General features: G+C 62.8%; 45 protein-coding genes and 4 tRNA genes (2 of these 49 only partly in view). 17 read left to right on the forward strand and 32 right to left on the reverse strand.

Annotated features, from left to right (window positions below; translation table 11 throughout):
- Positions 1–177 carry the 5' portion of a hypothetical protein gene (locus tag QBK88_RS10545; protein WP_008365955.1) on the reverse strand. It extends 45 nt beyond the left edge of the window, so only the first 177 of its 222 coding nucleotides appear in the window; it begins with the start codon at positions 175–177; the stop codon falls past the left edge of the window.
- A 1221-nt stretch (positions 178–1398) separates the two neighbouring features.
- Here QBK88_RS10545 and rmuC point away from each other — a divergent pair.
- Positions 1399–2775, forward strand: coding sequence for a DNA recombination protein RmuC (gene rmuC, locus QBK88_RS10550; protein WP_277962092.1), 1377 nt, complete (start codon positions 1399–1401; stop codon positions 2773–2775).
- Here rmuC and QBK88_RS10555 read toward each other — a convergent pair.
- Both QBK88_RS10555 and QBK88_RS10560 read right to left on the reverse strand, forming a co-directional pair.
- Positions 2746–6216 (reverse strand): PAS domain-containing hybrid sensor histidine kinase/response regulator, encoded by a 3471-nt coding sequence (locus QBK88_RS10555; RefSeq protein WP_277961995.1) that lies wholly within the window; start codon positions 6214–6216, stop codon positions 2746–2748. The two genes, rmuC and QBK88_RS10555, sit on opposite strands and share 30 nt — an antisense overlap.
- A 184-nt stretch (positions 6217–6400) precedes the next feature.
- Positions 6401–6946 (reverse strand): TetR/AcrR family transcriptional regulator, encoded by a 546-nt coding sequence (locus QBK88_RS10560; protein WP_277961996.1) that lies wholly within the window; start codon positions 6944–6946, stop codon positions 6401–6403.
- Between the two features lie 89 nt (positions 6947–7035).
- Here QBK88_RS10560 and QBK88_RS10565 point away from each other — a divergent pair, with 89 nt between their 5' ends.
- The 3 genes from QBK88_RS10565 (at position 7036) to QBK88_RS10575 (ending at position 11447) form a co-directional block, all read left to right on the forward strand.
- Positions 7036–8220, forward strand: coding sequence for an MFS transporter (locus QBK88_RS10565; RefSeq protein WP_277961997.1), 1185 nt, complete (start codon positions 7036–7038; stop codon positions 8218–8220).
- Positions 8221–8308: 88 nt separating this feature from the next.
- Positions 8309–9460, forward strand: coding sequence for a TDT family transporter (locus QBK88_RS10570; protein WP_277961998.1), 1152 nt, complete (start codon positions 8309–8311; stop codon positions 9458–9460).
- Positions 9461–9572: 112 nt separating this feature from the next.
- Entirely contained in the window at positions 9573–11447 is a 1875-nt protein-coding gene (locus QBK88_RS10575; protein WP_277961999.1) for an MFS transporter, read from the forward strand.
- Between the two features lie 29 nt (positions 11448–11476).
- Here QBK88_RS10575 and sugE read toward each other — a convergent pair whose 3' ends face one another.
- From sugE to rdgC, 3 genes are all read right to left on the reverse strand, one after another.
- Entirely contained in the window at positions 11477–11791 is a 315-nt protein-coding gene (gene sugE / locus QBK88_RS10580) for a quaternary ammonium compound efflux SMR transporter SugE (RefSeq protein WP_268149146.1), read from the reverse strand.
- 122 nt (positions 11792–11913) lie between these two features.
- Positions 11914–12846, reverse strand: a complete 933-nt coding sequence (locus QBK88_RS10585; RefSeq protein ID WP_277962000.1) for a bile acid:sodium symporter family protein — start codon at positions 12844–12846, stop codon at positions 11914–11916.
- A gap of 152 nt (positions 12847–12998) precedes the next feature.
- Entirely contained in the window at positions 12999–13919 is a 921-nt protein-coding gene (rdgC, locus tag QBK88_RS10590) for a recombination-associated protein RdgC (protein WP_268149150.1), read from the reverse strand.
- Positions 13920–14082: 163 nt separating this feature from the next.
- Between rdgC and QBK88_RS10595 the strand changes: the two genes are divergently transcribed.
- The 4 genes from QBK88_RS10595 (at position 14083) to QBK88_RS10610 (ending at position 14592) form a co-directional block, all read left to right on the forward strand.
- Positions 14083–14158, forward strand: a tRNA-Val gene (locus tag QBK88_RS10595).
- Positions 14159–14177: 19 nt separating this feature from the next.
- A tRNA-Asp gene (locus QBK88_RS10600) sits at positions 14178–14254 on the forward strand.
- A gap of 166 nt (positions 14255–14420) precedes the next feature.
- Positions 14421–14496: transfer RNA gene (locus QBK88_RS10605), tRNA-Val, on the forward strand.
- A 19-nt stretch (positions 14497–14515) separates the two neighbouring features.
- A tRNA-Asp gene (locus QBK88_RS10610) sits at positions 14516–14592 on the forward strand.
- A gap of 232 nt (positions 14593–14824) precedes the next feature.
- Here the strand turns inward: QBK88_RS10610 and QBK88_RS10615 are convergent.
- The 4 genes from QBK88_RS10615 to QBK88_RS10630 form a co-directional block, all read right to left on the reverse strand.
- On the reverse strand, positions 14825–17302 hold the full coding sequence (locus QBK88_RS10615; protein ID WP_277962001.1) for a penicillin acylase family protein: 2478 nt from the start codon (positions 17300–17302) through the stop codon (positions 14825–14827).
- 146 nt (positions 17303–17448) lie between these two features.
- Entirely contained in the window at positions 17449–18093 is a 645-nt protein-coding gene (locus tag QBK88_RS10620) for a glutathione binding-like protein (RefSeq protein WP_268149156.1), read from the reverse strand.
- 123 nt (positions 18094–18216) lie between these two features.
- Positions 18217–18426, reverse strand: coding sequence for an SEC-C metal-binding domain-containing protein (locus tag QBK88_RS10625; protein ID WP_268149157.1), 210 nt, complete (start codon positions 18424–18426; stop codon positions 18217–18219).
- A gap of 81 nt (positions 18427–18507) precedes the next feature.
- Entirely contained in the window at positions 18508–19125 is a 618-nt protein-coding gene (locus QBK88_RS10630; RefSeq protein ID WP_277962002.1) for an energy transducer TonB, read from the reverse strand.
- A 92-nt stretch (positions 19126–19217) separates the two neighbouring features.
- Here QBK88_RS10630 and QBK88_RS10635 point away from each other — a divergent pair, with 92 nt between their 5' ends.
- Together QBK88_RS10635 and QBK88_RS10640 are read left to right on the forward strand one after the other, a co-directional pair.
- Positions 19218–20000 carry a class I SAM-dependent methyltransferase gene (locus QBK88_RS10635; RefSeq protein ID WP_277962003.1) on the forward strand — a complete coding sequence of 261 codons (783 nt, stop codon included), beginning with the start codon at positions 19218–19220 and terminating at the stop codon, positions 19998–20000.
- Positions 20001–20124: 124 nt separating this feature from the next.
- A complete protein-coding gene (locus QBK88_RS10640; protein ID WP_277962004.1) occupies positions 20125–22302 on the forward strand; it encodes a TonB-dependent siderophore receptor in 2178 nt (725 codons plus the stop codon).
- A 214-nt stretch (positions 22303–22516) separates the two neighbouring features.
- Here QBK88_RS10640 and QBK88_RS10645 read toward each other — a convergent pair whose 3' ends face one another.
- The 3 genes from QBK88_RS10645 to plsB all read right to left on the reverse strand — a co-directional run bounded on the left by QBK88_RS10645 (position 22517) and on the right by plsB (position 26180).
- Positions 22517–23206: a DUF4197 domain-containing protein gene (locus QBK88_RS10645; protein ID WP_277962005.1), complete on the reverse strand. Its 690-nt coding sequence runs from the start codon at positions 23204–23206 to the stop codon at positions 22517–22519.
- Between the two features lie 10 nt (positions 23207–23216).
- Positions 23217–23633 (reverse strand): YbaY family lipoprotein, encoded by a 417-nt coding sequence (locus tag QBK88_RS10650; protein WP_268149166.1) that lies wholly within the window; start codon positions 23631–23633, stop codon positions 23217–23219.
- A 63-nt stretch (positions 23634–23696) separates the two neighbouring features.
- Positions 23697–26180 carry a glycerol-3-phosphate 1-O-acyltransferase PlsB gene (gene plsB / locus QBK88_RS10655; RefSeq protein WP_277962006.1) on the reverse strand — a complete coding sequence of 828 codons (2484 nt, stop codon included), beginning with the start codon at positions 26178–26180 and terminating at the stop codon, positions 23697–23699.
- Between the two features lie 186 nt (positions 26181–26366).
- Here plsB and QBK88_RS10660 point away from each other — a divergent pair, with 186 nt between their 5' ends.
- A complete protein-coding gene (locus QBK88_RS10660) occupies positions 26367–26576 on the forward strand; it encodes a cold-shock protein (RefSeq protein ID WP_277962007.1) in 210 nt (69 codons plus the stop codon).
- Positions 26577–26691: 115 nt separating this feature from the next.
- On the opposite strand, the gene QBK88_RS10665 is transcribed toward QBK88_RS10660, so the two are convergent.
- The 9 genes from QBK88_RS10665 to QBK88_RS10705 form a co-directional block, all read right to left on the reverse strand.
- Positions 26692–27069, reverse strand: a complete 378-nt coding sequence (locus QBK88_RS10665) for a hypothetical protein (RefSeq protein ID WP_277962008.1) — start codon at positions 27067–27069, stop codon at positions 26692–26694.
- 18 nt (positions 27070–27087) lie between these two features.
- A complete protein-coding gene (locus tag QBK88_RS10670) occupies positions 27088–27900 on the reverse strand; it encodes a putative RNA methyltransferase (protein WP_277962093.1) in 813 nt (270 codons plus the stop codon).
- Positions 27900–29051 (reverse strand): succinyl-diaminopimelate desuccinylase, encoded by a 1152-nt coding sequence (dapE, locus tag QBK88_RS10675; RefSeq protein ID WP_277962009.1) that lies wholly within the window; start codon positions 29049–29051, stop codon positions 27900–27902. The genes QBK88_RS10670 and dapE overlap by 1 nt, the downstream gene beginning before the upstream one ends.
- Positions 29052–29150: 99 nt before the next feature.
- Positions 29151–29687 (reverse strand): hypothetical protein, encoded by a 537-nt coding sequence (locus QBK88_RS10680; protein WP_277962010.1) that lies wholly within the window; start codon positions 29685–29687, stop codon positions 29151–29153.
- Positions 29688–29697: 10 nt separating this feature from the next.
- A complete protein-coding gene (locus QBK88_RS10685) occupies positions 29698–32139 on the reverse strand; it encodes a fimbria/pilus outer membrane usher protein (RefSeq protein ID WP_277962011.1) in 2442 nt (813 codons plus the stop codon).
- Positions 32136–32870: a fimbria/pilus chaperone family protein gene (locus QBK88_RS10690; protein ID WP_277962012.1), complete on the reverse strand. Its 735-nt coding sequence runs from the start codon at positions 32868–32870 to the stop codon at positions 32136–32138. Before QBK88_RS10690 ends, QBK88_RS10685 begins: the two co-directional genes overlap by 4 nt.
- A gap of 79 nt (positions 32871–32949) precedes the next feature.
- On the reverse strand, positions 32950–33588 hold the full coding sequence (locus QBK88_RS10695) for a DUF1120 domain-containing protein (RefSeq protein WP_277962013.1): 639 nt from the start codon (positions 33586–33588) through the stop codon (positions 32950–32952).
- 136 nt (positions 33589–33724) lie between these two features.
- The gene (locus QBK88_RS10700) at positions 33725–36307 is read right to left on the reverse strand and encodes a glycosyltransferase (protein ID WP_277962014.1); all 2583 of its coding nucleotides are present in this window, start codon (positions 36305–36307) and stop codon (positions 33725–33727) included.
- Between the two features lie 147 nt (positions 36308–36454).
- On the reverse strand, positions 36455–39046 hold the full coding sequence (locus QBK88_RS10705; protein ID WP_277962015.1) for a glycosyltransferase: 2592 nt from the start codon (positions 39044–39046) through the stop codon (positions 36455–36457).
- A 256-nt stretch (positions 39047–39302) separates the two neighbouring features.
- On the opposite strand from QBK88_RS10705, the gene tcdA reads away from it, so the two are divergent.
- Positions 39303–40103 carry a tRNA cyclic N6-threonylcarbamoyladenosine(37) synthase TcdA gene (tcdA, locus tag QBK88_RS10710; RefSeq protein WP_277962016.1) on the forward strand — a complete coding sequence of 267 codons (801 nt, stop codon included), beginning with the start codon at positions 39303–39305 and terminating at the stop codon, positions 40101–40103.
- A 12-nt stretch (positions 40104–40115) separates the two neighbouring features.
- On the opposite strand, the gene QBK88_RS10715 is transcribed toward tcdA, so the two are convergent.
- Genes QBK88_RS10715 through QBK88_RS10730 form a run of 4 tightly spaced genes read right to left on the reverse strand, consistent with a single transcriptional unit; the run spans position 40116 to position 43206 of the window.
- A complete protein-coding gene (locus tag QBK88_RS10715) occupies positions 40116–40520 on the reverse strand; it encodes a SufE family protein (RefSeq protein ID WP_277962017.1) in 405 nt (134 codons plus the stop codon).
- Positions 40517–41722 (reverse strand): cysteine desulfurase, encoded by a 1206-nt coding sequence (locus QBK88_RS10720; protein ID WP_277962018.1) that lies wholly within the window; start codon positions 41720–41722, stop codon positions 40517–40519. The genes QBK88_RS10715 and QBK88_RS10720 overlap by 4 nt, the downstream gene beginning before the upstream one ends.
- A gap of 56 nt (positions 41723–41778) precedes the next feature.
- On the reverse strand, positions 41779–42813 hold the full coding sequence (dapD, locus tag QBK88_RS10725; protein ID WP_277962019.1) for a 2,3,4,5-tetrahydropyridine-2,6-dicarboxylate N-succinyltransferase: 1035 nt from the start codon (positions 42811–42813) through the stop codon (positions 41779–41781).
- Positions 42814–42855: 42 nt separating this feature from the next.
- Complete coding sequence (locus QBK88_RS10730; RefSeq protein ID WP_277962020.1) at positions 42856–43206, reverse strand: ArsC family reductase; 351 nt, start codon at positions 43204–43206, stop codon at positions 42856–42858.
- Between the two features lie 296 nt (positions 43207–43502).
- Here QBK88_RS10730 and QBK88_RS10735 point away from each other — a divergent pair, with 296 nt between their 5' ends.
- Positions 43503–45149: a Na+/H+ antiporter gene (locus tag QBK88_RS10735; protein WP_277962021.1), complete on the forward strand. Its 1647-nt coding sequence runs from the start codon at positions 43503–43505 to the stop codon at positions 45147–45149.
- A 36-nt stretch (positions 45150–45185) separates the two neighbouring features.
- Here the strand turns inward: QBK88_RS10735 and QBK88_RS10740 are convergent, their stop codons facing one another.
- The 6 genes from QBK88_RS10740 to map form a co-directional block, all read right to left on the reverse strand.
- Positions 45186–45929, reverse strand: a complete 744-nt coding sequence (locus QBK88_RS10740; RefSeq protein WP_277962022.1) for a peptidase M12 — start codon at positions 45927–45929, stop codon at positions 45186–45188.
- A gap of 89 nt (positions 45930–46018) precedes the next feature.
- Complete coding sequence (locus tag QBK88_RS10745) at positions 46019–48034, reverse strand: acyltransferase family protein (protein WP_277962023.1); 2016 nt, start codon at positions 48032–48034, stop codon at positions 46019–46021.
- 266 nt (positions 48035–48300) lie between these two features.
- The gene (locus QBK88_RS10750) at positions 48301–49038 is read right to left on the reverse strand and encodes a M12 family metallopeptidase (protein WP_277962024.1); all 738 of its coding nucleotides are present in this window, start codon (positions 49036–49038) and stop codon (positions 48301–48303) included.
- A gap of 120 nt (positions 49039–49158) precedes the next feature.
- Entirely contained in the window at positions 49159–50355 is a 1197-nt protein-coding gene (gene dapC, locus QBK88_RS10755; RefSeq protein WP_277962025.1) for a succinyldiaminopimelate transaminase, read from the reverse strand.
- Positions 50356–50365: 10 nt separating this feature from the next.
- Positions 50366–53068, reverse strand: coding sequence for a [protein-PII] uridylyltransferase (locus QBK88_RS10760; protein ID WP_277962026.1), 2703 nt, complete (start codon positions 53066–53068; stop codon positions 50366–50368).
- A 256-nt stretch (positions 53069–53324) separates the two neighbouring features.
- Complete coding sequence (map, locus tag QBK88_RS10765) at positions 53325–54107, reverse strand: type I methionyl aminopeptidase (RefSeq protein WP_277962027.1); 783 nt, start codon at positions 54105–54107, stop codon at positions 53325–53327.
- A 344-nt stretch (positions 54108–54451) separates the two neighbouring features.
- On the opposite strand from map, the gene rpsB reads away from it, so the two are divergent.
- From rpsB to frr, 4 genes are all read left to right on the forward strand, one after another.
- On the forward strand, positions 54452–55192 hold the full coding sequence (rpsB, locus tag QBK88_RS10770) for a 30S ribosomal protein S2 (protein WP_176571780.1): 741 nt from the start codon (positions 54452–54454) through the stop codon (positions 55190–55192).
- 182 nt (positions 55193–55374) lie between these two features.
- Entirely contained in the window at positions 55375–56244 is an 870-nt protein-coding gene (gene tsf, locus QBK88_RS10775; RefSeq protein WP_268149205.1) for a translation elongation factor Ts, read from the forward strand.
- A 187-nt stretch (positions 56245–56431) separates the two neighbouring features.
- Positions 56432–57175, forward strand: a complete 744-nt coding sequence (gene pyrH, locus QBK88_RS10780; RefSeq protein WP_008366369.1) for a UMP kinase — start codon at positions 56432–56434, stop codon at positions 57173–57175.
- Positions 57172–57671, forward strand: the 5' portion of a protein-coding gene (gene frr, locus QBK88_RS10785; protein ID WP_268149206.1) for a ribosome recycling factor. Its footprint extends 58 nt past the window's final position; only the first 500 of its 558 coding nucleotides appear in the window; its start codon is at positions 57172–57174; its stop codon lies beyond the right edge, outside the window. The genes pyrH and frr overlap by 4 nt, the downstream gene beginning before the upstream one ends.

The following is a 57671-nucleotide window of genomic DNA, read 5'->3' on the forward strand; positions in this document are numbered from 1 at the left end:
CGGCTCGGCGCTGGAGTATTGCTCCGGGTACAGGCGTTCGCTGTGGCGGGCAATACCGTGCTCGTTGACGATCGTGAAGCTGAAGCAGCCTTTGCGAGCGGCCATGATCAGGCAGTTCATCGGTGCGAAGGCGTGGGTCAGGGTGCGAATGGCATCTTGAGTGTGGATAGTGTTCATAGTTATTGGATGTTCCTGCAAAAGACACGGATTAAGATCCGTGCGCACTAAAAACGTTCCAGTAACGCGGGCCACCATTGGCCGAACGAAGAACCTGACTGGAACAAAAGCAGCCAGTGTGAAGCGCAATTCATATGTGGCGCTTGGGCTGACCGGTAGGTACTTAGGAGGACAGGCAACACACCGGGGCAAAGGTTCACAGCCCGTGGGTGAAGATCCTGATCAATCAGCAGGTTGGTTAGGTCAGAGTAAAGAGGCTTGGCAGCGATGCTCGTCTAAGTGCGAGGATCGTGAAGTGTTTACCTGGAAACCATCGAGTAGGTCGGTCCGCTGTTTCAGCAGGTGTTCGCTTGCTGCGAATGACGTGCTTGAGGACTGTATCGACCGTAAATTGACTTTCAGCTTGGTACTAACATTTTCAAGGCTACATCAAAGCCTGCTGCCTTGGCAACTGTTTTTTTACGACTCGGCGGCAGTGGCTTGCCAGAGAGCTTATTGCGGCTAGCAATTGCTCGCCGTGTCTACCCAGTAGCGCAGCAGGCCAGTTTGCACCTTTAGTCGCGCGTTGGGAACCCCCCAGCGGGGTGTTTTGTTCGGTAATGCTTGACACCGAGACCGAACATGGTGCGGCCCATTGCCTCCAATCGGGGCGGTTGTGCACATTGCTCACTTCACCTGCGATTTCCTTGCAAAGCCCTTGCCCATCCCACCCCTATGCTCGACTGAAAATTTAAGTCAATGAAAAAAAACGCTTTTTTGAGCTGGTGAAAAAATCGTCAGTTTGACTGAAAGCCCCATTCCATCGGGGTTTGCGGGCATTGGGAGGCGGTTGTCCACTGAGTTATCCACAGCTTCTGTGGATTGTCCCGAGCGCTTGCTCTAGCACGGGCGTGCTCGGTAATTTCATGTGTCTGGTCAAGTCTTCATCTGATTATGTCAATGCTTCGATGAGAATATTTTGCATCGCGCAGGTACCGATATTTTTTTTCGGGTGCTGTTCAAAAATGTGCGGCTATCGCCCGACCGGAGGCCAGGCGGATCATCGGTTTGCCGCCGGTCGTCGCTTCGCTCAGACTGTGCCTTTGTTTGAACGCGGTGGGAATTGAAATGGCATTGGACATCACCAGCCTGTTGCTTGGCCTGTTGCTAGCGGGGGTACCAAGCCTGGCGCTGGCGTTTCAGTTGCAGCGGCGCCTGAGCCGCGTGGACGCCGACACAGCGCTGCTGAACGAACGCCTGGCAACCGCGCAGTTGGCCCAGAGCGGCCTCAACGCGCAACTGGATGCCTGCCGTGACGAAATCAGCGACCTGGCCCAGGCCAATGGTGTCAAGCAGGCCGAACTGGCCGCACAGGGGCGTGAACTCGACCTGTTGCAGATAGAGCGCGACAACGCCCGTGATGCCGCCCATGCCTGGAACCTTGAGCGTAACGGCAAGGAAGGTGAGTTGCGCCGGCTGGCGGCTGAGTGCGCGGGCTTGCAGGCCGAGTTGCGCGAACAGCAGGACAGCCATCAACAACGGTTGACCGACCTGCAGGGGTCGCGTGACGAGTTGCGTGCGCAGTTCGCCGAACTGGCCGGCAAGATCTTCGATGAACGCGAACAGCGTTTCGCCGAGACCAGCCAACAGCGCCTGGGGCAGTTGCTCGACCCGCTCAAGGAGCGTATCCAGTCGTTTGAAAAGCGCGTGGAGGAAAGCTATCAGCAGGAGGCCCGTGAGCGATTCTCCCTGGGCAAGGAACTGGAGCGCCTGCAACAGTTGAACCAGCGCCTGAGCGACGAAGCCACCAACCTGACCCAGGCCCTCAAGGGCCAGAAAACCCAGGGCAACTGGGGCGAGCTGATTCTGGAGCGGGTACTGGAGCACGCGGGCCTGGAGAAAGGCCGCGAGTACCAGACCCAGGTCAGCTTGAAAGGCCCGGACGGTGAGCGCTTCCAGCCCGACGTGCTGATCATGCTCCCTGGCGACAAACAGGTCGTGGTCGACTCCAAGGTCAGCCTCACGGCCTACCAGCAGTACATCAGTGCCGACGACCCGGCGGTGTCCCAGGCGGCCCTGAAGCAGCACGTGCTGTCGCTGCGCAACCACGTGAAGGGGCTGTCGGGCAAGGACTACAAACGCCTGGAAGGCCTGCACAGCCTAGATTTCGTCTTGCTGTTCGTGCCTATCGAGGCGGCTTTCTCGGCGGCCCTGCAAGCGGAACCGAACCTGTTCCAGGAGGCCTTCGACCGGCAGATCGTGATTGTCAGCCCCACCACCTTGCTGGCCACCTTGCGGGTCATCGACAGCCTGTGGAAACAGGAAAGGCAAAGCCAGAACGCCCGGGAAATCGCCGAGCGGGCGGGGTGGCTGTACGACAAGTTCGTGTTGTTCATCCAGGACCTGGACGAGGTGGGCAACCGCCTGCAGCAGTTGGACAAGGCCTACAGTGCTGCGCGCAACAAGCTCACCGACGGCCGTGGCAACCTGGTGAGCCGAACCGAGCAGCTCAAGCTGCTGGGCGCGCGGGCCAGCAAGAGCCTGCCCGCCGACCTGCTGGAGCGCGCCATGACCGACGCTGAAGGTGCCTCACTGCCGGCTGAGGTGCCGATTGAGTAACGCCCGCAGCGCCGCCGGCTTCACGGGCTTGGCGAGGTAGTCCAGGCCCGCGGCATGCACCTGGTCCAGCACCTCGGGGCGGCCATCGGCACTGATGACCATGCCCGGTATCGGTGCGTTGAGTTGGGTGCGCAGCCAGGCCATCAGTTGCGGCCCGGTGTCGCCCTCATCCAGGTGAAAGTCCACCAGCGCCAGGTGTGGGCGCATGCCGTTGTCCAGCAGGTGGCGGCACTGCCGGCGGTCACGGGCGGTGAAGACCTGGCAGCCCCAGCGGCTGAGCAGGCTGTTCATGCCCACCAGGATGCTGTCTTCGTTGTCCACGCACAGCACGTTCAGCCCGCTGAGGTCATGGCCCTTGCTAGCGACCGGCGCAGGCGCTGGCGCAGCCACACTGGCCACCGGCACGGTCACGCTGAACACGCTGCCCTTGCCGGACCACGACCGCACTTGCAGGCGATGGCCCAGCACCCGGCACAGGCCGTCGGCAATGGCCAGGCCCAGGCCCAGGCCTTTTTCGGCGCGGGTCTGGTGGCTGTCCAGGCGCTTGAATTCCTCGAAGATCACGTGCAGCTTGTCATCCGGAATACCTGGGCCGCGGTCCCATACTTCCAGGCTCAAGGCCCCGGCCTTGCGACGTACGCCCAGCAGAATCGGGCCTTTGCCATAACGGAAGGCGTTTGTCAGAAAATTCTGCAAGATGCGCCGCAGCAATTTGATGTCGCTGTTGATACGCAGGCCCGACGATCGCACATGGAACGCCAGGCCCTGTTCCTGGGCCAGGGCCTTGAACTCGGCGCCCAGGGTGTCGTACAGGTCGCTCAGGGCGAAAGGTTTGCTGTCGGGGGTGATCTTGCCGTTTTCCAGGCGCGAGATGTCCAGCAGGTCGCTGATCAAATCTTCGGCCGAGCGCAGCGAGCTGTCCATGTGCTGCACCAGTTGCTGAGCGTCGGCGGACAGGCCGTCGCCCTGGTGCGACAGCGCGGCGGAGAACAGCCGCGCGGCGTTCAGTGGCTGCATCAGGTCGTGGCTGACGGCGGCCAGGAAACGGGTTTTCGATTGGTTGGCGGCCTCGGCGGTGCTCATGGCCTGGGTGAGGGCCATGTTGAGCTGGGAAAGCTCATGGGTGCGTTCAGCCACCCGCTGTTCCAGGCTTTCATTGGCGGCGGTGAGCGCCTGTTCGGCCTCGCGGAATGCGGTGATGTCGGTGAAACTCATGACAAAGCCGCCCCCGGGCATGGGGTTGCCGATCAGCTCGATCACCCGGCCGTTGGGAAACAGCCGCTCGGAGGTGTGCGCGCGGCCTTGGCGCATCCAGTGCAGGCGCCGGGCGACGTGCACTTCGGCTTCGCCAGGGCCGCACAAGCCCCGCTCGGCGTTGTAGCGAATGATGTCGGCAATGGGCCGGCCAACGGTGATCAGGCCGTCGGGGTAATTGAACAGTTCCAGGTAGCGCCGGTTCCAGGCCACCAGGTGCAGCGACTGGTCCACCACGCTGACGCCCTGGCTGATGTTTTCAATGGCGCCCTGAAGCAAGGCGCGGTTGAACTGCAGCACTTCGCTGGCTTCGTCGGCGATTTTCACCACATCTTCCAGCTGCATGTCACGGCCTTCGATGGCCGCGCGCACCACGGCGCGGGTGGACGAGCTGCCCAGCACGCCTGCCAGCAGGCGTTCGGTGTGGGCGATCCACTCGTTGTCGGCGCGCTGGCTGGGGTTGAAGCCGATGCCTTGGCGGTAGGCGAAACGGATGAAGCTCTGCCGCGCCCGGTCTTCACCGACAAAGCGTGAGGCCAGGGTCAGCAGGTCCTCGATCTGCACCGACAGGGGCAGGCGGCCGCCCGGCCGGGCGCTGGTTTCCTGGCCAATGAAGCGCCCGGCCTGCCAGTGCTCCGACACCCGCGTGCGCGATAGCGCGGACACCCAGGCGAACAAGGTGAAGTTGCCGGCCAGCGACAGCACCACGCCTTGGGTCAGTGGCGTGATAGGCAGCCCCAGTGGGTTGCTGTGCAACCAGGTCAGCCCCGGAAACAGGTGCAAGGGCAGGCCCAGGCTATGGGCCGACATGGGCAGGATCAGGGTGTAGAACCACAGGAAGGTGCCGGTCGCCAGGCCGGCGAATACGCCGCGGCGGTTGGCCTTCTTCCAGTACAGGGCGCCCAGCATGGCGGGGGTCAGTTGGGTCACGGCGGCGAAGGCGATCTGGCCGATGGTGGCCAGGCTGGCAGTGCTGCCCAGCAGCCGGTAGCTGACGTACGCCAGCAACAGGATGACCACGATGCTGATACGCCGCACCGAGAGCATCCAATGGCGAAATACTTCGAACGGCCGCTCGGCACTCTGGCGCCGTAGCAGCCAGGGCAGCAGCATGTCGTTGGAGACCATGGTCGAAAGGGCCACGCTGGCGACAATGACCATGCCGGTGGCCGCGCTGGCGCCGCCGATGAAAGCCAGCAAGGCCAGGGCAGGGTGGGCCTCGGCCAGGGGCAGGCTGATGACGAACGAATCAGGGATGACCCAGCTCGGCAGGCGCATCTGCCCGGCCAGGGCGATGGGCACCACGAACAGCGCGGCCAGGATCAGGTAAGCGGGGAACACCCAGCGGGCCAGGCGCAGGTCCTGGGGTTCGATGTTTTCGACCACCGTTACGTGGAACTGGCGGGGGAGGCAGATGATCGCCATCATCGCCACGCCGGTCTGCACCACCATGGACGGCCAGTTGATGGTTTCCTGCCAGTAGGTTTCCAGGCGCGGCGCGAGGGTGGCCTGGTTGAACAGGTCACCGAAGCCGTCATACAGGCCATAGGTAACGAACGCCCCCACACCGAGGAAGGCAAACAGCTTCACCAGCGCTTCGAAGGCAATGGCCAGGACCATGCCGCGGTGGTGCTCGGTGACGTCCAGGCTGCGGGTGCCGAAGACGATGGTGAACAGCGCCAGTACCAGCGACACCACCAGGGCGGTGTCCTGCACGCGGGTGCCGGTGGCATCGGCGCCGGCACCGATCAACAGGTTCACCCCCAGCACGATGCCCTTGAGCTGCAGGGCGATGTAGGGCAGCACGCCCACCAGGCAGATCAGCGCCACCACGACCGCCAGGGACTGGGATTTGCCGTAGCGGGCGGCGATGAAGTCGGCGATGGAGGTGATGTTTTCCTGTTTGCTGATCAGGATCATTTTCTGCTGCACCCAGGGTGCGAAGACCATCAGCAGCACCGGGCCCAGGTAAATGGGCAGGAACGCCCACAATTGCTCGGCGGCCTGGCCGACTGCGCCGAAGAAGGTCCAACTGGTGCAATAGACCGCCAGGGAAAGGCTGTACACCCAGGCGCGCACGCGCGGTGACAGCGGCGTGCTGCGGCGGTCGCCATAGAAGGCGATGGCGAACATCACGGCCATGTAGGCCAGGGCGACCGCGGCGATCAGCCCGCTGGACAGCGACATCAAGAGCTCCGATGCAAGGGGTTTAAGCGCGTCGCTCTTTTCCCGAGCTTCGCCCGGTCCCACAGGGAGCGCCCCCCTGCAGGACCGGGCGAAGCTCGGGAAAAGAGCGGCGCGGTTCCAGGTGAAGATCAGTCTCGCACGGCCAAGCCCAGCGCGTCAGCGCCGACCAAGGTCGCACTGCGGCTTACTGCCTCAGGCTGAGGTCCACCAGCTCATGCATCCGCTCGACAGAGGGTGCTGACTCGGCGAACAGAATGCGGTAAACCACCGGTGAGACGATCATGTCCAGCAAGTGGTCGGCGTGCGGCGCCGCTTCGCCGCGCTTGAGGGCGCGCGCCAGAATCACCTGCAATTGCCCGCGCAGCACCGTGGCACACTGGCTGGAACAGCCGCTGGCGATGAAGTCGCGCATCATGTTGCGGCCCGGTTCCGAGTTCATCTCGTCCAGATATTGCTCGGCCCATGCCAGCAGGTCGGCGCGCAGGGTGCCAGTGTCCGCCGGTTGGCTGTCCGGGCGCAGGCGCGCCAGGCTGACGTCGGCGAGCAGCGCGGTCAGTTCACCCCAGCGGCGGTAAATGGTGGACGGCGTGACGCCGGCGCGGCCGGCGATCAGCGGCACGGTCAGGGTGTCGCGCTCCTGCTCGTTCAGCAGGGCGCGGACGGCCGCGTGTACAGACTCTTGCACACGGGCACTGCGGCCACCCGTGCGAATACCTTCTTTGATAGCCATGAAAAGACCTTAACACAAAGCGTTTGCTTTAAGCGCGAAGCGGGTGCAGACTCCACTAATGCAATAAATTAGCTTTTGCGGAGGCTACCATGCCCAACTTGATGTCTGCGAGAAGCAGCCTGGCCTACCTGTCGGTGGTGCTGCTGACCTTCCTGGCCGCGTCCAGCGCGCCTACCCCGTTGTACCACCTGTATCAGGAGGCCTGGCAATTCTCGCCCGGCATGCTGACGATGATCTTTGGCGTCTACGCATTGAGCCTGCTGGCGGCGCTGCTGACCGTGGGGTCGCTGTCGGATTATATCGGCAGGCGCCCGGTGTTGCGCGTGGCGTTGCTGATGAACATGCTGTCGATGTTGGCGTTCATCTATGCCCGCGACGTCAACTGGCTGCTGGCCGCGCGTATTCTCCAGGGATTCGCCACCGGCATGGCCACCAGCTCCCTGGGCGCCGCGCTGCTGGATAACGACCGCAGCAAAGGGCCTTTGCTCAACAGCCTCGCCCCCCTTCTAGGCATGGCCGTGGGTGGCTTGGGCAGTGGTCTGCTGGTGCAGTACGCGCCTTGGCCTACCGGCCTGGTTTATGGGGTGTTGCTAGGGCTGCTGCTCGTGCAGACCGTGCTGCTGGTGTGGTTGCCGGAAAGTGTCAGCGCCCAGCCCGGCGCCCTGGCTTCGCTGCGCCCGCGCCTGAGCGTTCCGCCCCAGGCCAGGGCGGCCGTGTGGCGCATGCTTCCGGTCAACACGGCGGTATGGATGACCGGTGGCTTCTTCCTGTCGCTGGCACCTTCGCTGGTGCGAGCGGCGACTGGCTCGACCTCCAACCTGATCGGCGGCGCCCTGGTGGGGACCCTGACGCTCAGCGGCGCGGGCGCCATTCATGCCCTGCGCACTGTAGCGGCCGAGAAGGTGCTGCGCCTCGGCACCGTGCTGTTGGCCATCGGCATCGGCCTGGTTCTGCTGGCGGCCAATCAGCAGGCGCTGACGCTGTTCTTCATCGGTGCCGTGATTGCCGGCGCCGGGTTTGGCAGTGGCTTTCTGGGCTCGGCGCGCAGTGTGCTGCCGCTGGCCCATGCTCATGAGCGGGCCGGGTTGATGTCGACGTTCTATGTGCTCAGCTATCTGGCGTTCTGCGTGCCGGCGATCCTCGCAGGTTTTCTGGTCCGCAGCGTTGGCCTGGTGGCCACCAGCGACGGCTACGGTTTGCTGCAGATTGCCCTCTGTGTCTTGGCGCTGGTCGGCATGTGGCTGCGGCGAGGCGCACGGCCCATATCGGTATAATCGATGACCTATAGCTAAACTACCCGTTTAGCAGATAAATAAAAGGCGGCTAGCATGGCCTCACCTCGCACGAGGACAGGAGAACCCCATGCACCGCCCCATTCCCTTGGCCAGCCGGCCATTCAGCGCTTTGCAGCACCCCCGCGAAGTCATTCGTCAATTCACCCCCAACTGGTTTGCCGTGGTCATGGGCACCGGCGTGCTTGCCCTGGCCTTGGCGCAGTTGCCGGCGAGTTGGCAGTGGTTACAGGCTGCGGCTCATGGTTTGTGGGCGCTGGCGGTGCTGTTGTTTGCGCTGTTCACGCTGCTCTATGGTGCCCGCTGGGTACTGTTCTTTCATGAGGCGCGGCGCATTTTCGGCCACTCCACGGTGTCGATGTTCATTGGCACCATTCCCATGGCCCTGGCGACGCTGATCAATGGCTTCATTCTCTTCGCCCTCGCACAGGTGGGTGATGTCGCGCTGCCATGGCTGCAAGCGCTGTGGTGGCTGGATGTAGGGCTGGCGCTGGCGTGTGGTGTGGGTATTCCGTTCCTGATGTTTACCCGGCAACAGCACAGCATCGATCAGATGACGGCCGTCTGGCTGCTGCCCGTGGTGGCGGCCGAGGTCGCCGCTGCCAGCGGTGGCCTGCTGGCGCCGCACTTGCCGGACCCGGCGGCACAGTTCGGCATGCTGGTCACCAGCTACGTATTGTGGGCCTTCTCGGTGCCCGTGGCCTTCGCCATTCTGACCATCCTGATGCTGCGCATGGCCTTGCACAAACTGCCCCATGAAAACATGGCGGCGTCCAGTTGGCTGGCGCTGGGCCCTATCGGCACCGGTGCCCTGGGCATGTTGCTGCTGGGGGGCGATGCGCCGGGCATCTTTGCCGCCGCCGGGGTGTTGCCGGGCGTGGGCGACATGCTCGATGGCCTGGGGGTCATCAGTGCGGTCATTCTGTGGGGCATGGGGCTGTGGTGGATGCTGCTGGCGGTGCTGATCACGCTGCGCTACTTGCGTGCGGGCATGCCGTTCAACCTCGGGTGGTGGGCGTTCATCTTTCCGCTGGGGGTATACACCCTGGCTACCCTGCGCTTGGGGCATGTGTTGCATCTGGCCTTTTTCAGCCTGTGCGGGCAGGGGTTGGTGGTGTGCCTGGGGATGCTGTGGGCCGTGGTGATGACCCGGACTTTGCGCGGGGCGTGGCGGGGTGAACTGTTTGTGTCGCCGTGCATTGCAGCAGCACGCGGGCAATGAATAGTTACGCAGATTCGCTAATCTAGAACGGCAGATGTGGCCTGGAGGGTAGTCGGCTGCATCCAATGGCAAAAGCCTACGCCGTTAGCGGCGCCACCAAGGTGCAAGGACGATGAGTCACCCCTCGCAATTCAGTCTGTTGGGCAAGCGGCGTTTCCTGCCGTTTTTCCTTACCCAGTCCCTGGGTGCTTTCAACGACAACGTGTTCAAGCAGTCGCTGATCCTGGCGATTCTCTACAAGTTGAGCATCAGCGGTGACCGCACCATCTGGGTCAACCTGTGTGCGCTGTTGTTCATTCTGCCGTTCTTTCTCTTTTCGGCGTTGGCCGGGCAGTTTGGCGAGAAATTCAACAAGGATGCGCTTATCCGGGTGATCAAGGTCGGCGAGATCGTGATCATGGCCGTGGGCGCCACGGGCTTTGTCTTTGACCACTTGTGGATGATGCTGGCGGCGCTGTTCGCCATGGGCACCCACTCGGCGCTGTTCGGGCCGGTGAAATATTCGATCATGCCTCAGGCGTTGCGCGAGGAAGAACTGGTAGGTGGCAACGGCCTGGTGGAGATGGGCACGTTCCTGGCGATTCTGGCCGGCACCATCAGTGCCGGGGTGATGATGTCCCAGGCTCACTACGCGCCCATCGTCAGTACGGCGATTGTCGGGGTGGCAGTGCTGGGGTACTTGGCCAGCCGCGCTATTCCACGCGCCGCCGCCGATACGCCGGGGCTGAAACTGGACTGGAATATTTTCAGCCAGTCGTGGGCCACCCTGAAGCTAGGCCTCAGGCAAACCCCGGCAGTGTCCCGCTCGGTGGTGGGCAACTCGTGGTTCTGGTTTGTTGGCGCGATCTACCTGACCCAGATCCCGGCCTACGCCAAGGACTGGCTCAACGGGGATGAAACCGTGGTTACCCTGATTCTCACGGTGTTTTCCGTGGGCATCGCCTTGGGCTCGGTGCTGTGCGAGAAGCTCTCGGGGCGCAAGGTAGAGATTGGCCTGGTGCCTTTCGGCTCGTTTGGTCTGACGTTGTTTGGTTTGTTGCTATGGTGGCACTCGGGTGACTTCGCCCAGGGCCCGGCGGCCAATGACTGGTTGACCGTGCTGGGCATCGGCCAGGCCTGGTGGGTATTGCTGGATATCCTGGGCCTCGGCGTGTTCGGCGGCTTCTATATCGTGCCGCTGTATGCGCTGATTCAGTCGCGCACCGCTGAAAATGAGCGAGCCCGGGTCATTGCGGCCAACAACATCCTCAATGCCTTGTTCATGGTGGTGTCGGCCATTGTCTCGATCTTGCTGCTGAGCTTCGCCAAGCTGTCGATCCCGCAGTTGTTCCTGGTGGTGTCGGTGATGAACATCGCGGTGAACGCCTACATCTTCAAGATCGTGCCCGAGTTCACCATGCGCTTCATGATCTGGCTGCTCAGCCATTCCATGTACCGGGTGGAGCACCGCGACCTGGAACGCATTCCCGACGAGGGTGCGGCGTTGCTGGTGTGCAACCACGTGTCCTTTGTGGACGCGCTGCTGATTACCGGTGCGGTACGGCGGCCTATTCGCTTCGTGATGTATTACAAGATCTTCCAGCTGCCGGTGCTCAACTTCATTTTCCGCACCGCCGGGGCCATTCCCATTGCCGGGCGCGGGGAAGACCTGCTGATCTATGACCAGGCGTTCAAGCGAATCGCAGCCAGCCTGGCCGAAGGTGAGCTGGTGTGCATTTTCCCTGAGGGCAAATTGACCGGCGATGGTGAGATCAGCGAGTTCAAGAGTGGCGTGACCACGATATTGGAACAGACCCCGGTGCCGGTGATTCCGTTGGCCTTGCAGGGGCTGTGGGGCAGTTTCTTCAGCCGTGACCCGGCCAAGGGGTTCTTCCGTCGGTTGTGGTCGCGTGTGACGCTGATTGCGGGGCAGCCGGTGCTGGCCGAGGACGCCAAACCCTCGCAGTTGCGAGCGCGCGTCAGCGAGTTACGAGGCGAGGGCCGCTGAACCTGGCTGCCTAGCAGGAGCTGGCTGAGTCAGGTGCTGGCTTTGAGGCCGGCAAGGCCCAGCACAATCAGCAGCACGCTGACGATGCGCATCGGCGCCATGGATTCGCCAAACAGCATGATGCCAGCGATCACCGTGCCCACCGCACCCACGCCTGTCCAGATGGCGTAGGCGGTGCCCAGCGGCAGTTCACGCACGGCCAGGCCTAGCAGGCCAAGGCTGGCCGCCATGGCGGCTACGGTGAGCAGGGTAGGCAAGGGGCGCGTGAAGCCGTCGGTGTATTTCAGGCCAATGGCCCAACCGACTTCGAACAGGCCCGCAAAGAAAAGGATCAGCCAGGACATGGCAACCTCCATCAATTGATTCAAGTGATGGGGCCGTCCCCGAACGAAAAAGTGCGCATCGACGGGTCGTCCCGTGGATGCGCACTATAGTGCCCAACTTCGCCGGTCCCGGCAAGGCGCCCCTAGGGGCGGTCGACCATTTTGCGGAAGAAGGTTGCCAGCAATGCGCCGGAGATGTTGTGCCATACGCTGAACAGCGCGCTAGGCACTGCCGCCAGCGGCGAGAAGTGTGCGCTGGCCAGCGCCGCGCCCAGCCCCGAGTTCTGCATGCCCACTTCCAGCGCCAGCGACTTGCGCTGAGCCAGCGGCAATTTGAACACGCGCCCGGTAACGTAGCCCAGCACAAAGCCGAAGCTGTTGTGCAGCACCACCACCGCCATGATCAGCAGGCCGGACTCGGCTATTTTTGCCTGGCTGGCCGCTACCACGGCGCAGACGATCATGACGATGCTGACCACTGACACCAGCGGCAACACTTCCACGGCATAGCGCACCCGGTCACCCAGCAGGCGCTGGGCAATCACGCCCAGCACGATGGGCAGCATCACCAATTGCAGGATCGACCAGAACATCTCCATGAACGAAACCGGCAGCCAGGCCGATGCCAGCAGCCAGATCAGCGCAGGGGTCAGCAGTGGCGCGAGCAGGGTGGTGACGGCGGCGATGGCCACCGACAGCGCCAGGTCGCCCTTGGCCAGCCAGGTCATCACGTTGGAAGCGGTGCCACTGGGGCAGCAACCCACCAGAATCACGCCCACGGCGATCTCGGCCGGCAGGTGAAACAGCTGGCACAACAGCCAGGCCATGCCTGGCATGATCACGAAGTGCGCTACCACGCCCAGGCACACCCGCCACGGGTGGCGGCTGAGTTCGGCAAAGTCATCGAGCTTGAGGGTAAGGCCCATGCCGAACATCACCAGGCCCAGCAGCGGCACGATCAGCACTTTCAAGGCGATGAACCACTGCGGGAACAGGAACGCCAGGACGGCGAACAGCAAGACCCAGTAAGCGAAGGTGTTGCCGACAAAGCGGCTGAGGGCGGCCAGGGCGCGCATGGTGTTTCCTTCTTATGGATGTAGATATGTGGGACCGGGCGTAGCTCGGGAAAAGCACGGCGCAGGGTGCCTGATACACCGCGTCGTTCTTTTCCCGAGCTACGCCCGGTCCCACAGGGTGCAGCATGGCTTCTAGCTTATAGCGTGCAGCTTCAAATCCCCTGAGGCAGTTCTTCGCCGCCCAGGGCTTCGAACAGCGCTGGCAGGAAGTCGCCAAACGTCAGCATCATCAGGGTAAAGCTGGCGTCCAGTTGGCCCAGGGCCTCGTCGCCGCCGTCCTCTTCGGCCTGGTCCTGCAACAGCTCCTCGAACTTCAGGCGCTTGACCACCATCTTGTCGTCCAGTACGAACGACAGCTTGTCCTGCCAGGCCAGCGACAGTTGGGTCACCAATTTGCCGGTGCTCAGGTGCAGCTGGATCTCGTCAGCGGTCAGGTCCTGGCGTTTGCAGCGCACGATGCCGCCGTCCTCTTCCACGTCGCGCAGTTCGCACTCGTCCAGCACGTAGAAGTCCGGGGCCGCTTGCTGGGTCTTGACCCACTCGGTCATCACGGCCGTTGGCGCGGTTTTGACGGTCAGCGGGCGAACCGGCAGCGTACCCAGCACTTCACGCAGGGTGGACAGCAGGTCTTCGGCGCGCTTGGGGCTGGCCGAGTTGACCAGGATCAGGCCTTGCTTGGGCGCGATGGCGGCGAAGGTGGCCGAGCGACGGATAAAGGCACGCGGCAGAAACGCCTGAATGATCTCGTCCTTGATCTGGTCACGCTCTTTCTTGTAGACCTTGCGCATCTGTTCGGCTTCGATCTCTTCGACCTTTTCCTTGACGGCATCGCGCACGACGCTGCCCGGCAGGATGCGTTCTTCCTTGCGGGCCGAAATCAGCAGGAAATCGCCGCTGACGTGGACGAGGGGGGCGTCTTCACCCTTGCCGAAGGGCGCGACGAAACCATAAGTGGTCAGCTCCTGGCTTGCACAGGGGCGCGCGGGCTTGGTGGCCAGTGCGGTTTCCAGGGCCTCGGCGTCGAAGGGGATATCTTGGGTCAGGCGGTAGACAAGCAGGTTTTTGAACCACATGGGGTGAATCACTCCTCAACACATAAGGGGCGCATTATTGTCCCGTGTGAGGGCGCAGGCCAACCCTGCGCTAAGTGTTTGGAAGGCTTCGAAAAATTAATTTAAAAAGTGCTTGCCAGGCCATAGGTGCGTCCGTAGAATGCGCGCCACACCGAGAGACAAAGGGTGATTAGCTCAGCTGGGAGAGCATCTGCCTTACAAGCAGAGGGTCGGCGGTTCGATCCCGTCATCACCCACCATTCTCTCTACGTGTGTCGCGCAGCGGTAGTTCAGTCGGTTAGAATACCGGCCTGTCACGCCGGGGGTCGCGGGTTCGAGTCCCGTCCGCTGCGCCATATTAGGAACCAGGAACACTGAACGCCTGGTACCAAAAAAGAAACCTGCCTTGTGCAGGTTTTTTTTCGTCTGCAGGAAATGACGTTGATCGTGCCTGGTTCGTGCAATTTTGTGTTGCCATGTTGAGGAACCATCCGTACAATGCGCGCCACACCGAGAGACGAAGGGTGATTAGCTCAGCTGGGAGAGCATCTGCCTTACAAGCAGAGGGTCGGCGGTTCGATCCCGTCATCACCCACCACTCGCTCCACGTGTATCGCGCAGCGGTAGTTCAGTCGGTTAGAATACCGGCCTGTCACGCCGGGGGTCGCGGGTTCGAGTCCCGTCCGCTGCGCCATATCAGGTACCAGGAACACTGAACGTCTGGTACCAAAAAGAAGCCTGCCTAGTGCAGGCTTTTTTTCGTCTGTTGTTTTTACGCATTCGGCCGATAGCTCCCACAGAAGCCAGTTACTGCTACACGGACCAGCGTAGCAGCGGACCTGGCCGCGTCAGCCGCGCCGCGCAACACCAGGCACACCGCATGCACCGCCGACGCGGCCAGGTCCGCTGCTACAAGCCACCATTTGCTACTTGCCCGGCACCAGCGACAGCCGCTTGCTGCCATAGGTCTTGTCGAAGTTTTGCGGCTGCATCGGGAACGACACGTACTGCCCCTTCAGCCAGGCATCGATGCTGTCGGCATAGTGCGGGCTGGCCGGGTTGCCCGACTGGCCGGTGCTGTTGAGGCCGATCATCGGTTCGGCCAGCGAGAAGTCGACGATCACGCGCATGGCCGGGATCAACCGGGCATCGAAGTTCTCGCCCCAGCTGTAGGCCGAGGTGTTGAGGGTGGTGTGGTCGCCGCCCGCCTGGCGAGGTGCCAGCGCAGTGCCCTGGGCGGCCCAGGTGTAGCGGTGCAGGTTACCCCATTGCCAGGCCTTGTGGTCGCTGCCCAGTTGCTTGTCGCCCTCGGTGATGGCGGCGGCCAGGCTGCGGGCCAGAATGGTGGGTTTGTCCTCTTTCTGCGGTGTACGGATGTCGTCCCAGAACGGGCTGTCCTCACGCGCCAGCAAGTGGTCGGCCTGGGCCGAGTACGACAGGTTGCCGGCCGCGACGAAGGCTTTCCACGATGGGCTGTCCTCCGGGCCCAGCTCGTCGAGGAATATCTGCTTGCTGCTTTCCTGCAGGAATAATTCATACAGGGCCGCATCCGCCGATTGTGGCGCCAGGTTGCCATTGAACGCCAGCAGGCGCGTCAGCGCTTCCTGGGCTTTGGCACGGTCGGCGGCCGGCAGGGCGTCGATGGCCTGCTTCAGCGGTTGGGCCATGCCAGGGGCCTGGAACATGGCCTTGAGCTTGGGCGCGAAGGTGGTGGTCTGGTCGTATTGCATGGCGATCATGCTGCGCGTGTCCTGCTTGCCGGCACCGGCCAGTTGCGCCAGGCGCTCGCTACGCTCCGGGTAGTACCAGGAATTGGACAGTTGCATGCCGTAGCCGTGGGGCACGGTGCGTTGGTTGGCCGTGCCCAGCCAGCCTTGCGGCGGGTCCTGGTCATAGGGGTGCAGCATGGCGTCGGCGAAACCGTCCCAGTCGTAGCGCCCGTCCCAGCCGGGCGACGGCAGCAGGCCACGGCCTTCGCGGCGGTTGGGGAAGCGGCCGGTCACCTGCCAGCCGATGTGCTGGGAGTCGGCGAAGATCATGTTGACGGCCAGGGCGCGGATTTCCCGACTGGCATCGGAGGCGGCTTCCACCGACTGCGCCCGGGACAGGTCGAACAGTGCGTCCAGGCTCTTGTCGTCCTTCAAGTCCGGGGTTTGCAGGGCCAGGCCCAGGCCGGTGTTCAGCGCCACAGGTTGCAACGGGTTGCTGCGTTCGCCCAGCACGCTGTTGAGCAGCGGGCCGTGGCGGGTTTCGTAAATGGCCTCGCGTACCGGGCGCTGGCCCTTGATGATGAAGGTTTCCTGGCGTACCGCCGCTGGCCGCCATTTACCGTCGGCCAGGTATTGCAGCTGGTTGCCCTGGCGCTGGATTTTTTCCAGGAACACGTCCTGATTGTCGCCCATGGTCATGGTCATGCCCCAGGCGACCTTGCCGTTGAAGCCGGTCAGCACGCCGGGAATGCCGGCCAGCGATACGCCCGCGGCCTGGTACTTCGGCGCTCGAATCTGCACGTAGTTCCACAGCGACGGAATGGCGATGGGCAGGTGGCTGTCGTTGGCGAACAGGCTTCGCCCGTTGCGTGCGTGGTCCGGGCTGATGGCCCAGTTGTTCGATGCGGCAAGGCCCAGCCCGTTGATCGTCGCCAGGGCGCCGGCCACCTTGTTCAGGTCAGCCAGGCCAGGCACCTGGCCGCTCAGGTTCAAGCCTTTGAGCTTGTCGGCTTCGTCGAACGGCAGGGGTTCATCGGGGTAGGTGGGCAGCAGCCAGGCCAGCTTGTCGGCACCGACTTTCTGCGCCAGGACCAGCGAGGCGATTTCTTCCTGCAGGTTCACCGACTGGCCGAAGTTGAACAGGGCGAAGATCAGCGCCGAGTCTTCCGGTTTCCAGTATTCAGGCACGTAGCCAGCTTCGGCCAGGTCCTGGGGTAGTTTGTCGCGGTAGCGGAACAGGTAGGCGTTGACGCCGCGCGCGTACACCTCGAAGAAGCGTTTGAGGCGCGGTGACGCGGCGGCGTACAACGCATCGGCGCTTTTCTTCAGGTTCACGGTACGCATGAAGCGGTCGCCATCCAGCGCCTGGGGACCTTGCAGCTCGGCCAGGCGGCCCTGGGCCAGCAAGCGCAGGGTGACCATCTGGCTGATGCGGTCGCTGGCATTGATGTAGCCCTGGGCGAACAGCGCGTCATGGAAGGTGCTGCTTTCGATCAGCGGCATGCCATAGGCGTTGCGGCGCACCGAGACGTTCTGGGCCAGCCCCTTGAGCGGCTGTACGCCACTGTCCGGTGGCACGCTGTCGGTGTAACGGCTTTCGAGCCAGGACTGGCAACCGGTCAGGCTGATCAGCCCGGCCAGGGTCGCGGCGGCGCCGAACCGGGGAATGAAATGTGTGAAGGCTGGCGAGGCCATGGTGAGGCTCCTGCGGGGCTGGCGTGTAAAAGGCGCTACGTTAGTGAGCGCCCGCACGCCACGCAAGCGGGTGGCCGTCTTTATTTGCAGCACGGGACGGCCGGCGCCTCGGGGCCGGCACGCAAGCCCCGGGGCCGCCTTGAAAATCAGGCGTTTGGCGGGTTGATCCTGTCGACCCAGGCGTAGGCCCTTTCCGTGGCCGGACGCGCCTTGATGGCCAGGAACCAGCGCTTGAGGTGGGGGAAATCATCGAGGTTCTGGCTCTGCCGCTCGTAAGGTACCACCCACGGGTAGATGGCCATGTCGGCGATGCTGTAGTCGTCGCCGGCAACGAAGGCGCGGTCGGCCAGGCGCTTGTCGAGCACGCCATACAGGCGCGCGGTTTCGTCGATGTAGCGCTTGATCGCGTAGGGAATCTTTTGCGGGGCAAACACATTGAAATGGTGGTTTTGCCCTGCCATCGGCCCCAGGCCGCCCATCTGCCAGAACAGCCATTGCAGCACTTGTTCTCGGCCGCGCAGGTCAGTGGGCAGGAATTGCCCGGTTTTTTCGGCCAGGTACAACAGGATGGCGCCGGATTCGAACAGCGAAATCGGCTCACCGCCATCGGCCGGCTGGTTGTCGACTATGGCCGGAATGCGGTTGTTGGGGGAAATCTTCAGGAAGGCCGGCGCAAACTGTTCATTCTTGCCGATATTGACCGGGTGAACCTGGTACTCGAGCCCGGCTTCTTCCAGAAACAGGGTGATCTTGTGGCCGTTGGGGGTGGTCCAGTAATGCAGATCGATCATGAAACGCTCCAGAGTCCAAGGGGCTTTCTTCTGATCGACTGTTTTACTCCGTCGCGGTTTTGTTGCAAAGCGTTCAACGTTGCCCGCAGCCGACACCGGGTGGCGTGGCTGCGGTGAATTCGATCAGGCGCCGTGGCACTTCTTGAATTTCTTGCCGTTGCCGCAGGGGCACGGGTCGTTGCGGCCGACGTCCTTCAGGGTATTGCGCACGGGCTCCTGGGGGGCGTGGTTGCAGTGTGGGCCGTGTACATGGCCATGGTCATGATGGTGACCATGATCGTGCTCGTGGTCATGGTTGCAGTCTGGGCCATGGACATGGGGTTGCTGAGTCATCTGGGCGTCTCCGAAATAGATCGGGCGATTATCTCACTGGCGCCGGGGGTGTTGATAGGGGGGAGGGAGGGCGAAAAGGCGTCAGGCCGCCAGGCGCAGGTTGTTGACGATCAGCGGCCGTGCCCATTTGGTGTCGTAGGCGAACGCCTTGTCCTGCTCGGCCAGGGTCTGCTCGTCGTAGGGCACGTGCTTGTCGGCCAGGTCCCACTCGAACTCGGCGATCGGCAGGAACAGCGACTTGGGCGCAGGCGCAGGGCCTGGCTCGGGCTGCGGCTGGTTGGCGTTCATCACGACGGGGCGTACCCAGCCGTTGTCGAAGTCCAGCTGCTTTTGCTGGTCGACGATTTCTTCCGGCGGGTAGGGCGGCGCGGGTTTGTCCAGCAGTTCGGTCTCGAACTCGGCCTTGGGCAGGAACAGCGGCTCGGGCGGCCGTACTTCGGTGTCCTGTACGTCGCACAGGCGCTGGGAGAGAATCTGGGCCAATACATCACCACCACCGGCCGGCTCGACCTCAGGGTCTTGCGCCTCGGCAGGCAGCGTCAGGCTACCCTCGGGCTGGTCGCCGACCTGCTCGGCCATGGCCTGGGCGAAGAAGTCCGACCACAGGTGGCTGATGCCACCCAATGCCTGGGTATTCTGGCGGCTGAAGTCGCCGTGGGGCGAAATGTAGCCGATCGATGTGGTCTGAAGGTTGCTCATGGCACGTAAGGGCACTGGCTCTGGCAAAATACCGGACATATTCGTTATCGGCCGCTTGGGCCGATCTTTAACTTTTTTGAGTAGTGGATTCCATGGCACAGCAGCAAGCGGCGGTTCGTATCCGCGTCGAGGCCCAGAACGGCGCCCTTCAACCGGTGGCACAGCAGTGGGCGGAGCGCCTGGCCCTGCCCCTGGCCATTGACGACGCTGAATTTGCCCTGCAGGCCACCGAGGCCGGCTTGCAATTGCAACAGCTGGGCGACGATGCCCCAGGGCCGGTGCGGGTGGACTTTGTCGAGGGCGCCGTGGCCCACCGGCGCCTGTTCGGCGGTGGCAGCGGGCAGATGATCGCCAAGGCCGTAGGCGTTCAGCAGGGGGTGCGCCCACGCGTGCTGGACGCCACCGCAGGCCTGGGCAAGGACGCCTTCGTGCTGGCCAGCCTGGGCTGCGACATGAGCCTGATCGAACGCCAGCCCATTATCGGCGCGTTGCTGGAAGACGGCCTTGCCCGCGCGGCGGGGGACCTGGAGGTGGGTGCGATCGTCGCCCGCATGCAGTTGCTCAAGGGCAATTCCATTGACCTGATTCGCGCGTGGGAAGGCGAGCCGCCGCAGGTCATCTACCTGGACCCCATGTTCCCTCATCGTGAGAAGAGCGCCCTGGTGAAAAAGGAAATGCGCCTGTTCCGCCCTCTGGTAGGCGACGACATGGACGCCCCGGCGCTGCTGGCCGCCGCATTGGCACTGGCCAGCCACCGGGTGGTGGTGAAGCGCCCGCGCAAGGCCCCGTGCATCGAAGGGCCGAAGCCGAGCCACAGCCTGGAAGGCAAGTCGAGCCGCTATGATATCTACCCCAAGAAAGCCCTCAAGCCCTGAGCGACGCTGCAGGGTTGGTAGTCCTACAGACGTCGAGTAGGACCCTTCCTGATTTTCTCGGCGCCGGTTTTTTCGCGTTTCAGGCCCATAAACTGCCCCCTCGATTTTGGGGAGGAACTGTTTCATGGCACATCAAAAACAAGGAGCTGCAAGGCCGGTTACCGGCCTGGCGTTGATGTCGTGCTCCTGGCTGGCACTCGCCGAAGGCGCGCCGCTGGAGCTTGAATCGCTGCGGGTAGAGGCCGAGCGCGAACGCCAGCGCGCTTACAAGACCGAGCGCTCGGCCTCGGCCAAGCTCAGCGAGCCGCTGCTGGAGGTGCCGCAGACGATCACGGTGGTGGGCGAGCAGATCATGCGTGAGCAGAATGCCCTGAGCCTGCGCCAGGTGCTGTCCAACGTTTCAGGCATCACCTTCGCCGCGGGCGAAGGCGGCGGCGGCTCCGGCGACCTGATCAACATTCGTGGTTTCAATGCCTCCAGCAACGTGCTGCTCGATGGCCTGCGCGACAGCGCCCAGACCACCCGCAGCGACAGCTTCAACCTGCAGGCCGTCGAGGTGATCAAGGGCCCCAACTCGGTGTTCGGTGGCGCCGGCACCACGGGCGGCAGCGTCAACCTGGTGAGCAAGACACCCCAGCCCGAGGCGTTCACCGAGTTGGGCGCAGGCCTGGGCACCGATCAGTACCGCCGCCTGACCCTGGACACCAACCAGCCGCTGCCGGGCGTGGGGAGCGGCAGTGCCGTGCGCCTCAACCTCATGGCTCACCGCAATGACGTGCCGGGGCGCAAGCAGATCGATCGCGAGCGCTGGGGGCTGGCGCCCTCTGTACTGCTGGGTCTGGGGGAAGATACCCGCCTGACCCTCAGCTACTACCACCAGCAGGATGACAACCTGCCGGACTATGGTCTGCCGACGTTGCGCGGCAAGGTGCTGGACGGGGTCTCCCGTGACAGCTACTTCGGCTGGCGCAACCTGGACAAGGACCACATCACCACGGACCGGCTCAGTGCTGTGTTCGAGCACGATTTCGACGACGGCCTGTCGCTGCAGAACACCCTGCGCTACGCCCGGGTCGATCGTAGCGGCGTGGTGTCGGCGTCCCATGTCAACCAGGCGGGGCTGCCACCGGGCAAGTACCGGCCTGCTGGCCCTCAGGGCTACGGTCGCGACACCGTGACCGACCAGTGGCTCAACAGCACGAGCCTCACCAGCCGGTTTGACACATTCGGTGTCGGCCATGCCCTGGTGACGGGGCTGGATGTATCGTATGAGCGCTACCGGCGTGACACCAACGGTTACGCCAAGGTGGGCCTGAAGGACGGCCCCGTCCATGACCTGGCCAACCCGCCAGGCTACTGGCACGGGCCGCTGGACCGCACCCGCGGTGCCTCGGTGCGCAACCGCCTGCAGACCACCGGGCTGTATGTGTTCGACACCCTGAGCTTCACCCCCGAGTGGGACCTGGTGCTGGGACTGCGCCATGACTGGATCGACGGCAGCAGCCTGGAGCGCAAGCCAGGTGGTGCGGTGGGGGAGCATGAAACCCGGGACACCTTCCTCAGCCACCGCGCCGGACTGGTGTACAAACCGGCGCCCAATGGTCGCGTGTATCTGGCCTATGGCAACTCGTTCAACCCTAGCGCTGAAAACCTGGTGACCGGGGGCTATGGCGTGACCCGGCAGACGCGCAAGGTGGCGCCGGAGACCAGCCGAACCTGGGAACTGGGCACCAAATGGGAGATGTTCGCGGGCGGTTTGCAACTGGACGCGGCGCTGTTCCGCATGCAGAAGGACAACGTGCGCGAGAAGCTTGAAACCGGCGAGTCGCTGCTCGCGGGCCTGCAGCGGGTGCAAGGGTTGGAGCTGGCTGCAACCGGCCGTTTGAGCAAGCAGTGGCAGGTGTTCGCCAACTACAGCTTCCTGCATAGCGAAACCCTGAAGTCGCGCACCCATCCGCAGGCCGTGGGGCAGGCACTGGCCAACACGCCGCCACGCTCATTCAGCCTGTGGACGGCCTATCAGCTGTCTGATGACTGGCGCGTGGGGTACGGCGCGCGTCATGTCAGCGAGCGCAACCTTCGAAACGACGAAAGCTACAAGCTGGATGGTTACTGGGTGCACCAGGCCATGGTCGGCTACCGCGTCAGCCCGGAACTGGACCTCCAGCTTAACCTCGACAACCTGCTGGACACCCGGTACATCGAGCGGGTGCGGTCGGTGACAGGTAGCAATACGCGATCTTCGGCGGTGGAGTATGGGGATGGGCGTTCGGCGGTACTGGCGGCGGTTTATCGGTTCTGATGCAGGTGATCAGGCGTTATCTCAACAATCTTGAAAATTGAGAGATGATCGTTTGTCTGCTGTATTGCTGTCTCAATAAACATGAATATTGAGACAGTATCTGTGAATCCGCCACTTTGCCCTGACAAACCTGGGAGTAATTCAGCCACCTCCCCAGATGCGGCAGCGGCCATCAGGCCGCGTCACGGCCGCTGCGCAGCATCAGGTGCACGCATCAGAGTGCGCTGAACACCTTCTTCGCCAAGCTGGTCGCCGCCTGTGCCGGGTTTTTGCGGATGCTGGCTTCCTGGTTGGCGATTTCCTTGAACAGGCCGTTCAGCGCCTGTTCGGTCACATAGCCTTCAAGGTTAGAGTCCTTGGCATCGATCACGCCCAGGCTGGCGGCCTGGCCGGCGAAGCTGTTGAACTTCTGCGCCAGGCCGACCTTGTCGGTGGCCTGTTTGACGATGGGCAGAAACTTGGCGCGGATCTGTTCCCGGCTGGTCTTGCTCAGGTACTGGGTGGCCGAGTCGTTACCACCGGTCAGGATGCCCTTGGCATCGGTCACGGTCATCTTCTTCACGGCGTCTACCAGCAGTGCCTGGGCTTGCGGCATGGCGGCTTCGGCCGCCTGGTTCATGCTGGTTTCCAGGGCGTCCACCTGGCCGCCCATGCCGAATTTCTTCATGGTCTTGGCAGCCTTGCCCAGTTTGCCGGGTAGTTCGATGCGCACGTCCGGGTTGTTGCTGAAGCCACCGGGGGTGCCCAGTTGCTTGACCGCCACCTGGGCCCCCTGGGTCAGGGCGTCCTTGAGGCCGCCGCTGGCGTCACCCTGTGACAGGCTGGAGATATCCAGGGCGAAGGCGTTGGCGCAGAGCAGCAGACCGGCCATCAGGCCGGTGGCAGTGAGGGAGCGACGAAGCATGGCAGCGTCCTTATGGGGCGGTGGTGGGTTGACTGACGGGGTTCAGGCGAATGCGCAGCGGCTGCGCGTCCTTGCCATCCAGTTGCACGGTGTGCTGCTCGGTGCTGATGAACAACAGCTGACCCTGGGATTCGATGCGGGCGCTGACCGCATAGCGATGGCCGGGCTGCACCTGCCGCGGGTCATATCTGAGCTGGAAGGGCAGGGGCACCTGGCCCTTGATCGGGCCGTTCTGGCTGGCCAGTACCTGGGCCGGAGCGTCGGCCAGGGACACGTCCTGCAGGCTGACGCTGAGGGTGGCCGACGGTGGCAGTGCGATGCGCTGCAGGTAGAACACCTCACCGTCCAGGCTGGCCTGGGGGGCGCCATCGAACGAGCTGCACGCGCCCAGCAGGGCGCTGAGCAGTACCAGAGTGAGTTGTTTCATGGGCGGATCTCCGTATCGGGTGCAGCGAAAGAGTGCACAGGATACGGATAATCGCCGCTGACTTCAGCTTCCCTGAAAGGCTTCATCGCTGCGGTGCAGTGCCACCTGGCGAATCGATAGGCGCAGGTCGGCCGGCAGTACCCGCTTGGCGGCACCTTCAGCCAGTTCCCCCAGCCCCTCCAGGTAACCCAGTTTGCCGTCGGTGTCGCGGCTCAGCACGCCTTGGTCGAGCAGGGTCTGAATGAAGTGGCGGAACAGGCTCTTGTCGAAGAATTCCGGCGCATTCAGGCCATGCAGAATGGACAGGCGCTGGGCCATGATGGTGCACAGGTCTTCCAGGGCTTCGGCAGTGAGGGTGTTCTGGCCGCTGTTGAGCAGCAGGGCGATAGCCATGTAGAAGCGTTGCAGGGTCTGGTTGATGCTGCGCGACAGCAGCGTCAGCAGCACGAATTTGCGCGAGCTGGGTGCGGGCCGTTGGTAGATGTCGTTCTCGACCCGCAGCAGGCCCTGTTCGACAAAGGCGCCCAGCCACTGGTCGATGACGCCTTCGAGCTCGTCCACCGACCAGCGAATGAACAGCTCCGACTGCAGGTACGGGTACAGGGCCCGGGTGTATCGCAGCAACTGGTCACGGCTCATGCGTGCACTGCTCTGGAAGAAGCTGGCCAGTAGCGCGGGCAACGCGAAGATGTGCAACACGTTGTTGCGGTAGTAGGTCATCAATACTGCGTTCTGCTCGCCCAGGTAGAGAATCTTGCCCAGGGCGTCACTTTGTTCGGACAGCAGGTCCATGGCCTTGACGTGGTCGATCAGCGCGCGGCCATCGCCTTCGGGCAGGGTGGTGTGGGGCGAATAAGGCACCTTGCGCAGCAGCGCCAGGTACAGGTCCAGCACCCGTGCCATGGCGGCATCGTCCAGGGCCAGGCGTGTAGTGGACAACAGCGCCAGCGCCACCAGGTTCACCGGGTTGATGGCTGCGGCTTCATTGAGGTGGCGGGCCACCTGCGCGCCCAGGCGATGGGTGGTTTCATGCAACCACTGGGGCTTGAACTGCGGGCCGTGGTCCTGTTCGCGCCAACCGGGTTGCTCGGCGTCGAGAAACTCGGCGAGGCGGATCGGTTCGCCGAAGTTCACCGCCACTTGGCCGAAACGCTGCTTGAGCGCACCGATGACCTTGAAGATGTCGAAGATCGACTCCTTCTTCTTGCTGGCCCCACGCAGCTCACCCAGGTACGTACGACCTTCCAGTACCCGCTCGTAGCCGATGTACACCGGCACGAAGACGATGGGCATGCGCGAGGAGCGCAGGAAGCTGCGCAGGGTGATGGCCAGCATGCCGGTCTTGGGTTGCAACATGCGCCCGGTGCGCGAGCGGCCGCCCTCGACGAAATACTCCACCGGGAAGCCCTTGGTGAACAAGGTGTGCAGGTATTCGTTGAACACCGCCGTGTACAGCGGGTTGCCCTTGAAGGTACGACGCATGAAGAACGCGCCACCGCGGCGCAGCAGGCCACCGATGACCGGCATGTTCAGGTTGATGCCCGCGGCAATGTGCGGGGGCGTCAGGCCGTTGCGAAACAGCAGGTAGGACAGCAGCAGGTAATCGATGTGGCTGCGATGGCAGGGTACATAGATGACCTCGTGCCCTGGGGCAATCTCCTGTACGCCTTCGAGGTGGTTGACCTTGATGCCGTCGTAGATCTTGTTCCAGAACCAGCTGAGCACTACTTCCAGGAAACGGATGGCGGTGTAGGTGTAATCCGAGGCGATTTCGTTGCCATAGCGCAGCGCCTGCGCTTCGGCCTTGGCCAGCGGGATGTTCTGCCGCTCGGCTTCTTCACTGATGGCCTGCCGCACCTGGCTGTCGTGGATCAGGCCCTTGACCAGGTTGCGGCGGTGGGAAATATCCGGACCGATGACCGCGGCCTTGAGGTTACGAAAATGCACCCTCAAGAGGCGTTGGGCCAGGCGCAGGGTGCGCTCGTGGCCCTTGTTCTGGGCAACCAGTTCGCGCAAATGGATAGGTGCGGAGAATTGCACGCGGGTCTTGCGGCCCAGGATCAGGATGCTGACCAGCCGGCGCAGACGGCCTGTGACCGCCCAGCTGTCGGCGAACAGCAGTTTCCAGGGGCTGGACTCGCTGGCGGGCGATTGGCCCCAGAACACGCTGACGGGAATGATTTGTGCATCTTCTTCGGCATTCTGGCTGATGGCGGCTATCAAGCGCTCCAGCGTCGGCGGTGCGCCACGCTTGTCCTGGCGCCCCAGCCAGTCCGGTTCCGGGGTGAGGTAGAAGAAGGCGGCAGGCTCGATCCGGTCGCCCACGGCTACCGGCAGCACTGGGCGCGGCAGCCCGGCCTTGGAGCATTCGGTGTCCAGCACCGCCAGGTCACTGGCCGACGGCGACTGCAACACATAGAACACTGGCCGGCTGCGGTCCAGGTTCAGGGTGAAAGACGACTGGTTGATGGTCTCGGAACGAACCCACAGGTACAGCAGTCGGCGCAGGGTGCCAAAGGCAAAACGGCGGAACGGGAAACGGGTCATAAGGCCTGTGCTTGCTTGAAACGGATGATCGGCACTGTACAGGGTCGATCGTTTGGCAAAAAGCGCCGCCGTCATAATAATTGTGACAGGCGCGGCCTACACTCGGCCGCGCCTGGCAAAGGAGCGCCGGCCCTTGAGGGGCGGGCAACAGCGGGTCCATAAATAGAAATGAACGGAGTAGTGCCGATGTCGTCTCGTGAGACAGGAAGCGTCAAATGGTTCAACGATGCCAAGGGCTATGGCTTTATCCAGCGTGAGGGTGGGGCGGATGTGTTCGTGCATTTCCGCGCCATCCGCGGCGAGGGGCATCGCTCGCTGGTAGAAGGGCAGCAGGTGGAATACGCCCTCTTCGACGGCCCCAAGGGCCCGCAGGCCGAGGACGTGCAGGGTCTCTGAGGACTGCGCTGCACTTCTGCAGGACCGGGCGAAGCTGGGGAAAAGGAAGGCCCGATGGATCGGGTTACCCGCTTCCCGCGCTTCGGCTGGTCCTGCAGGGGGATTGCCTGGGAATTCAGCTGGTACGCCAGGTGATCTGCTCTTCGCCATCTTCGCTGACGCGAATCCAGGTGTCGGCGCTTTCTTCGCCTTCCTCTTCCACCCAAGTGCCCGGGGCGCAGCGCACTTCTACCTTCAAGGCGGCAAATGCGGCGCGGGCGCAGGCGATGTCGTCATCCCAAGGGGTCTGGTCGCTTTCCAGGTACAGGCTGTTCCATTTGCCCACGGCCTTGGGCAGCCAGGTCACGGGCACGCTGCCGGCGGTGCATTTCCACGTCTGGCCTTTCTGCACCCAGTCGCTGCACGGGCCCAGGGCCTCGCCCAGCCAGGTGGCGATGGCCTTGTGGTCGACGTCGGCGTCTTTGAGGTAGATCTCGATATCAGGTTGGCGCATGGACGTACTCACTCGGAATCAGGGTTGCAGCACAAAATAATCGTAACGCATGGACACGGTCACCACGAAGGGGCGTGGTTGCTCGATGACCTGGGCGCGACGCTCGGCACTGGCACGCCAGCCGTGGGGCGTCATGGCCAGCAGGTTGGCGCGCGACGGGCCGTCGATCAGCTTGATCTTGAACTTCAGGGTTTCGCTGTGGGCCAGCTCCATGCCCTCTGGCACCTGCAGCAGGTGCTTGTCATCGACGTACTCGCGTACTTCGTCATAGAGCTGTTCGCGCAGTTCCATCAGGTGCTCGCGGGTGGGCCCCACGCGCATCAGGCCGCCACCGGGCGCCAGCAGGCGTTTGGCTTCCTGCCAGTCCAGCGGGCTGAACACGCTGGCCAGGAACTGGCAGCTGGCATCGGGCAGCGGGATGCGCGCCATGCTCGCCACTAGCCAGGTCACCGCGGGGTTGCGCTTGCAGGCGCGCTTCACGGCCTCGCGGGAAATGTCCAGGGCGTAGCCGTCGGCCCGGGGCAAGGCGTCAGCGATCTGCGCGGTGTAATAGCCTTCGCCGCAGCCGATGTCCAGCCAGCGCCCAGGCCGGCGTTCGGCGGCCAGTTCGGCCAGGCGCTGGGCCACGGGGGCGTAGTGGCCGGCGTTGAGGAAGTCGCGGCGGGCCTCGACCATGGCCTGGTTGTCGCCCGGGTCACGGCTGTTCTTGTGCTGCACCGGCAACAGGTTCAGGTAACCCTGGCGGGCGCGGTCAAAACTGTGCCTCGCGGGGCACACCACGCCGTTGGCGGCCTGGGCGAGGCCGGCATTGCAAATGGGGCAGGTGAGCATCATGCGAGCAGCTTCACCAGGGTCTGGTAGTAGATCTCGGTCAGTACGTCGAGGTCGCTGGCCAGCACGCGCTCGTTGACCTGGTGGATGGTGGCGTTGACCGGGCCCAGCTCGACCACCTGAGTACCCAGGGTGGCGATGAAGCGGCCATCGGACGTACCGCCGCTGGTGGAGGCCTGGGTGTCACGGCCGGTGACGGCCTTGATGCTGGCGGACACGGCGTCCAGCAGGGCGCCGGGCTCGGTCAGGAACGGCAGGCCCGACAGCGCCCAGTCCACGTGCCAGTCCAGCTCGTGCTTGTCGAGAATGGCCGCGACCCGGGCCTTGAGACCTTCAACCGTGGACTCGGTGGAGAAGCGGAAGTTGAACACCGCGGTCAGTTCGCCGGGGATCACGTTGGTGGCGCCAGTGCCCGAATTCAGGTTCGAGACCTGGAAGCTGGTGGGCGGGAAGAAGGCATTGCCGTCGTCCCAGTGCTCGGCGGCCAGTTCCGCCAGGGCCGGGGCCGCCAGGTGAATGGGGTTGCGGGCCAGGTGCGGGTAGGCCACGTGGCCTTGCTTGCCGCGCACGGTCAGGGTCGCGCCCAGGGAGCCACGACGGCCGTTCTTCACCACATCGCCCACCAGGCTGGTGCTCGAGGGTTCGCCGACGATGCACCAGTCCAGGCGCTCGTTGCGCGCGGCCAGGCGCTCGACCACGGCCTTGGTGCCGTGGTGGGCAGGACCTTCTTCGTCACTGGTGATCAGGAAGGTGACGCTGCCACGATGGTCGGGGTAGTCGCCGACGAACCGTTCGGCCGCCACCAGCATGGCCGCCAGGCTGCCTTTCATGTCGGCGGCGCCGCGGCCGCACAGCATACCGTCGGCATCGATCAGGGCGTCGAACGGGTCATTCTGCCAGGCCGCGACCGGGCCGGTGGGCACCACGTCGGTGTGGCCGGCGAAGCACAGCACCGGGCCTTCCTGGGTACCGTGGCTGGCCCAGAAATTGTCGACGTCCTCGATGCGCATGGGTTCGAGCTTGAAGCCGGCATCCCCCAGACGCTGCATCATCAGCTTCTGGCAATCGGCGTCCACGGGGGTCACCGAAGGGCGGCGGATCAGGTCGCAAGCAAGTTGCAGCGTGGGCGAAAGGTCGGCGTGGGCCGTCATGAAAGACTCCGGATACAGAACGGGCAATGAAGGGCCGTAATGGTAAAGCAAATTGCCCCCAGTGTACGGCCCTTTCGCCATTCGGCCCTTGCGTGCGCGTTACTCGGCCAGTTGCAGGGCCAGGCTGCCCTGCAGCAGGGTTTCGTCGGCCCGGCGCAGCTCCCCCAGCGGCAGGCTCGGGGTCACGAGCAGGTTCATTGCCCACTCGCTGCCCTGCACCGGTTGGCCGGCGTTGACGGGCACGATCCGCTGGCCGGGCTGCACATCCAGCTCGCGGTGCCCGGTAGGGCCCTGGTTGAGGTTGGCCAGGTCCACCACGGCGCCGTCGACGGTGGCCTGGGCCAATTGCAGGCGCAGGTGGCCTGCATCGGCGAAGCGAGCCTGGCCGCCCTCGCTGGCCCCTGTCAGGTCCACGGCCAGTGGCCCGGGTGCGGGGCAGCTTATACGCACCCGCACATTGCGCACGGGCAGGGCATGGGGCTGCTGGAAACTGTCCAGCCGGCTTCCCGTGGGCAGTTGCAGCACCCCATAGTCGAGCTCTGGCTGGTCCAGCGCGATACGGCAGGGCTCGGCCGCCTGGATGCCCGCGGCAGCGCAGGCCAGGGCGAGGCCCAGGGCAAGGTTCAGTCGATTCATCGTATAAGCCTCAGGTTGACGGGCAATGGGCATCCAACTGTTCGTAAGGGCTATCCAGGTCGGGCTGCGCCGGCAGGTCAAACCCCAGTGTGCACAGCCGTTCGCCCTGGCGTGAAACGCTCAAGCCCTGGGCATCGGCGTTTTCCAGGAACACCTGGCCGCCATCCAGCACGGCGGTGACAAACTGACCTTGTGCGTTGACCACGCTGTCGCCCTTGTTCAGGCGCGCGCGGCTGGCAGCGTCCAGGGTCAACAGTACGCGGCGGTTGTGCACCACGGAGAAGCCCAGGTGATGCACCGAGCCACGGCCGGCCGTGATCGCTTGGTGCCCATTGACCACGTCCACGGCCCTTGGCAGGCTGCGAGTGGCGATTTCCACATGGCTGGGCTGATAGGCCGGCAGTTGCGCGACCACCGCTTGCCCCGAGCGGTCGGTCCATACCGGGCCGCTGGGTGTCTGCAACTTGATGCCGGCTACATCGCCCACGCGGGCGATGGCGAAGGTGTCACCGATGGCGTACGGCGAGAAGGTCACGCCGTCACCGTGCACGGCCACCGCACCGCTGGCCTGGAGGCTGGCGCCCCGTCGGCCTTCGTTGCCCTGGGTCACCGACAGTTGCGTGCGGGCGCTGTCGGTCAGCAGGTTGAGCCCGGCGCTTAGCGACTGGCGGGCATCCGGCGCTTCGTACTCGGCGCTCAAACTGGTCTGCACGCGGTCGCTGAGCTGGCTGTTGAGCGTGCTGCCATAGGTGTTGCGTTCCCCGCGGCGGCCGGCATAACTGCGCAGGCGGCTGCCGCTGCCCAGCGGCAGGCTGGCGGTGAGGTACACCGCCGATTGCTCCTGGCGGTCAAAGCGTTCGTGATCGGCCCGGTAGCGGCGCAATTGCCGAGTGTTGTGTTCCACCCGCAGCCCCAGGTTCACCTTGCCGACGTTGCGGTTCCAACTGCCGGTGACGAAGTCGCTGCGCTGGCCGTTGAACTGCACCGCGCTGGCGTAAGTGGCCGACAGTGCGCCGAACGTCGGGTCGAACCAGCTCACCGACAGCCCGAACTGGTCACGGCTGCTGCGGTAGTACTGGCGTTCGTCGTAGCGCCGGGCAAGGGTGTCGGACAGGTCACGGTAGCCGGGTGTCTCGCGGCTCAGGTTCAGCCCGGTGGACAGCCCGTGGGGCCATTTTACCGAGAGTTGGCCGTTGAACTGAGCGCCGCTGGTGCCCTGGGGGCCGCCGTGGGATAGCAGGGTGCCCAGCCCCAGCGAGATATCGGGGCCAAAGCCGGTGTCCAGGGTCATGCCGGTGGCGCGGTAGTCATGATCGCCCAGGGTGCCGCCCAAGGCGAAACGGTAGCGCTCGCCCAGCAGCCAGCCGTTGGAGGCCGTGGCCATCAGCGGGGCGTTGAGGTCGTCGGAATGGAAGGTACGCACCTTGCCCAGGGCGAACGAAAAACCGCCTGCTACCCGGGTGGCGGTGCCGAGGTTGATGGCCGGGACGCTGAAGCGCTGTTCGCGGCCGCTGGTTTCGATCACCCGCACGTCCAGGTCGCTGCTGCTGTTGAACAGCGCCAGGTCGCGCAGTTCGAAGGGGCCGGCGGGCACCATCTGATCATGAATCAAGGCGCCAGCCTGGCGCACCTCGACCCGGGCGTTGTCCTGGGCGAACCCTTGCACCTGCACGCCGCTGTGCCCGCGACGTTGCAGCGCGGCTTCCGGTACCCATTGCATGCCAGTGATGGGCCCGCCGGGCAGTACCGAGTGGCTGATGTTCAACTCACCCACTTGCAGGATGCTGCCTTGTTCGACCAGCGTCTTCTGCGCGTAGGTATAAAGGTTCTCGGTATGAGCACGGTCATTGAAGGCACTGTAGCTATGGCGGCTGCGCACCAGCCAGTCGCCCAGGTTGACCCCCAACTCGGCGTTGGCAGCCTTGTAGTGGCTGGAGTGGCCCAGGAATTGGTTGGCGGCGCCATACACTTCGTAGTTGAGCGTGGCGGCACTGCCGCCGCCCTGGAACGGTGCCGTGCGGGTGGGCGCGCGTTCCAGGCTGTCATCGCTGGCCAGCAGGTCTACCTGTTGGCGCTCGGGGCGAAGTTTGACCACGGTGCGCGGAAACGCCGCCAAGTAGTCATGGCAATCGTTGCCCGGCGTCGCTTGGGGCGGTGTGCGCAGGCCGGCCTTGGCGAGTAGTTGGGTGTCGAAGCAAAGCTGGCCCTGATCGTCGAAGCGCGTGTCGGTTGAGCCAATCGCTTTGCCGTTCACGGTGAGGTTGACCCGGCGCACGCCGGGCGCAAAACGCGGCGCCTTGGCGAAGTACTGGCTCAGGCTGGGGTCGATGCCCCGTTGCTTCAAAGTTTGTGCATCAAAGCCGGCATTGGCGGCATGGCTGGACAGCGGCAGGACGCAGGCGCTCATCGCCCAATACAGTGGCCAACGTGGCCGGGGGCTGGCCGTCTTCATGGCAAGCAGCCTTGTGCGTCGGGCGCACAGGTCAGTGGCGCTTCGTACGGCTTGCCCTGAAAGCCGTACGGGCTGGCAGGGTGCAGGCGAACGGTGCGCGCCTGGCCGGGGTTCAGCGGGGCGGGCAGATCAAGAATCAGATGGCTGCGCGGCAGCACGTAGGTATGGGGCAAGGCCAGGTTGATTTTGTCAGGCAGCAGCGTGACATGCTGGCTCAGGCGGACCACATAGGGGCTGTCATTGCTCAGCGTGATGGCGTTGGCTTCCTGGCGCCAGGCCAGCCGCTTCCAGGGCTGCGGGTCCTCGGCCAAGCCTTTCGGGTGCAGGATCACTGGCAGGTTCTGGCGCACCGTGACGTTCAGGTCGCTGGGATTGCCCAGCCGACGTTCGGGGATGCCTTCGAAAATCACCCGCAGCATGTGCTGCTCGGTGAGGGTCTGCCCTGGCTTCAGCAGAAAGCGCACCAGCTGTTTCTCCCCAGCCTCTACCCGGGTAACGGGAGGGCTGGCCAACAGGTAGGCCTGGGGCTGTTGTTCAAGGTTGGTCAGGGAGGTGTACAGCAAGGCGGCGGCCTGGTCGGTGTTGGTGACATTCAGGCTGGCTTCGCCATCGGCCACGTTGACGCGCAGCACGGTAGTGTCGGGCACCATCCCGGCGGCCATGGCCTGGGGGGCTAAACCGAGGGCGAGCACGGGCACTACCAGCCACAGAAAGGGTTTGGGCAGGTTCATCGGGGGCTCTGATGGAAAAATAGGGGGCGTGCGAAGGTGAAACGGGCGCCATGCGGGGTCATGGCGCCCGGGTTGCCGTTTACAGGTAAACGACTTCCATGGTCAGGCTGCTGTCGATTTCCAGCGCACCAGACATATCCATCTGCTCTGTGGCGCGGATGGTCGGCTTGAGCTGGATGTCACCGCTGTAGACGCTGTAGGCGCCCGGGGTGGTTTCACCTTCGGCGGCGAACGAAGTGAAGTGCTGCTTGCTTACCTGGCCGTAGTTGTTCTTGCTCCAGGTGGTCTTGTCGGTGCTGTGGATCACGTCGACTGGCTGGTTGTCGCCGAACGCCTTGCTGCCAGGGTGTTGTACCCACAGGCGGCCGATGGGATCGCCGTTGGCATCCTTGCCGAACCCGAAGTAGTTGGCATGGGCTGGGTTGTCGTTGTGCTCTGGCTTGTTGTCCACCCAAGTGGTCGCCACCGGGGTAGCGCTGGTGCACTGGATGGTGAAGCCCAGGCTCTTGGTTTGCAGGCTGGTAGGCAGGGTGGCGTCTGGGTTCAGGTCACCGTGGGACAGTTGGTATTGCACCACGCCGGCGTTGGCGAAGGAGGGTTCGCAAGCGGTCGGAACGACCTGGCCCTTGACGGTCAGCTCGGCGGTGGTAGCCGCCATCGCGGCGGAGCTGGCGGCCAGCAGGCAAACGGCGATGAGGCTTTTTGGAGTGCGGATCATGAACGTATTCCTTTCTCTTGGTTAAGTGTTGACTGAAGCCCCCGGGGTGTTCCCTGGGTGACTCCAACGAGAGAAAGTTTAAGGATGTGACTTGGGCGGCCCTATCAGACGCTTCTGTTTGATTTTGTGATTTGTCCTAGGAATTTTCGTGCCCTGCGCCGGGTGTGGGGTGGGTACCCGGCGGCGCGACTTTTTCGTCGGGCATCGGGCAGGCGTGGCGGGAAGAGGACAAAAAGGTCATGAACAACGCTGCCAGGCAGGGCAGTGATTCAGCCAGTAACAGGATTTGCCACAGCAACAGGTCAAACGAACTCATGCCGTACCGTAGCTGGATAGCTGTCACGGCCGCTATCAACGTAATCGCTATGGTCACTTCATCGCGCACGCTGTGCAGTAAACGGCGCCATTGCCGAGAACGGAGGGATTTAGGCGTGCGAACGAACGGCATGCGCGTTGTGAATGCGCCATAGATCACGGCCTTGGCAATCGTGTGGTGCAAGGCCATGCCGCCAATGGTCGCGAACAGGGCATGGTTGTAATAAAGGCCGACAACTCGGAGGTAGAGGAACATTATCTTGAAGAATTTGAACAGCATCAGCACAAGCACCGGTAGCGTCAGCAGCCAGGGTGCGGGCGCCAACGGTGCGGGTGCAATGACCATTGCCACGGACCACGCGAGCGTGGTGAGCGTCAGCAGCAATGCGATGCCATTGATGATCCACGGCAGCCAGCCAACCAGAAAGTGGTAGCGTTGAGCGAGACTCAATCTTCCCGCCTGAAAAAGCACACGCCGATGGTGTTTGAGAATTTGAATGGCGCCGTAGGCCCAACGAAAGCGTTGTTTCTGGAAGTCTTCAAACGTGTGGGGAATAAGTCCCCGGCCATAGCTTTCGGTACAGTAAGCGCTGGCATGGCCATGGCTGAGAATGTTCAGGCCCAGTTCCGCATCTTCGCATATGCACCAGGGCGCCCACTTCAGTGCGTCCAGTATTGATTTCCTTATGATCGTCATCGTGCCATGTTGAATGATGGCGTCATAGTTGTTGCGGATGACCATGCCGACATGAAAGAAAGTACGGTATTCATCATAACAGATCTGGTTGTACAAGCTTTTCTGGTGGTCCCTGTAATCTTGCGGGGACTGGACGAAGCCAATGTGTGGATCAAGCATCAGTGGCGCCAATTGCTTGAGCCAGTCGCGGTGCACGCAGTAGTCGGAATCGATGACCGCCACCAGTTTCGCGTCGGGCGCTGTGTGCAGCAATGCGTAATTCAGCGCCCCGGCCTTGAACCCTTTCAGGTTGGAAACCTGGTGGAACTTGAAGCGATGCCCCAGCCGCAGGCAATGCGCCTGAACGGGTAGCCAGGTGGCGGCGAGCGGCGTGTTGTTATCGATGACCAGCACTTCGTAATCGGGATAGTCCAGTTGCGCCAGCGCGTCGAGCGTCTGGATGACCATGTCGGCGGGTTCATTATGGCAAGGCACGTGTATGGACACCTTGGGCCGGTAAGCGTGCGGGTAGGTGACCGGGTAAAACAGCCGACGATGATGCCGTGACCATGCCGCTTCGGCCATTTCGTGAGCTTCCGAACATACCGCCAGGCCTATCAGGACCGTCCATAGCGTCGCAGCCATCAGCGCGTTCAGCGTAAACGACTGTGTGGCGCCGATCGCTACGCAGGCGCATGTGAACACCAGGCCCGCGACCCCGATCGCTGTCAGGAAAACCCACCCCCGCGCGCGGAGCGCCATGCGGCTGACAATCAGAGGGAAGAAAGTCTTCCACGACGTCCGGTTATCGACGGGCCCCTGGAACGCGAATTTCGGCTGGCGGTTTCTATCGAAGACCCCCCAGTGCGGCCCCGATTTCCCCTCTTCCACCTTCCAGGGTTGGTCAAAGGCTTCGATCACGAAATAATCGATTCCCTCGGTTTGCAGGGCGTGGGTCAATGACCTCAGCACTATCGCCTGCTCTGCGGCCGTTGCGGGTTTGCCGCCGATTGGGCTGCCGTGGCTAGGCCAGCCCACCTCTGCCAGCAGTATTCTCTTGCCGGGATATAGCGCCTGCAGTTGGGTGAAGCGGCTCAGGATGACAGCGCAAGCGTCTCGGGCCTCGATGTGCTCCCAGAACGGGAGCACATGGGCTGCGATGAGGTCGACATGCTCGATCAATTCAGGGTACACCGACCATAGATGCCAAGGCTCGGCCGTGGTGACGGGTACTTTGACAGCCCCCCTGACACGGTCAAGGTACCGGATCATCTGTTCAGGATGAACCAGCCGTTTAAACAGTGATTCGTTTCCCACGATGACTCGCACGACACTGAGGTTACTCGTCGCCAGTGCAATGCCGGCCGCCAGCTCAATTTCATTCTGGTCGAGGTCTTCGCCGATCCAGATGCCCAGTGTCACTTTGATGCCCAGCGACTCTGCAACTGTACAGATGGCTTCATTGGCTCCAGTGCTGGCATAACATCTTATGTGGTCGGTCCATTGACCGAGCAGGGTCAAATCACGACGTATGTTATCGACGGGAGATGTTTTGAAGTTGTCAGGTGTTTGTCTGGCTCGAAAGGGAGCGTAGGAGAAACCAGATACTTTCACGGGCCAGGAAGGGGGCAGGGACCTTTTATCTTTCCAGTAGCTCGGGAAGGGTAGGTTGATATTCAACGAGGGCTCGCCGACGTTTGCCAGAGTATTGCGAGGGGCTGAGTTCATCTTGTTATGGCCTCCTGTGCAAGTGTGTTTTAAACCTCGATGGTTTTCATTGCAACAGGCGTATGTAATGATTCAAATGAGTGGAATTTGTTATCGCGGTTGCATCTTTTGCGCGCGAAAAAAAGCCCGCTTGCGCGGGCTTCATCATTACTGAGCAGTGGCCGGCTCCGGCGCCGGTGCAGGTTTGGGCAGTGACGACAGGAACGCCATGATCAGCGAGGCCAGGTAAGGTAGCGACTGCACCAGCAGCATGGTCACCCACAGGCGCATGTCATTGCTGGGCAGGCCCTGCACCAGGCAGATACCCGAGGCGGCGCCCCACAGCAGCAGCATGATGAACAGTTCTTCCCGGGCTTCGGAAATGGCTACCAGCAAACCGTGGCTGTCGGCGTTCTTCGGTGTACGGAAGAACGGGATGCTGGTGGTGAAGAACCCGTACAGCACGGCCTTGGCAATGGTGTGCGATAGGGCCAGGCCCGCCAGCGCGGCGGCAAAGGCGTCCTTGAGGTTCACACCCACTGCGCGGCGGTACAGGAACACGATCTTGCCCACCTTGAACACGAACAGCGCCAGCGGCGGAATCGCGAAAATCAGCAGCGGCGGGTCGACCCGCTGCGGCACGATGATCATTGCCGCCGACCACAGCAGGGCACCGACGGTAAAGAAGATGTTCATGCCATCGGCTACCCACGGCAGCCAGCCCGCCAGGAAGTGGTAGCGCTGGCCGCGGGTCAGCTCGGTGTCCTTGCCGCGCAGCAGGCTGGCGGTGTGGCGCTTGATGATCTGGATGGCACCATAGGCCCAGCGGAAGCGCTGCTTCTTGAAGTCGATGAAGGTGTCGGGCATCAGGCCCTTGCCGTAGCTGTTGTGGTAGTACGCAGCCGAGTAGCCTTTCTCGAACACGCGCAGGCCCAGTTCAGCGTCTTCACAGATGCACCAGTCCGCCCAGCCCAGCTCTTCGAGTACCGAGCGGCGGGTCATGGTCATGGTGCCGTGCTGAATGATTGCGTCACGGTCGTTGCGGGTCACCATGCCAATGTGGAAAAAGCCCTTGTATTCCGAATAGCAGAGCTTCTTGAACGTGCTTTCGTTCTGGTCGCGGTAGTCCTGGGGCGACTGCACCACGGCGATCTTCGGGTCGGCGAAGTGCGGCACCATGTGCTTGAGCCAGTTCTTGTCCACGCAGTAGTCGGAGTCGATCACGGCGATCACTTCGGCGTCCGGCGCGGTGTGGGGGATCAGGTAGTTCAGCGCCCCCCCCTTGAACCCGGCCAGCGGCGCGACGTGGAAGAACTTGAACCGCGGGCCCAGGGTCTGGCAGTAAGCCTGTACCGGTTCCCACACCGCCGGGTCCTTGGTGTTGTTGTCGATGATCAGGACTTCGTAGTCCGGGTAGTCCAGTGCCGCCAGGGCGTCCAGGGTCTGTTTGACCATGTCCGGTGGCTCGTTGTAGCACGGCACGTGGATGGATACTTTCGGCCGGTAGGTGGAGTCGCCTTCCACCGGCAGGAATTCGCGCCGGCGCTTGTGAATCCATACGGCTTCGGCCAGTTCATGGGCTTCGGTGAGCAGTACGATGAACACGCCCAGCGCACCCAGGGCAAGGAGGAAGCCCACGGTCAGGCTGAACCACGTGCTGTATTGCTGGCTGTAGTCGTAGCCGATCCACACCAGCACGGAGCCGCACAGGAAGGCGATGAAGGTCAGGAAGGTACGGCCACGCTGGCGCAGGGCAGAGCCATCGATCAGCAGCAGTGCCAACGAGAGCATGGCCAACACCACCGACCCCACGGCCAGTACGCGCCACTGGGGAATGGCCACCACCGGGCCTTCGAAGTTGAATTTCTGCTGGCGCTGGGCGTTGTACACGCCCCAGTACGCACCTACCGAGCCTTCGTCACTGGCCTTCCACGGTTGGTCGTAGGCCTCGATCACGAAGTAGTTGTAGCCCTGGCGGTTGAGCTTGTTCACCAGCGTGCGCAAGTAAATGGCCTGGTCTGCCTGGGTGGCGTCGGCACCACCGCGCATGCGCCCGTTGCTTGGCCAGCCCACCTCAGACAGCAGCAGTGGTTTTTTGGGGAACATGTGCTTGAGTTCGCGCGCACGGTCGAGGACGAACTGCTCGGCCTTGTCCACCGGAATGAATTCCCAGTAGGGCAGGATGTGCGCGGCGATCAGGTCCACGTGCTTGGCCAGCGATGGGTTGTGCTCCCAGATATGCCATTGCTCGGACGTGGTCACCGGCACCTTCACGGCCCCGCGCACGCGGTCCAGGTAGGCTTCCAGGTCCTTGACCGTGACTTCCTTGCGAAATAGCGCCTCGTTACCCACCACCACCCGCACGACGCTGCGGGTAGTGTTGGCCAGCTCGATGGCCTTGGCGATTTCCCGTTCGTTACGCTCCAGGTCCGGGCTGATCCATACGCCCACCGTGACCCGCAGGCCGAATTCCTCGGCGATCTTGGGAATATCGGCCTGGGTGCCGTCTACCGAGTAGATACGGATGCTGTCGGTGAGCTTGCTCAGTTGCTCCAGGTCCTGGCGAATTTCATCGTCAGTGGGGTATTGCTCCTTCTGCGGGCTTTGGCCCAGGCGGAAAGGCGAATAGGAGAAGCCGGAGATCTGTTCAGGCCAATCGGGGGCGCTGACCGGGCGGTTGATCAGCGCCCAGAAACCTGTGAAAAGTGCCGCGATCGCGACGACTATCACCAGGTTGAGACCAAATTTACGCGATGACATAGGAGGTTCTGGTTCCGAGGCGGGGGAACGGGGGAGTGCCGGCGACAGGCACCGAATCGGCGCGCATCCTACTCTGCACGTTACAAGTGTGTATAGGAGTTGTCCGAAAACATACGGTTAGAGTGGAAATGTGAGTTTAAGTTCTTCCCTTTAATGTGTAGTCCATTTCCCTGGTCAGGCCGCAAAAAAGACAGACGAAGGTGAACTCAGCGGTCGACAGGCCTATAATGCGCGCCGGTTTTCGAGGTCCAGGTTGATGAGCACAGACGATCCACGTTTCGAAGGTATTGCCCGGCTGTACGGCCGCGAGGGGATGCAGCGCCTGCGCGCCGCCCATGTGGCCATTGTTGGCATCGGCGGCGTGGGTTCCTGGGCGGCCGAGGCGATGGCGCGCAGCGGCGTGGGCGAGATCTCGCTGTTTGACCTGGACGATGTGTGCGTGAGCAACACCAACCGGCAGTTGCATGCGCTGGACGGTAACGTCGGCAAGCCCAAGGTTCAGGTCATGGCCGAGCGCTTGCGGGCCATCAACCCGGCGTGCACCGTGCACGCCGTGGCAGACTTCGTCACCCGTGACACCATGACCGAGTACATCACCGCCGACCTGGATTACGTTATCGACTGCATCGACAGCGTCAACGCCAAGGCGGCGCTGATCGCCTGGTGCAAGCGGCGCAAGATCGGCATCATCACCACCGGCGGCGCGGGTGGCCAGGTAGACCCCACCCAGATCCAGGTGGTGGACCTGAACCGCACCTACAATGACCCGCTGGCCGCCAATGTGCGGTCCACCCTGCGCCGCGACTACGGTTTTTCACGCAACACGTCGCGCCATTACAGCGTGCCGTGCGTGTATTCGACCGAACAGCTGCGCTACCCCAAGGCCGATGGCGGGGTGTGCCTGTCGAAGGCGTTCGTGGGGGAAGGGGTCAAGCTGGACTGCGCCGGTGGCTTTGGTGCGGTGATGATGGTCACGGCCACCTTCGGCATGGTGGCCGCCGCGCGCGCGGTGGACAAGCTGGTGGCGGGCACCCGCCGGCCATCGCAGCGCGGCTGACTCAACCCCAGCTTAGCCCGCGAGCTCAGCCATGCGCTTGAGCACGGCATTCAACCCATTGCTGCGCGACGGCGACAGTTGCCGCCCCAGGCCCAGTTGGTTGAACCATCCAGGCAGGTCGATGGCCTTCAGTTCATCGGCACGCAGGCCTTCCACACGCACCAGCAGCAATGCCAGCAACCCGCGGATCATCCGCGCATCGCTGTTGGCGCGAAACTGCCACTGGCCGTCTGCCTGGCTGGCGATCAACCACACCTGACTTTCGCAGCCGTGCACCAGGTGCTCTGGGCTCTTCTCGGCGTCGCTCAGGGGGGGCAGTCGCTCACCCCACTGCATCAACAGCCGCGCCCGCTGCTCCCAGCCGGCTGCCTGTTCGAACGCCCGCAATGCTTCAGCAGCGTGTAGTGAAAGGCTCATCGCAACATCTCCAGTGCCTTGTCCAATGCCTCGAAGAAGCGCAGCAGGTCGTCGCTGTCGTTATACAGCCCCAGCGACACGCGGATGGCCCCCGCCAGCCCCAAGCCCTTGAGCAAGGGCATGGCGCAGTGATGGCCGGCGCGCACGGCGATGCCCTGCTCGGTCAGCAGGTGGGCGAGGTCGGCGTTGTGCACACCCTCGACCACGAAACTGGCCAGGGCCAATTGCGGCGTTCCCAGCAGGCGCACGCCGTCGCGGTCGTTGAGGCCGCGCAGCAGCAAGCCGTGCAGGGCATTTTCATGGGCCGTGACCGCCGCCGGGTCCAGGCTGGCCAGGTAGTCCAGGGTGGCCCCAAGGCCGATCACCCCGGCCACTGGCGGTGTTCCCGCTTCAAAGCCCAGGGGTGCCGGGTGGAAGCTGGCGCTGTGGTAGTCGGCGACGTGCACCATTTCCCCACCAAACTGCCAGTGAGCCAGTTTGCCCAAGGCCTCGCTGCGCCCGTACAGCACGCCGACGCCATCCGGGCCATACAGCTTGTGGCTGGAGAACACGTAGAAGTCGCAGCCCAGTTGTCGTACGTCGTGGCGGCCATGGACCACGCCCTGGGCGCCGTCGACCACGGTCAGGGCGCCTTGGGCCTTGGCCAGGGCCAGTAGCGGTTCCAGCGGCTGCCAGGCGCCCAGCACGTTGGACAGCTGGCTGACCGCCAACAGGCGAGTGCGGGGGCCGATCAGTTGGGCGGCGGCTTCCAGGTCGATGAGGCCGGCGGTGGTCAGGGGCAATACCACCAGTTTGAGGCCTGCGCGCAGCGCCAGTTGTTGCCAGGGCAGCAGGTTGGCGTGGTGCTCCAGCGCACTGATGACCAGTTCATCGCCCGCCTGGAACTGCCCTTCAAGGCCGTAGGCCACGAGATTGAGGGCGCTGGTGGCGCCATGGGTGAAGATCACCTGGCTGGGGCTGGCTGCATTGAGCCATTGCGCGACTTTTTCGCGGCTGGCTTCGAAGGCCTGGGTGGCCAGTGCGCCGGGCAGGTGCTGAGCACGGTGCACATTGGCGGCGCCGTGTTGGTAATAGTGGGCCAGTGCGTCAAGCAAGGCCTGGGGTTTCTGGGTGGTTGCCGCATTGTCCAGATAAGTCTGGTGTTGGCGTTGCAGAGCGGCGATGGCCGGAAAATCGGCGCGCCAAGGGGAGGGCTGGAACATGATAGGGGGCTCTGGGCAGGCAGGCCCGGCATGCCGCCAGGCCTGCTCGGTGCCGCTTAGTTGTGAGCGTGCAGCGCTTCGTTCAGCTCGATGGCCGACTTGTGGGTCTTGCATTCCACCGCGCCGGTTTCCGAATTGCGACGGAACAGCAGGTCGGTCTGACCAGCCAGGTCACGGGCTTTCACAACCTTGACCAGTTGGTTTTTCTCGTCCAGCAGCGCCACTTTGGTGCCAGCGGTGATGTACAGGCCGGCTTCCACGGTGTTGCGGTCGCCCAGGGGAATGCCGATACCCGCGTTGGCACCGATCAGGCAGCCTTCACCGACCTTGATGATGATGTTGCCGCCGCCCGACAGGGTGCCCATGGTGGAGCAGCCGCCGCCCAGGTCAGAGCCCTTGCCCACGAACACGCCAGCCGAGACGCGGCCTTCGATCATGCCCGGGCCTTCGGTGCCAGCGTTAAAGTTGACGAAGCCTTCGTGCATGATGGTAGTGCCTTCGCCGATGTAGGCACCCAGGCGCACACGGGCGGCGTCGGCGATACGCACGCCAGCGGGCACCACGTAGTCGGTCATTTTCGGGAACTTGTCCACCGAGAACACTTCCAGCAGTTCGCCCTTGAGGCGCGCTTCCAGTTGCAGCTCGGCCAGTTCGGCGAGGTCGACGGCACCCTGGCTGGTCCAGGCTACGTTCGGCAGCAGTGGGAAGATACCGGCCAGGCTGACGCCGTGAGGTTTTACCAGGCGGTGCGACAGCAGGTGCAGCTTCAGGTAGGCCTCCGGCGTGGACGCCAGGGCGGCGTCTTCGGCCAGCAGGGTGGCGACCAGTGGCTTGTGGCTTTCAGCCAGGCGGGTCAGCAGCGCGGCTTGGGCAGCGTCGATGCCCTTGACCGCTTCGGCCAGTTGCGAGGCCTGGGCGGTGGTAAAGGTGATGGCCTGGTTGCCACCGGTGTAACCCAGCACAGGGGTGACGGCAGCGATCAGTTCGGCAGAAGGGGAAACCAGCGGTTGTGCGTAGAACACTTCCAGCCAGGCGCCGTTGCGATTCTGGGTGCCGACGCCGAAGGCCAGGCTGAACAGAGTAGTGGACATGCAGTTACCTCTTTGCAAATGAATGGGGCCCTGTTGCCAGCATTATTGCTGGACGGCCGCCGCATAGATATCGGGCTTGAAGCCCACGAGGGTCCGGTCGCCAAGGTCCAGCACCGGGCGCTTGATCATGGAGGGCTGGGCGAGCATCAGTTCGATGGCCTTTGCCTGGTCCAGATTGGCCTTCTGCTCGTCAGCGAGCTTGCGGAAGGTGGTGCCAGCGCGGTTGAGCACGACTTCCCAGCCGTGTTCGTCGCACCATTGTTCCAGGTGCTCACGGTCGATGCCCTGGGTCTTGTAATCATGGAAGTCGTAGCCGGCGCCGTGCTCGTCGAGCCAGGTGCGGGCCTTCTTCATGGTGTCGCAGGCCTTGATGCCGAAAAGTGTATAAGCCATGGTTTCAAAGGGAGCGGCCCGGATGAACGGGGCCTGGCTCAGCGGTCTCCTGGAAACGAATCGACGAATTATGCGGCATCGATTCTTTCGGCGCCATGACTGTTGCTTCCCAGGGGGCGACAGAAGATGTCCGATATGAGGGACCTGGCGTGCCAGCCAGTTGTCTCAAAGGCCTGAAAGCGCGCTGCCACGCCAGTTGCCTGCGGGGCATCGACGAGGCCTGCGACCATTGTGCAGGCGCGGGCTTGGCGCCGGGCCAGTAAAATGAATTTATCCATGAAGGAGAAGACTGCTTTATGCAAACCGCTTATACCGTGCTGATTCTGTTGATGCTGGTAGGCATCTCGAGGCTGGTGGCGCGGGTGATACCGATTCCGTTGCCGTTGGTGCAGATCGTCGCCGGGGCCGTTCTGGCGTGGCCGAGCCTGGGGCTGCACGTGGCACTGGACCCGGAACTGTTTCTGTTTCTGTTCCTGCCGCCGTTGCTGTTCGCTGACGGCTGGCGCATGCCCAAGCGTGACCTGTGGCGCCTGAGGGGCTCGATCCTGATGCTGGCGGTGGGCCTGGTGCTGTTCACGGTGGTGGGCGCCGGCTATTTCATCCATTGGCTGTTGCCCAGCATTGCGCTGCCAGTGGCTTTTGCCTTGGCGGCCGTGCTCTCCCCCACCGATGCCGTAGCTGTGTCGGCCATCGCCCAGGACAAACTGCCCACCCCGCTGATGCGCATTCTGCAGGGGGAGGCGCTGATGAACGATGCTTCTGGCCTGGTGACGTTCAAATTCGCCTTGGCCGCAGCGGTCACGGGGTACTTCTCCCTGGCCCAGGCCAGCCTGACCTTTGTGCTGGTGGCCGTCGGCGGCCTGGCCCTGGGCGTTGTCCTGAGCTGGCTGGTGGGGCGCTTGCGCCTGTGGATGATCGCCCGCGGCTGGGATGACCCGGCCACCCATGTGGTGTTCATGTTGCTGCTGCCGTTCGCCGCCTATGTGCTGGCCGAGCGCCTGGGGGCGTCGGGCATTCTTTCGGCGGTGGCCGCGGGCATGATGCAGAGCTGGCTCGACCTGTTGCCGCGCCAGACCAGCACACGCCTGCTGAACCGCAGTGTCTGGTCGCTGCTGGAATTTGCCTTCAATGGCCTGATCTTCCTGCTGCTGGGCCTGCAGTTGCCGGACATCATCAAGGCGGTGACCAGCCATGAGGCCTCGTTGTGGCCGACCCTGGGGTACCGTCTGTTCGATGTCGTCGGGATTTTTCTGGTGCTGGTGGTATTGCGGTTTGTGTGGGTGCAGAGCACTTGGCGCTTCATCGGCATGCTGCGCCGCTGGCGGGGCAAAGACACCATTACCCTGGTGCCGACCGCGCGTTCCTGCTGGTTGTTGACGGTAGGGGGCGTGCGCGGGGCAGTGACGTTGGCCGGCGTGATGTCGGTGCCACTGCTGCTGGGGGCGGGGCAGGATTTTCCCGAGCGGGACCTGCTTATCTTCATTGCCGCGGGGGTCATCCTGCTGTCGTTGCTGGCGGCCTGCATTGCCTTGCCGCTGTTGCTGCGGGGGGTAGAGAGGAGTTCTGACGAGGCGTTGCGCAAGGAAGTGCGCGAAACCTGGCGGCGCACTTCGGAGGCTGCGATTCGTGCCCTGGAAGAGGAGGACCCGGCGGACAAGCCGGCCACCCCCGATGCGGCTCAGGCGGCATTGGCCACCGAGCTCAAGGCCGGCTTGATGTCTGAATACCGGCACCACCTTGAGGTGTTCAACGACTCCGCCGAAGCCCAGGCCCAGGCACGGCTGATGGATGAGCTGGAGCGGCGGTTGCGCCTGCGAGCCTTGCGTGCGCAACGCCTGGAGCTTTACAACCTGCGCCGGCAGCGCCAGATCGGCGATGACGTGGTACGCGAGATCCTTGGCGAACTGGACCTCAGTGAAGCCAACCTTGGGCCGGCGCGCTAGGCGCGAGCCGCCAGCGCCGGGCGCTGGCGGTTCAATTCATTCAGCGGTTGCCGGGTAAGCCTGGCGGATGAAGGCTTTGTCGCCGTCGCTGAGCACGAAATTCGAGGGCCGCTCCCAGTCCCCCAGCGTGAACTGGTTCTCCACGGCGTAATGCATGACGGAATCGGGGTCGTACGGCCCGTAGGCAGCGAGGGATGCGTCAAAGCGGGTCAGAAAGTTCTCGTCGACGGCTTGTTTGTCCCAGCCGTAGGCCAGCAGCCCTTCATACAGTTTCGGTTCGTCCCAGGGAATGTTGGCGTCGGGGTGCTGGTGCTCATGCTCCAGGCCAAGCACATGCCCGAACTCATGGAGTACAGCGGCTTCGAAATTCTCGTCACCTGGCCAGTCGGGCATGGTCAAGGTTGGCATGTCAGCGGCGATGGTCAGGGCATCGGTGCCCACCTCCGCGCTGGGGCCGACGCTGCCACTGGGTTTCATCATGACCCTCACTTCGGCCTGTGCCGTGTCCGTGATGAGCTCCAGCGTCAGGTTCGCGTGCTCCAGCCATTGGCCGCACACCGCGACAACCGCTTCCTGAACCTCAGGGGCCACCTCGCCGAAAAAGGCCATGCGCAGGGTTCTTCCTGGTTTCCAGCGTTTGGAATGCGGCGCGAAACCGCGCTTTTTGCGCCCGCCGGAGGGGCCCGAGTTGGCATTCAGCGGGTTTTCATCGAGGGCGGCGGCGCGCGATTGTTCAGTGTCGGCGCAACGTGTGGCCTTGCAGTAGCAGATTCCATTCATGAGATGACACTCCTGTTTCCTGTTTGAGGAGCGTTCATGGTGGCAAATGTGGCCTGCAAGGTGGGGTACATGATTAATACCCGCCCGCATTAGCGCAGCAATGGCTCGATGGCACTGACAGCCAGTTCCGCGCCGCGGGCGTTGAGGTGGTTGTAGTCCATGTAATAAGAGCGGCTGTCGCCGATCAGGCAGGTCGCCTGGCGGCAGAACAGCGTGTCCAGCGACAGCAGCGTGGCATTGCCGTTGCTGCTGTCGGCCTCGATCAGGTGGCGGTTGAAGGCTTGCAATTGCTGGTGCTTGCTCATCGGCACCGACAGCTCATTCACCCAGGCCAGCGTCTTCGCTTCGTCGGCCTGGGTGCCGCGCGCCAGGCGGTAGTAGAGGTTCTTGGGGTCGACCTGTTGCTGTGGCACCTGCTCGATGATGATCAATTGAGTGCCCAGCGCATGGTAGGCCGCCACGGTCTGTGCCAGCCCCTGCTCGAACACCTGCCGCGAGGCGGCATTGGCCAGCCGGTGCTGGTGGTCGGAAACCAGGAAGTAGTTGCTCTTGCGGGGCTTCTCGTAGTCGCCTTCGGTGTACAGGGTCCATCGCGCCGCCAGGATCACTTTCTTGATGCCGTTGGCTTTCACGTAGTCATATTCGCGCTGGGCCAAGGCGGTGCATACGCCTGGTTCGTAGTTGCCGCGTGCCACGTCGACCCCCAGCAGCGGTGGGCAGCCAGCCAGGCCGATGTGCACCACCGTCTTGCCCAGCGCCTTGGCACTGGCATCGAAGGCCGGTAGCAGGACTTCCGCGTGGCTGTCGCCAAATACCGCGATATCCGGGGTGACGTCCTGGCGGGCCGCGCCGAAGCGGCAGAAGTCGATGCTCCAGCCGTCGCCGTTGTAGTTTTTGTCACAGGGCACGCGGATCTGGGTGTAGGCGAACGATTCCATTGCATCGGCCGTCACGTCGAAGCGGCCGGCAAAGCCGTTGTTGGTGTAGCCCACCAGCCCCAGGGCCATGAACAACAGCGAGCCGAAGGCGCCGGCGGCGAATACCTGGCGGCGGCTGACGGCACGTTTGTCACGGAAAAACCGCTCGATGAAGCGCCAGCTCAGCCAGGCCAGTATCAGCGACAGCCCGGCCAGCGCCAGCATGAAAACGGGGGCAGGCTCCACCAGGTTGCCGTCCCGGGCAAAGGCAAACACCGGCTGATGCCACAGGTAGGCGCTATAGCTGATCAGGCCTGTCAGTACGAACGGCCGGGTACTCAGCAGTTTGCCGGCCAGGGTCTGGGGGTTGGCGAATAGAATGATCAAGGCTGCGCCCAGGGTGGGTACCAGTGCATGCACGCCCGGGAAGGGCGTGGTGCTGTCGAAGGCGAAAACCCCGTAGCCGATCAAGGCCATGCCCAGCAGGGGTGCCCCTTGGTCCAGCGGCCCACCGTGCATGCGGCGCGGGTGGCGGGTAAAGTAAAAGGCGATGAATGACCCCACCAGCAGCTCCCAGGCCCGTGCGCTGAGCAGGTAGAACGCCGCGGAAGACTGGTCGTTGGCGCCTCGTTCCGCCAAAGCCAGGCTGGCGACGGCAATAACCGCCAGCAACACCAGCAGCCAGCGCCGCCCCAACCGCCAGCCGGCCATCAGCAGCAGCGGAAAGAACAGGTAGTACTGCTCTTCCACGGCCAGGGTCCAGGTGTGCAATAGCGGTTTGAGCTCCGAGACCACGTCGAAATAACCGCTTTCGCGCCAGAACAGGATGTTCGACGAAAAGGTCGGTACGGCGATCAGGCTCTTGGCGAAAAATTTGAAATCCAGGGGGTTCAGCCATAGCCAGGCCAGGGGCAGGCAGGTCAGCATGACCACGAACAGCGGCGGCAGGATTCGCCTGGCGCGGCGCTCGTAGAAAGTGGCCAGTGAGAAGGTGCCCGCCTGCATCTCGTTGACGATGATTGACGTGATCAGGTAGCCCGAAATCACGAAGAACACATCCACACCGATGAAACCGCCGGAAAAGGCCTGGAAGCCGGCGTGGAAGAGAATCACGGGTAGCACCGCCAGGGTGCGCAGGCCATCGATTTCCGGGCGATAGCCCAGCGCCGGGTTATGGTGAGTGCTCATGGCGGGATGCTCGTTGAAATAGGGCCGGGGGAAAGGCAGGCGCACGAAACGCCACGGCTACCGCCGCGCGTGAACGCTGAAAAAAGAGGGGGGGCGCGCGCAAGGCGCGTATTTCATTGTTTAGAACAGCTGGCGCGAGTTGTCCAACTGCCAGGACCGACGGTTTGCCTGATCGGTTGAAGTGGGAGGCGGGGTAGCAGTGTTCTCTTCCCGAGCTTCGCCTGGCTCCACCAGAGCAGGGCCAGGCAATGCGTTGCTGCGGGGGGTTATTCCGCCACGGCGAACGCTGGGTAGGCCAGGCGGGCCCAGGCTTTGTCGCCTTCACTCAAGCTCGTGCCGCCAGTATCGCCGAGGTCTTGTTCGCTGAACTCCCTTGGAATGGCGTAGTGCATAATCGATTGCCGGTCGTAGGGGGTGATCAGCATTCCCGGGCCCTTCGGGATGACTGCGAGAAAATTGTCCGCGATAGCTGAGTCGGACCAGCCAATGCCGCGCAGGCTTTTTTCATTCCAGGTGATGTCGGCATCGGGGTGCTGGTGCTCATGCTGCATCCCCAGTGCATGTCCGAACTCGTGAAGCACACGTTGTTTCAGGTCCGGGGTATCGTGCCGCACATTCAGTCCCATTGTGGCTTCGTTATTGTTCAGTAACGCATCCGTGCCGACGCAGGACCACTCATAGGGCTGTACGCCAGACTCAATCTTGATGTCGGCCTCGCGCCAGTTATCGACGAGTTCGAATTTCAGGTTGGCGTATTCAAGCCACTCGCTGGCGGCGCCGAGTATCGCCTGCTGGGTTTCGGTATCCACGTGAGTGATGAAATAAATACACAGCGTCCGCCCTGGGCTCCAAAGGTAGCTATGATCGCCGGCACCGCGTTTTTTGCGCGTCGCAGAGCCTGAACCTGAGTTGGGATCGTTGAGAGGGTTTTCAGCAACGGCGGCCTCGAATGACTGCTGCCTGTCGGGCGCGCGCGATACGGCGCAAAACGGGAAATCGCTCATGGGGTGGCTCCTTGGTGATTGAGCCTCGAATGTGAGCGATAGTCATGCGCCGAAGGTGCTAACTATTGCAGCCCTGCCCCGGAGTGGCTAGCAAGGCGGCGGGCCGCCTTGCCTGGGGGGTCAGAGTTCCTTGAGGAAGTCGCGGATGCGCTCGGCGGCTTCCACGCATTCGGCCAGTGGCGCGACCAGTGCCATGCGCACACGACCGGCGCCTGGGTTCACGCCATCCACGTCACGGGACAGGTACGAGCCTGGCACCACGGTCACGTGCTGCTGTTCGAACAGCTGCTGGCAGAACTGTGCATCGTCCATCGGCACTTTTGGCCACAGGTAGAAGCTGCCGTCCGGGCGCTGTACGTCCAATACCGGTGCGAGGATCGCCAGCACCGCATCAAACTTTTCGCGATACAGGGCGCGGTTGGCGCGCACGTGCACTTCGTCGTTCCAGGCCGCGATGCTGGCCAGTTGGGTTTGCACCGGCATGGCACAACCGTGGTAGGTGCGATACAGCAGGAACGCCTTGAGAATGTCGGCATCACCGGCCACGAAGCCTGAACGCAGGCCCGGCAGGTTGGAGCGCTTGGACAAGCTGTGGAACACCACGCAACGCTTGAAGTCGCTGCGGCCCAGCTCTGCACAGGCGCTCAGCAGGCCTGGGGGCGGGCTTTGTTCGTCGAAGTACAGTTCGCTGTAGCACTCGTCGGCGGCGATGACGAAGTCATGCTCGTCGGCCAGGGCGATCAGCTTCTTCAGGGTTTCCATCGGCACCAGCGCGCCGGTGGGGTTGCCTGGCGAGCACAGGAACAGAATCTGGCAACGTTTCCAGGTGTCGGCGGATACGGCGTCGAAGTCCGGGTTGAAACCGTTGCTGTCCAGGCATGGCAGGTAGTGCGGGGTAGCCCCGGCCAGCAGCGCCGCGCCCTCGTAGATCTGGTAGAACGGGTTGGGGCTGATCACCAGGCCGTCATCGCTGCGCTCCACCACGGTCTGGGTGAAAGCGAACAATGCCTCGCGCGTGCCGTTGACCGGCAGCACGTGGCGCGCGGGGTCGATCCAGCCGGCCGGCACGTTGAAGCGCCGTTCGCACCATGTGCCGATGGCTTCGCGCAGCGCCGGGATACCCAGGGTGGTGGGGTACACGGCCATCTGGTCGAGGTTGGCGCTCAGAGCTTCGGCCACAAAGCTGGGTGAGCGGTGCTTGGGCTCGCCGATCGACAGGGCGATGGGGCGCTTGTCGGCCGCCGGGGTCACTGCGCCCAGCAGCTTGCGCAGTTTCTCGAACGGGTAGGGCTGAAGCTGGTTCAAAGCGTTGTTCACGAAGGTTCCTCTAGATGCTCAGGCGCGACAGCTCGACGCCCTGCGCCTGGCTGACACTCAGTTGGTCGACGATGGCATCCTGCAGGCGGCTGCACAGTTGCGGGTCGGAAAGCGGGTGGTTATCGGCGTCGGTAATGAAGAATACGTCTTCTACCCGCTCGCCCAGGGTGGCGATCTTGGCATTTTGCAGCGACAGGTCGAACTCCAGGAAAATCTTGCCGATGCGCGCCAGCAGGCCCGGGCGGTCCGGGGCGCTCAGCTCAAGGATGGTCACCGGGCGCTGGGCGTCGTTGTGAATGGTGACTTGGGGTGCGAAGGCGAAGTGCTTGAGCTGGCGCGGCACCCGGCGCTGGATGATCGTGGGGTAGTCATCGGGGTTGCGCAGGGCCTCGGTCAGGCCTTCGCGGATCGCCTTGACCCGCACCGGGTTGTCGCCGATCGAGCCGCCGTCGTTGTCCAGCACGATGTAGGTGTCGAGGGTGAACTGGCTGCTGGAGGTAATGATGCGTGCGTCATGGATGTTGAGGTTGAGCTGGTCCATGGCGGCCACGGTCACGGCGAAGAAGTCGTGCTGGTCGGGCGCGTAGATGAAGATCTGGGTCCCGCCCTCGAACTCGCGCTGGGTGGTTTCCTTGATCAGCACCAGCGGCCCGCCGTCCACCGGCTGCTGCAGGATGGCGTCGCTGTGCCAGGCCACGTCGCCTGCGGTGTGGCGCAGGAAATAGTCATCGCCCAGTTGCGACCACAGTTGCTCGACGTCGTCGGGGTCGGTACCGGCGCGCACCAGAATGTCCAGGGCCGCGCTCTGGGTCTGGCGGATCTGCTCTTCGCGGTCCAGCGGGTTCTCCAGGCCGCGGCGCAGGGCGCGCTTGGTCTCGGTGAACAGTTGGCGCAGCAGGCTGGCGCGCCAGCTGTTCCACAGGCTGGGGTTGGTGGCATTGATGTCGGCCACGGTCAACACGTAGAGGTAGTCCAGGTGCGTCTGGTCGCCCACCAGTTGGGCGAAGTCGTGGATGACCTGTGGGTCGGACAAGTCCTTGCGCTGGGCGGTAGTGGACATCACTAGGTGGTTCTGCACCAGCCAGACGATCAGGCGGCTGTCCCATACGGGCAACTGATGGCGCTGGCAGAAGGCCTCGGCGTCGATGGCACCCAGGTCCGAGTGGTCACCGTGGCGGCCCTTGCCAATGTCGTGATACAGGCCGGCCAGGTAGATTAGCTCCGGCTTGGGCAACTGGCCCATGAGCTTGCTGGCCAGCGGGAATTTCTCCGAGACCGGCGTGTACTGCAACTTGCGCAGGTGCTTGATCAGGTTCAGCGTGTGGGCGTCCACGGTATAGATGTGGAACAGGTCGTGCTGCATCTGCCCCACGATATGGCCGAATTCGGGCAGGTAGCGCCCCAGAATGCCATAGCGGTTCATGCGCCGCAGGTTGCGGTGAATGCCGATCTCGCACTTGAACAGCTCGATGAACAGGCTGGTATTGCGAATGTCATTGCGAAAATCATCGTCGATCAGGTGGCGATGTTCGCGCAGCAGGCGAATGGTGTCCGCGCGCACACCCTTGATCTCTGGGTTCTGCGCCATCAGCACGAAAATTTCCAGCATGGCGAACGGCGTGCGTTTGAACACGTTGGCATGGGTGGCTTCGATGTAGCCGTCGTGCAACTGGAAGCGCGAGTTGACCGGCAGGGTAACGCTGCCCACGTCATCGGCCAGGATCACTTCCTCGAAATGCTGAATGATCAGGTCACTGAGCTCGGCGATGCTCATCACCACACGGTAGTACTTCTGCATGAAGCGTTCGATGGCCAGCTTCGCGTCGCTGTCCTTGAAGCCCAGCAGCCCGGCGATGCTGCGCTGGTGGTCGAACAGCAAGCGGTCTTCGGCGCGCCCGGCCAGCATGTGCAGGGCGTAGCGCACCTTCCACAGGAACTCCTGGGAGCTGGCCAGCAGGTTGTTCTCGCTTTCCAGCAGGAAACCCTCGCCGGCCAGCGCGTGCAGGTTCAGGGTGCCATATTGGCGCCGGGCCACCCAGAGGATGGTCTGAATGTCACGCAACCCGCCGGGTGAGCCCTTGACGTTGGGTTCCAGGTTGTATTCGGTGTCGTTGTACTTGTGGTGCCGGGCTTTCTGCTCGGCGCGCTTGGCCAGGAAGAATTCCTTGCTGGGCCACATGTTCGCGGTGCTGGTGACTTCCAGCATGCGCTTGCGCAGGCGCTCGGGGCCGGCCACGGTGCGGCTTTCCATCAGGTTGGTGATGATGGTCAGGTCACCGCGGGCCTGCTCGGCGCACTCTTCGATGGAGCGCACGCTCTGGCCCACTTCCAGGCCGATGTCCCACAGCAGGGTGAGAAAGCGCTCGATGGAATCGCGGAACGTCTCGTGGTCCGAGCTTTCCAGCAGGATCAGCAGGTCGATGTCGGAGTAGGGGTGCAGTTCGCCACGCCCGTAGCCACCCACCGCCACCAGGGCGATATCGGCCTCTTCGCTCCAGTCGAACTGGTTCCAGGCCTGCTGCAGGATATTATCGACGAACCAGGCGCGGTCCTCGATCAGCCGCCGAATGTCCCGGCCGCTGCGAAACCGCCCGTCCAGTACCTCGCGGGCCTGGCGAATGGCTTTCTTGAAGGCGGCGATGGGGCTCGCCTTGAGGGCCAGTTCCGCCTGGAACTGACCGCGATCGAACAACTCCGGATCCACCTGGGGCATCGAATAGGCCTTCCTGAACTGTGTTGGGGGTGAAGCTGTTCTTGGCTGTGGCGTTGTGGTGAGGCCTTCCCGGGCAAGCCCGGTCCCACACCTTTCGGGCCTTGGGTGTCAATCATGCAAAGCTCTTGGCCCTTGGTAGCCCGCAGGTCTTACCGGAGTGCGCCCAGAGGCTAAGTGCTTTGCTTTCCTGGCACCACTGCCGCGAAGGGTGTGGGACCGAGCTTGCTCGGGAAAGTCCCACCACCTCAATCAAGCCCTACGCCGAAACCCGTGGGATGGTATCGTCCGCCCGCAAGGTGAAGATCTCATAGCCAGTAGCAGTGACCACCAGGGTGTGTTCCCACTGGGCCGACAGCTTGCGGTCCTTGGTGATGGCCGTCCAGCCGTCGCCCAGTACCTTGGTATCGGCCTTGCCCTGGTTGATCATCGGCTCGATGGTGAAGGTCATGCCTTCCTTCAACTCCATGCCGGTACCGGCACGGCCGTAGTGCAGGATCTGCGGCTCTTCGTGGAAGACCTTGCCGATGCCATGGCCGCAGAATTCGCGCACCACCGAGAAACCGTTCTTTTCCGCGTGCTTCTGGATGACTTCGCCGATGTCGCCCAGGCGGCAGCCCGGCTTCACCAGTTCAATGGCCTTGTACATGCATTCCTGGGTCACCTTGGACAGGCGCTCGGCCCAGGCCGGCACGGTGCCCACGTGGAACATGCGGCTGGTGTCGCCGTGGTAGCCGTCCTTGATCACCGTGACGTCGATGTTCAGGGTGTCGCCGTCCTTCAGAACCTTGTCGCCGGGAATGCCGTGGCACACCACGTGGTTGATCGAGGTGCAGATCGACTTGGGGAAACCCTTGTAGTTCAGCGGTGCGGGGATGGCCTTCTGTTCATTGACGATGAAGTCATGGCACAGGCGGTCCAGTTCCTCGGTGGTCACGCCGGGCTTGACGTGCGGTTCGATCATTTCCAGCACTTGCGCGGCCAGGCGGCCGGCAACGCGCATGTGCTCGATGTCCTCGGGGGTTTTGATGGTGACGGTCATACAGGCTCTCTCGGCGCTCCACGGCGCAGGCAAACACGAAATGAAACGATTCTACCAGACGACCGGCAGCCGGAACTGTCGCCAGGCATCGCTTCTCTATATAGAGTTGATAGGGCCATTGTTGCGCGAATCAAGCCCGCACGCAAAAGTCGTTGATCGACAACGTGAATTCGGGTTTCGCTGGCAAAGGTTCTGTGGTATAAAATGCGCCGCTTTCCGGGGATAGCCCCGAAAGCACCAAACCCACACACGTATCGGCACGATGACCTGGGTGCCTTCAGCTCAAGCTGCTGGTTGGTCATTGGGGTACGTGGAGGCCTAACCCGACTTATCAAGGAACTATCATGTCCCAAGTCAATATGCGCGATATGCTGAAGGCCGGTGTGCACTTCGGCCACCAGACCCGTTACTGGAACCCGAAAATGGGCAAGTACATTTTCGGCGCGCGCAACAAGATTCACATCATCAACCTGGAAAAAACCCTGCCAATGTTCAACGACGCTCTGACGTTCGTAGAGCGCCTGGCCCAGGGCAAGAACAAGATCCTGTTCGTCGGCACCAAGCGTTCGGCTGGCAAGATCGTTGCCGAAGAAGCAGCACGTTGCGGTTCGCCGTACGTCGACCACCGCTGGTTGGGCGGCATGCTGACCAACTTCAAAACCATCCGTGCTTCGATCAAGCGTCTGCGCGACCTGGAAACCCAGGCCGAAGATGGCACCTTCGCCAAGCTGACCAAGAAAGAAGCCCTGATGCGCACCCGTGATCTGGAAAAACTGGATCGCTCCCTGGGTGGTATCAAGGACATGGGCGGTCTGCCTGACGCACTGTTCGTCATCGACGTTGATCACGAGCGCATCGCGATCACCGAAGCCAACAAGCTGGGTATCCCGGTCATCGGCGTAGTCGATACCAACTCCAGCCCAGAAGGCGTTGACTACATCATCCCAGGCAACGATGACGCCATCCGCGCTATCCAGCTGTACATGGGTTCGATGGCTGATGCCGTTATCCGTGGCCGCAACCACGTTGCTGGCGGTACCGAAGAGTACGTCCAGGACGCACCTGCTGCAGCGGTAGAAGGCTGAGTCTAGACGCCCAGCGTTTACTCGGTACGCAAAAAGGGGGCTAGGCCCCCTTTTTGCCACCTTGAGAACCTTGCCGGTGTAGTCATTGCATTTTTTCAACGCAGTAGCTGGCAAGCTTCACGAATTGAGCGCCCGTGCCAATCGGGTGGAATGGTTGAAAACCTATCCAAGAGGATTTTGAAATGGCAGAAATTACTGCAGCGTTGGTCAAAGAATTGCGCGAGCGTACCGGCGAAGGCATGATGGACTGCAAGAAAGCCTTGACCAAGGCTGGCGGCGACATCGAAAAAGCAATCGACGACATGCGTGCTTCGGGCGCCATCAAGGCCGCCAAGAAAGCTGGCAACATTGCCGCCGAAGGCGCCATCGCTGTCAAGGTCGCTGCTGACAACAAGTCCGCCGTTATCCTGGAAGTGAACTCGCAGACCGACTTCCTGGCCCTGCAGGGTGACTTCAAGGACTTCGTGGCCGCCAGCGTTGAAAAAGCCCTGGAAGACAAACTGACCGACGCAGCTCCGCTGATCGCCGCTCAGGAAACCGCTCGCGAAGCCCTGGTTGCCAAAGTTGGCGAAAACGTCAACATTCGCCGCCTGGTACGTGTTGAAGGCGACGTGGTCGACGCTTACCTGCACGGTAACAAGATCGGCGTCGTGGTTGCCCTGAAAGGCGGCAACCCAGAGCTGGCCAAAGACATCGCCATGCACGTGGCCGCCAGCAACCCTGAGTTCCTGCTGCCATCGGAAGTCTCGGCTGAAGCCATCGAGCGCGAAAAGGCCGTCTTCCTGCAACTGAACGAAGACAAGATCAAAGGCAAGCCTGAGAACATCGTTGCCAACATGATCGACGGCCGCATCAAGAAGTTCCTGGCTGAAGCCTCCCTGGTCGAGCAGGCGTTCGTCAAGAACCCTGAAGTCAAGGTTGGCGAACTGGCCAAGAAAGCGGGTGCTGAAATCGTTTCGTTCACCTACTTCAAAGTCGGTGAAGGCATCGAGAAGCCAGTCGACAACTTCGCTGAAGAAGTTGCCGCCCAGCTGGCTGCTGCCAAGCAGTAAGACGGTCTTACCACTGTCGCCCCAAAGAGGCTGCCCGCTCACGCGCGCAGCCTCTTTGTCAAAATGAAAGACGGAATCCTGGCTTACAAGGCCGCTTCCGATGGCGCCGCAGCGGTGCCAAGCTAGAGTTAGCGCAGGCTGCAAACAGCCCGCCCAGAATTTTTTAACGCCGCAGGAGAGATTCGCAATGGCTCAGCAGGTGAGTGGTCGTCAACCTCGCTATAAACGCATTTTGCTCAAACTTAGCGGCGAGGCCCTGATGGGCTCGGAAGACTTCGGTATCGACCCGAAGGTGCTGGATCGCATGGCCCTGGAAGTTGGCCAGTTGGTGGGTATCGGTGTTCAGGTAGGCCTGGTCATCGGCGGTGGCAACCTGTTCCGCGGCGCCGCCCTGAGCGAAGCCGGCATGGACCGCGTCACCGGCGACCACATGGGTATGCTGGCGACCGTGATGAACGCCCTGGCAATGCGTGACGCCCTGGAGCGTTCCAACATTCCGGCCATCGTCATGTCCGCGATCACCATGGTTGGCGTGACCGACCACTACGACCGCCGCAAGGCCGACCGCCTGCTCAAGTCCGGCGACGTGGTGATTTTCGCTGCCGGTACTGGCAACCCGTTCTTCACCACCGACTCCGCCGCGTGCCTGCGTGCCATCGAGATCGGTGCCGACGTGGTGCTGAAGGCAACGAAGGTCGATGGTGTGTACACTGCCGATCCATTCAAGGATCCGCATGCTGAGAAATTTGACCGCCTGACGTACGATGAAGTGCTGGACCGCAAGCTGGGTGTGATGGACCTGACCGCCATCTGCCTGTGCCGCGACCACAACATGCCGTTGCGGGTGTTTAACATGAACAAGCCTGGCGCTCTGCTGAATATCGTAGTGGGCGGCGCTGAAGGAACTCTGATCGAGGAAGGCGAAGAATGATCAACGAAATCAAGAAAGACGCGCAAGAGCGCATGCAGAAATCCCTGGAGTCGCTGGCCCACGCGTTCAGCCGCATCCGTACCGGTCAGGCCCACCCCAGCATCCTGGGCGGCGTGATGGTGCCATACTACGGCGCCGACACCCCCCTGAACCAGGTCGCCAACGTGACCGTGAAGGACTCGCGTACCCTGCAGGTCGTCGCCTTCGAGCGCAACATGCTGGCGGCCGTCGACAAGGCCATCCAGAGCTCGGGCCTGGGTTTCAACCCGACCAACCTGGGTGAACTGCTGCTGATCTCCATGCCAGCCCTGACCGAGGAAACCCGCAAGGGCTTCACCAAGCAGGCGCGTGAAGCCGCTGAAGACGGCCGCGTTGCCGTGCGCAACATCCGTCGCGATGCCCTGGGCCAACTGAAAGACCTGGTCAAGGAAAAGGAAATCAGCGAAGACGAAGAGCGCCGCGCCGCTGACGACATCCAGAAGCTGACGGACAAGTT

The organism is Pseudomonas sp. RIT-To-2 (assembly GCF_029623465.1).
Taxonomy (GTDB): Bacteria; Pseudomonadota; Gammaproteobacteria; order Pseudomonadales; family Pseudomonadaceae; genus Aquipseudomonas; species Aquipseudomonas silvicola.

Coding starts and splice junctions, on each gene's coding strand:
- QBK88_RS10660 (WP_277962007.1), top strand. CDS start 26,367: ATGTCGTCTCGTGAGACAGGAAGCGTCAAATGGTTCAACGATGCCAAG.
- QBK88_RS10750 (WP_277962024.1), bottom strand. CDS start 49,038: ATGAGCGATTTCCCGTTTTGCGCCGTATCGCGCGCGCCCGACAGGCAG.
- QBK88_RS10625 (WP_268149157.1), bottom strand. CDS start 18,426: ATGACTCAGCAACCCCATGTCCATGGCCCAGACTGCAACCATGACCAC.
- dapD (WP_277962019.1), bottom strand. CDS start 42,813: ATGTCCACTACTCTGTTCAGCCTGGCCTTCGGCGTCGGCACCCAGAAT.
- QBK88_RS10705 (WP_277962015.1), bottom strand. CDS start 39,046: ATGTCATCGCGTAAATTTGGTCTCAACCTGGTGATAGTCGTCGCGATC.
- sugE (WP_268149146.1), bottom strand. CDS start 11,791: ATGTCCTGGCTGATCCTTTTCTTTGCGGGCCTGTTCGAAGTCGGTTGG.
- QBK88_RS10620 (WP_268149156.1), bottom strand. CDS start 18,093: ATGATCGATCTGCATTACTGGACCACCCCCAACGGCCACAAGATCACC.
- QBK88_RS10570 (WP_277961998.1), top strand. CDS start 8,309: ATGCACCGCCCCATTCCCTTGGCCAGCCGGCCATTCAGCGCTTTGCAG.
- QBK88_RS10560 (WP_277961996.1), bottom strand. CDS start 6,946: ATGGCTATCAAAGAAGGTATTCGCACGGGTGGCCGCAGTGCCCGTGTG.
- QBK88_RS10555 (WP_277961995.1), bottom strand. CDS start 6,216: ATGTCGCTGTCCAGCGGGCTGATCGCCGCGGTCGCCCTGGCCTACATG.
- QBK88_RS10635 (WP_277962003.1), top strand. CDS start 19,218: ATGGCACAGCAGCAAGCGGCGGTTCGTATCCGCGTCGAGGCCCAGAAC.
- rdgC (WP_268149150.1), bottom strand. CDS start 13,919: ATGTGGTTCAAAAACCTGCTTGTCTACCGCCTGACCCAAGATATCCCC.
- QBK88_RS10685 (WP_277962011.1), bottom strand. CDS start 32,139: ATGAAGACGGCCAGCCCCCGGCCACGTTGGCCACTGTATTGGGCGATG.
- dapE (WP_277962009.1), bottom strand. CDS start 29,051: ATGACGGCCCACGCCGACCTTTCGCCCACGCTGCAACTTGCTTGCGAC.
- tsf (WP_268149205.1), top strand. CDS start 55,375: ATGGCAGAAATTACTGCAGCGTTGGTCAAAGAATTGCGCGAGCGTACC.
- QBK88_RS10740 (WP_277962022.1), bottom strand. CDS start 45,929: ATGAATGGAATCTGCTACTGCAAGGCCACACGTTGCGCCGACACTGAA.
- plsB (WP_277962006.1), bottom strand. CDS start 26,180: ATGACCCGTTTCCCGTTCCGCCGTTTTGCCTTTGGCACCCTGCGCCGA.
- QBK88_RS10650 (WP_268149166.1), bottom strand. CDS start 23,633: ATGAAACAACTCACTCTGGTACTGCTCAGCGCCCTGCTGGGCGCGTGC.
- QBK88_RS10630 (WP_277962002.1), bottom strand. CDS start 19,125: ATGAGCAACCTTCAGACCACATCGATCGGCTACATTTCGCCCCACGGC.
- QBK88_RS10615 (WP_277962001.1), bottom strand. CDS start 17,302: ATGGCCTCGCCAGCCTTCACACATTTCATTCCCCGGTTCGGCGCCGCC.
- QBK88_RS10575 (WP_277961999.1), top strand. CDS start 9,573: ATGAGTCACCCCTCGCAATTCAGTCTGTTGGGCAAGCGGCGTTTCCTG.
- rpsB (WP_176571780.1), top strand. CDS start 54,452: ATGTCCCAAGTCAATATGCGCGATATGCTGAAGGCCGGTGTGCACTTC.
- QBK88_RS10735 (WP_277962021.1), top strand. CDS start 43,503: ATGCAAACCGCTTATACCGTGCTGATTCTGTTGATGCTGGTAGGCATC.
- QBK88_RS10690 (WP_277962012.1), bottom strand. CDS start 32,870: ATGAACCTGCCCAAACCCTTTCTGTGGCTGGTAGTGCCCGTGCTCGCC.
- QBK88_RS10745 (WP_277962023.1), bottom strand. CDS start 48,034: ATGAGCACTCACCATAACCCGGCGCTGGGCTATCGCCCGGAAATCGAT.
- QBK88_RS10760 (WP_277962026.1), bottom strand. CDS start 53,068: ATGCCCCAGGTGGATCCGGAGTTGTTCGATCGCGGTCAGTTCCAGGCG.
- QBK88_RS10645 (WP_277962005.1), bottom strand. CDS start 23,206: ATGCTTCGTCGCTCCCTCACTGCCACCGGCCTGATGGCCGGTCTGCTG.
- QBK88_RS10700 (WP_277962014.1), bottom strand. CDS start 36,307: ATGAACTCAGCCCCTCGCAATACTCTGGCAAACGTCGGCGAGCCCTCG.
- QBK88_RS10585 (WP_277962000.1), bottom strand. CDS start 12,846: ATGCGCGCCCTGGCCGCCCTCAGCCGCTTTGTCGGCAACACCTTCGCT.
- QBK88_RS10695 (WP_277962013.1), bottom strand. CDS start 33,588: ATGATCCGCACTCCAAAAAGCCTCATCGCCGTTTGCCTGCTGGCCGCC.
- QBK88_RS10730 (WP_277962020.1), bottom strand. CDS start 43,206: ATGGCTTATACACTTTTCGGCATCAAGGCCTGCGACACCATGAAGAAG.
- QBK88_RS10715 (WP_277962017.1), bottom strand. CDS start 40,520: ATGAGCCTTTCACTACACGCTGCTGAAGCATTGCGGGCGTTCGAACAG.
- QBK88_RS10565 (WP_277961997.1), top strand. CDS start 7,036: ATGCCCAACTTGATGTCTGCGAGAAGCAGCCTGGCCTACCTGTCGGTG.
- QBK88_RS10665 (WP_277962008.1), bottom strand. CDS start 27,069: ATGCGCCAACCTGATATCGAGATCTACCTCAAAGACGCCGACGTCGAC.
- QBK88_RS10670 (WP_277962093.1), bottom strand. CDS start 27,900: ATGCTCACCTGCCCCATTTGCAATGCCGGCCTCGCCCAGGCCGCCAAC.
- pyrH (WP_008366369.1), top strand. CDS start 56,432: ATGGCTCAGCAGGTGAGTGGTCGTCAACCTCGCTATAAACGCATTTTG.
- QBK88_RS10680 (WP_277962010.1), bottom strand. CDS start 29,687: ATGAATCGACTGAACCTTGCCCTGGGCCTCGCCCTGGCCTGCGCTGCC.
- QBK88_RS10720 (WP_277962018.1), bottom strand. CDS start 41,722: ATGTTCCAGCCCTCCCCTTGGCGCGCCGATTTTCCGGCCATCGCCGCT.
- map (WP_277962027.1), bottom strand. CDS start 54,107: ATGACCGTCACCATCAAAACCCCCGAGGACATCGAGCACATGCGCGTT.
- tcdA (WP_277962016.1), top strand. CDS start 39,303: ATGAGCACAGACGATCCACGTTTCGAAGGTATTGCCCGGCTGTACGGC.
- QBK88_RS10640 (WP_277962004.1), top strand. CDS start 20,125: ATGGCACATCAAAAACAAGGAGCTGCAAGGCCGGTTACCGGCCTGGCG.